This window comes from Streptomyces sp. NPDC096136, assembly GCF_044763325.1.
GTDB lineage: Bacteria > Actinomycetota > Actinomycetes > Streptomycetales > Streptomycetaceae > Streptomyces.
In genome coordinates this window covers 1-57671 of the sequence record NZ_JBIWFZ010000001.1, presented here as the reverse complement: position 1 = coordinate 57671, position 57671 = coordinate 1, and the positions used below count along the sequence as shown (strand labels likewise).

Here is a 57671-nt window from a genome sequence, read left to right as displayed (position 1 = left end):
GGGCGCTCCAGCAGGTCGGTCTCGGTCGCCGCGCCGACGGGGAAGCCGGCGGTGAGGACGGCCCGGGCGCGGCCGCCCCGGGACTCGTAGAGCCGCACGACCACGTCGCCGCCCCGGTCCTCGGCGAGCTTGACCGACTCCACGACGACCGCGTCGTTGTCGACGGACAGCAGCGGCGCGACGGGGCCCGCGCCGCGCAGGACGCGCTCGGGCAGGTTGAGCGCATGGCCCTCGCGCACCGCGTCCCCGACGTCCGCGCCCGGCGCGAGCGCGAAGCGCAGGGTGTGGCGGCCCTGGTCGGTCTCGGGGTCCGGGTAGCGCGGGGCGCGCAGCAGGGAGAGGCGGACGGTGGTGGTCTGGCCGCCGTCGGGGCGGACGTCGCGGGTGACGTCGTGGCCGTAGGTGGAGTCGTTGAGCAGGGCCACGCCCCAGCCGGGCTCCTCCGCGTGGATCCAGCGGTGGGCGCAGATCTCGAACCGGGCGGCCTCCCAGGAGGTGTTGGTGTGGGTGGCGCGGTGGACGTGGCCGAACTGGGTCTCGGAAGCGGTCCGTTCGGCCTTCACGTCGAGGGGGAAGGCGGCTTTGAGGAACTTCTCCGTCTCGTGCCAGTCCACCTCGGTGACCAGGTCCACGGTCTTGGCCCCGGCCCGCAGGGTGATCGTCTGGGAGACGGCCGAGGAGCCGAAGGAGCGGGTGACGGCGACGGTGCAGGCGTCGGGGCCGCTCCCGGAGACCTCCAGGGTGTCGAGGGCGTCGAGGTCGGTGACCCTGTTGCGGTAGAAGGCCTCCACGTCCCAGGCGTCCCACATGTTCGGGAAGTCCGGGTGGATCTGGAGCAGGTTGGCGGCGGTGCCCGGGGCGACGGCCTCCCGGCCCTGTTCGAGGTCGTACGCGGAGACGATCAGGCCCCGGCCGTCGACCTCCACCAGCAGCCGTCCGTTCGCCAGGACGTACCCGCCGCCGTGCCGCTCCTCCACGGTGACCGGCTGCGGGGCCGCGGCGGGGCGGTCCGCGCCGCCGGCCGGGACCCCGCGCCGCGCGTGCGGGGCGCAGTTGAAGACGAGCTCCCGCCCGCCCTCCCCCGCCAGGGCGGTCTGCGCGGCCAGGGTGAGGGCGCGCAGCTCCTCCCCCACCCGCGCGTACGTCTCGCGGGCCTCGCGGTGGACCCAGGCGATGGAGGAGCCGGGCAGGATGTCGTGGAACTGGTGGAGCAGGACGGTCTTCCAGAGGCGCTCCAGGTCCTCGTACGGGTAGGCGAAGCCGGGGACGCGCACGGCGGCGGTCGCCGCCCACAGCTCGGCCTCGCGCAGCAGCGACTCGCTGCGGCGGTTGCCCTGCTTGGTCCCGGCCTGGGAGGTGTAGGTGCCCCGGTGCAGTTCCAGGTACAGCTCGCCGGCCCAGACGGGGGCGTCCCCGTACTCGGCGCGGGCCTTGTCGAAGAAGGCGTCCGGGCGCTCGATCTCCACCCGCGGGGAGCCTTCGAGGTCCCGCAGGCGGCGGGCCCTGGCCAGCTGCTCGCGGGTGGGGCCGCCGCCGCCGTCCCCCCAGCCGAAGGGCACCAGGGAGCGCGAACCCCGTCCCTTCTCCCGGTAGTTGCGGGCGGCGTGCGCGAGCTGCGCGCCGCCGAGGTCGCTGTTGTAGGTGTCGACGGGCGGGAAGTGGGTGAAGACGCGGGAGCCGTCGATGCCCTCCCACCAGAAGGTGTGGTGCGGGAACCGGTTGGTCTGGGACCAGCAGATCTTCTGGGTGAGGAACCACTGGTTGCCCGCCAGCCGGACGATCTGCGGCAGCGCGGCGGTGTAGCCGAAGGAGTCGGGCAGCCAGACCCCCCTGGTGTCGATGCCGAACTCCTCCAGGAAGAACTTCTTGCCGTAGAGGAACTGGCGGACCATGGCCTCGCCGCCGACCATGTTGGTGTCCGACTCCACCCACATGCCGCCGACCGGTACGAACTGCCCGTCCGCGATCTTCTTCTTGACCCGTTCGAAGAGCTCGGGCCGGTGGGTCTTGATCCAGTCGAGCTGCTGGGCCTGGGACATGGCGAAGACGAACTCGGGGTGCTCGTCCATCAGGGCGACCATGTTGGAGGCGGTCCGGGACACCTTGCGGACCGTCTCGCGCAGCGGCCACAGCCAGGCCGAGTCGATGTGGGCGTGGCCGACGGCGCTGATCCGGTGGGCGGAGGCGTGCGCGGGGGCGGCGAGCACCCCGGCGAGGCGGGCGCGGGCGGCGGGGGCCGTGCCCGGGACGTCGTCGAGGTCCACCTCGTCGAGGGCGGAGGCGACGGCGTGCAGGACCGTGTGGCGGCGGGCGTCGTCCTCGGCGAGCTGGCCCATGAGCCCTTCGAGGACGTCGAGGTCCTGCACGAGCTCCCAGACCGCGGTCTCGAAGACGGCCAGCTCCATCCGGGCCAGCCGGTACAGGGGCCGGTCGCCGCTGGTCAGCCGGTCCCCCTCGGCGGTGGGGCGGTGCTCGACGAGGACGGGGTTGGCGGCGGCCTCGACGTACCACTCGATCCGCTCGCCGCCGGCCGCCCGGTCGGCCACGCGCACCCAGTCGTTGTACGGGTTGAGGGCCTTGACCTCGGAGCCGTCGGCCCGGTGGACCAGGCCCTCGCACTGGAAGCCGGGCATCATCCGGTCGAAGCCGAGGTCGAGGACGGCCTCGACGGTGCGGCCCGCCCAGTCGGCGGGTACGGCGCCGGTGACCCGGAACCAGGTGGTGCCCCAGGCCGGGCCCCAAGCGTCGCCGGGCGCGCAGGGCGCGTAGGGGGCGGCCAGCGCCTCGGCGGCGGGTACGGGCTCCCCGGGGGCGTCCCAGCGTTCCACGGTGAGCGGCACCGTCCGGGAGCGGACGGCGGGCCTGATGCGTTCGCCCAGGACCCGGCGGAGGCGTTGCTCGGTGATGCTGCGGTCGTCGTGCATGACGGCGGCTCCAGGAGGAGGGTCGGGTGCGGTTCAGACTTTGACGGCTCCCTCGCCCACGCCCCGGAAGAAGAAGCGCTGGAGGGCGAGGAAGAGCAGCATCATCGGCAGCAGGGCGGCCATCGCCCCGGCCGCGATCAGCCGCTGGTCGTTGACGGTCGTGGCGCCGGCCAGGCTCTTCAGGCCGAGCTGGAGGGTGTAGTGCTCGCTGTCGGTCAGGACGATCAGGGGCCACAGGAAGTCGTCCCAGGCCCCCATGAAGCTCGTGATGCACACCACGGCCAGGGCGCCCCTGGCCGAGGGGACGAAGACGCGGGTGAAACGGGTCCACTCGTTCGCCCCGTCGAGCACAGCGGCCTCCTCCAGCTCCCTGGGGACGGCGAGGAACGCCGCCCGCATGATCATGATGTTGAGGACGGAGACCGCGCCGGGCAGCCACACGCCGACGAGGGTGTCGACGAGGCCCATCCCGCGCACGGTGAGGAACATCGAGATCATCACGGACTCGAAGGGGAACATCAGGGTGGCCGTCAGCACGGTGAAGACCGCCCTGCGGCCCCGCCAGCCCTCCCGGGACAGGGCGTAGCCGCCCATGGCGGCGAACACCAGGTTCGAGGTGACGGCGAGGGCCGCGACCACGAGGGTGTTGGCCGTGTACGGGAGCAGCGGGAAGGACTCGGCGACGCGGACGTAGTTGCCGAGGGTGGGCCGGGCCGGCAGGACCCCCTCGTAGACGTTCTCGCCGCGCCCGCGCAGCGAGGTCAGGAACTGCCAGGCGAGCGGGCCGGTCGTGACCACGAGGGCCAGGCAGAGCGTCAGGTAGCGGGCCGCCAGGCCGGCGCGGCGCCTGCCGGCGCCCGGTCGCCAGGCCGTGCCCGTTCGCCGGCCCGCGTCCCGTCGCCGGCGCGCGTCCCGTCGCCGGCGCGCGTCCCGTCGCCGGCGCGCGTCCGGTCGCCCGTTCGTGTCCCCTCGTGTGCTCATGCCTCGTCGCCCTTAGCCAGCCGGCGGCCCAGCAGGCTGAAGGCCAGGGTGAGCAGGAACAGCAGCAGGGAGAGGGCGGAGGCGTAGCCGGTCTCCCCCGCGAAACCCAGGCCGACCTGCCGGATCAGGAACGGCAGGGTACGGGCGCCGCCGCCGGGGCCGCCGCTCTCCCCGCCCAGGATGTAGACCTCGGTGAACACCCGCAGGGCCGAGATCGCCGACAGCGTCCCGACCAGCAGCATCATCGGCTTCACGGACGGGACGGTGATGCTGACGAACCGGCGCACCGGGCCCGCGCCGTCGAGGGCGGCCGCCTCGTAGAGCGCGCCCGGCACGTTCCCGAGGGCTGCCAGGTAGAAGACCATGTAGTAGCCCAGGCCCTTCCACACCGTGACGATCATCGCGGAGGCCAGCAGCAGGGTGCCGTCCGTCAGGAAGGGCACGGGCTCCGAGACCAGCCGCAGCCGGCCCAGGACGGCGTTGACGGCCCCGTCGCTGCGCAGCAGCCACTGCCAGATCAGGCCGACGACCACGGCGGAGGCGATCACCGGCGTGTAGAAGGCGGACCGGAACAGGCCGATGCCGGGGACCTCCCGCCGGACCAGGACGGCCAGCCCCAGCGGCAGCACGACCAGGCAGGGCACGACGACCAGCAGGTAGAGCACGCTGTTGGCGGCCGCCACCCAGAAGTCGGGGTCGGCCAGGGCCCGCCGGTAGTTGGCGAGGCCCACGAAGCTCCCGCCGTCCAGGACCCGGGCGTCGGTGAGGGACAGGACGACGGTGTTGACGAACGGCCACAGGCTGAACAGCAGCACGGCGGCCAGCCCGGGCGCGAGGAACAGGTACGGGCTCCACCACCTGCGGTGCGCCGGCCCCCCTCCGTCCCGCGGCGCCGTCACCTCTTGTCCGCTGCGGCCAGCAGCCGGTTGGCCTCCTCCTGGGCCTTGCGCACGGCCGTCCGGGCGTCCTGCTCCCCCGTGATGGCCCTCTGCATCTCGCGCGTGACCGCGTCGCCGACCTGGCTGGTCCACTGGACGGGGGTGTTGGCGTCGAGCGCGGCCGCCTTGAGCTGCTCGGCGCCGATCGCGCGGGCCAGCGTCTCGGCGTCCTTGCCGTCGCCCCGGTCGGCGAAGCGCGGGTCGGCCAGGCCCCGGGCGTTGGAGGGGTAGATGGTGGCCCGGCGGGAGAACTCCACCTGGTTGGGGCCGTTGGTGACCCATGCGGCGAACTCCGCGGCGGCGTCGGGGTGCGCGGTGTCCTTGCGGATGCCGAGGGACTGGGCGTAGATCCCGATGTGGCCGAGGGTGCCGGTGACCGCGCCCGCGACCCTGGTCTTCGCGTAGACCTGCGGTGCGTTGGCCTTGATGTCCTTGACGAACCCCGGGGAGCCGGGGCCGAAGACGAGTCTGCCGCTGCCGTAGAGCTGGTTGATGTCGTCGGCCTTCAGGAGGGACTCCTTGGGCATGGCGCCCTTGGCGTACAGGTCCTTCATGCGTTCGGCCCAGGCGACGGCCCGGTCGGTGTCGAAGGTGAAGCGGTCGCCGGCCGGGTCGAGCAGGGGCACGCCCATCTTCTGCCAGTCGCCGGGCAGCCGGCCCTTGGGGTCGGCCATGAAGGCCGCGTACCGGCCGCCGGAGCGGGCGGCGATCTGCTCGGCGCAGTCGAAGAACTGCTCGACGGTGGTGGGCGGCCGGTCGGGGTCGAGGCCGGACGCGGTGAAGAGGTCCTGGTTGTAGGTGAGGATCTCGGGGGTCACGTACCAGGGGTAGGCGTAGACCCCGTCGCCCTTGCCCGGCAGCTTGAACTGCTCCCAGGCACCGGGGACGTACTCCTTGGCGAGCCCCCCGTCGAGGGCGGCCACGTCGGCGAGCATGCCCCGGTCCGCGAGGAGCTGGAAGGAGTCGGTGGAGAGGTTGACCACGTCGGGCAGGGCCCCGGCCCGGGCGTCGGCGACGAGCTTCTCGTTGTAGCCGTCGCCCGGGACGTCCTCCCATTTCACCTTGGCGTCGGGGTACTTGCGCTCGAAGGAGTCGATGACCCCCTGGACGTAGGCCGTGTACACGGGCTTCAGCTGGAGGGTCCGGAAGGTGATCTCCCCGGCCACCCTGCCGGTCCGGTGCGCCTCGCCCGCGCCGCCGCCGCTGCCGCCGCCGAGGCCGCAGGCGGAGAGGGAGAGGAGGCCGGCGGCCGCCGCGGTGGCGACGGCCGTGCGGATCGGGTGGGAACGGGTCATCGTCGCCGCCTTCGTGGGAGTTCCGGCTCCGGCGCCGGAGGGCGGTGCCCCAGGCTGTCCCCACGCGCCGGGCCCGTCAATGCGGCCGGAAATCCCAGTGGCCGGGGGAACCCGCGTCCGGGGGCGCCGGCGGAAGGCGGGAGCCGGACCGTCCCGACGGCCCCGAACTGGACCGATGCGCTTGGGTGCGGGGCTTCGCGCCCTCATCGGACCCGGGCCGCCCGAGGGCCTTCCCGGGCCGGATTCGACTTCTTATCGACGGTCCGCCGGAAGGCCGCGACGGCGAATCGGCGCGGCGCACTAATGCGGTTTACCGCAATACTGCTCCCCGCCCGGGAGGAAGGCGCGGGGCGCTACTTCATGCGGTACTGGGCCTTCTCGGCCAGCTTGCCGTCCTTGAAGCAGAGCCGCAGCACGTCCTCGGCGGCCTTGTCGTCGCCGGACACGTACCAGGCGCACACGCTGCCCGCGGGCTCGGCGGGACCGCCCTCCTTGAGGGCGCTCTTGACGAAGGTCTCGCCCGAGGGCAGCTTGGCGCGGACCTCGCCCTCGGGATCGCCGACGTTCACCGATGCGTAGACCTTCGGGTCCAGCAGGGTCTTCTCGGCGACGTCGACCATCTTGCCCAGGCCGAGGAAGAGGGCGACGAGGACCCCGATGCCCAGCACCAGCGCCACTCCGCATCCGATGAGACAACCCTTGCGCTGAGCCATGAACCGTTCCTCCGTGCCCTCGTGCTTCCTGCTGACACCACGGAGCCTCGCAGGGGCCGGGGCGGGCGCGCCGTACTCGAAAGTCGCCGGCCGGGACGACGATCGTCTCGGAATCAGAGGTCCCCGGGGTCGGTGTTCGCCCCGCACAGGACGACGGCGACCCGCTCGCCCAGCGGCCGCGGCGCGGTGCGCACGGCCGCGAGGGCGGTCGCGGCCCCGGCCTCGACGACGATCCGGTGCTCCTCCCAGAGGGCGCGCCGGGCGGCGGTGATCGCCCCGTCCGGGACGAGGACGGACACGGCGTTGTCCTGCCGGGCCGCGGCCAGGGCGTCGGCGGACGCGCGGGTGGCGCCGAGGGAGTCGGAGGCGACGGAGTCCACGGGGACGTCGACGGGGCGGCCCGCCTCCAGGGCGGCGTTCAGGGCCCGGCAGTGCTCCGGTTCGGCGGCCACCACCCGTACGCCGTGCGCCCGCGCGGCGGTGGCGACTCCGGCGAACAGCCCGCCCCCGCCGACCGCGACGACCACGGTGTCCAGCCCGGGCAGGGCCGCGCGGATCTCGTCGAGCAGGGTTCCGGCGCCGGCCGCGATGAGCGGGTGGTCGTAGGCGTGGCTGCTCAGGGCGCCGCTGTCGGCGGCGAACCGGTGGCAGGCCTCCAGGGCCCCGGCGTAGCGGTCGCCGACGAGCCGTACGTCGGCGCCGTAGCCGCGCAGCCGCTCCACCTTGACGCGTGGGGCGGTGACGGGGAGGAAGACGGTGGCGGGCACGCCCTGGGCGCGGGCCGCCCAGGCGCAGGCGAGGCCCGCGTTGCCGCCGGAGGCGATGGTGACGCCGGCGGCGGGGAGGGACCCGGCCTCTCGGTGGGCGGCGAGGAAGTTGTGGGCGCCGCGGGCCTTGAAGGAACCGGTGTGCTGGAGGTGTTCCAGGGCGAACCAGAGGCCCTCGGCGGCGGGTGCGACGGCGACCGGCCGGACGGCGCCGGCCGTGCGGTCGGCGGCGGCGCGGACGGCGGCGTAGTCGAGCTGCTGTTCCATGGCGGGGCGGCCTCTCTCGTGTGACGGGGCGGTGGGCGCTCAGTCGGCGGGCCGGGCGGCGGCGATGAGCTGGCGCAGGGCGCCGTAGTACACCTCGTGGTCGGTCAGCGGGGGGAGCAGCTCGGCGGGGGCGCCGCCGAGGACCGGGAACTCGGCCGGGTCGAGCGCGGCGAGCGCGGCCCGCGAGGCGGCGGTGGCCCCGGCGGGGTCGCGGTGGTCGACGAAGGCGGCGCTGCCCAGGGTCAGGAGGTACATCCGGCGGTAGACCGTCATGGCCTCGGCGGGGCTCATCCCGGCGGCGACGCTGTCGGCGAGGGCGGGTTCGACGAGGCGGGCCAGCAGCTGGCGGCCCAGCCAGGGGCGTCCGCCGCGCAGGACGAGCAGACCGGGGTGGGCGGTGAGCAGCCGGTAGAGGGCGCCGAAGCGCAGTTCGGCGGCCTCGGCCCAGTCGGTGCCGGCGGGGACCTCGGGGAGCCGGGCGGCGAGGTGCTCGGTGCACAGGTCCATCAGGCCGGCGAGGTCCGTGCAGCGGCGCTGGACGGTGGCGTGGGAGACGTCGAGGCGGTCGGCGAGGGCGCGGAAGCTCAGGGCCGCGGGCCCTTCCTCGTCGAGGATGCGCAGGGCGGCGACGGCGATGGCCCCGGGGGTGGCGCGGTCGAGGGCCGCTGATCGTCTCGGCATGAGATACACCGTATCAGCCACCGTCACATACGACGTATCCCGACAGCCCCCTCCCGCAGGCCACCCGACACGGCCGCGTGAGGGCGGCTGCGGCCAAATTGCTGGTCATCGGGACATATGCATCGACTCGTGTTGACAGGGGGTAGCGACCCCGCTGCACTGAGGCACGATCACCGTCGGTACGCACCACGCCAAGGAGACCCCGTGCCGCCTCGCCTGCGCGCCTCACTCCCCTGTCTGACCGCGGCCGCCCTGCTCGCCCTCGCGCTCTGCCCCGCCCCGGCGGCGGCGGAGCCGACCGCGACCTCGGACACCCCGCTCGCCCTCACCCCGCCCATGGGCTGGAACAACTGGGCGCACTACATGTGCGACATCGACGAGGCGAAGGTGGTCGCCAACGCCGCGGCGCTCGTCTCCAGCGGCCTCGCCGCCAAGGGGTACGACACCGTCACCGTGGACGACTGCTGGATGCTCAAGCAGCGCGACGCGCAGGGGAACCTGGTCGCCGACCCGGTGAAGTTCCCGCACGGCATGGCCTGGCTCGGCGACCACCTCCACGCCAAGGGGCTGAAGTTCGGGATCTACGAGGACGCCGGCTCCCTCACCTGCGAGCGCTACCCCGGCAGCGGCGCCCCCGAGGGCGGCGGCGCGGACCACTACGCCCGCGACGCCCGGCTGTTCGCCTCGTGGAACGTGGACTACGTGAAGATGGACGGCTGCAACCTGTGGGTGCCGCCCGGCAAGACGAAGGAGCAGGCCTACCGGGACGCGTACGGCGCGGTGGCCCGGGCGCTGCGCGACAGCGGGCGCGCGATGGTGCTCTCCGCCTCCGCCCCCGCCTATTTCCAACAGGGCGAGTGGGGCGGCTCCGACTGGCACAAGGTCCTCGACTGGGTCGGCGAGAGCGGCCAGTTGTGGCGCGAGGGCAAGGACATCAAGGTGTACGCGCCGGCCGCCCCGCAGACCTCGCGCTGGGGTTCGGTGCTGGGGAACTACGGGTACAACCGCTGGCTCGGCCGGTACGCGGCCCCCGGCAACTGGAACGACCCCGACTTCCTGATCGCGGGCGCACCCGGTCTGAGCGACGCGGAGGGCCGCAGCCAGGTGGGGCTGTGGGCGATGATGGCGGCCCCCTTCATCCTGTCCTCCGACGTCGCCTCGCTCAGCCCGGGCGGACTCGCGGCCCTCGGGAACACCCGCCTGATCGCGCTGGACCAGGACCCGCTGGGCCGCCAGGGCGCGGTCGTCTCCTCCAACGCCGGCTTCGACGTGCTGGTGCGCCCGCTGGCGAACGGGGACCGCGCCGTGGCGGTGCTCAACCGCTCCGCCGCCGCGCGGGCCGTGTCCGTGCCCCTGGCCGACATCGGGCTGCCCGCCCCCTGCGCCGTGGCCGCCGAGGACCTGTGGAGCGGGAGGCGCACGGAGGTCGGCGACGCGCTGACCGGGCGGCTCGCCGCGCACGACACGGCCGTGTGGCGGCTCACCCCGCGGGGCTGCGCCGAGGCCGTGCCCACCGGGCAGATCAACGGCCTCGGGGCGAAGTGCGCCGACGGGGCGAGCACCAGCGGCGTCGGCGCGGTCGTCCTCGCGGCCTGCACCGCCGGTGCCGACCAGCGCTGGACCCTGGGCGGCGGCGGACGGCTGAGGCTGGCCGGCCAGTGCCTCACCGCGGGCGGCGGGGGGCTGGTGCAGCTGGCGGACTGCGCGCCGGGACGCCGGGCCGGGCAGAGCTGGCGGCACCGGCGGGACGGGTCCCTGGTGGAGGAATCGAGCGGCACGTGCCTGACGGCCCCGCCGGCTCCCGCGACGGCCGACGCCCCGGCCGAGCGGCTGCGGCTGGCCGGATGCGGTGACCACCGGGCCGACCAGGCCTGGTCCCTGCCGGTCTGACGGCGCGGAGCGTCGGTCCGGGGGCCGCGGGTGCGGCCCCCGGCGGGCGGGGCTTCACTCGTCCGGGGGAATCGCCCCGGGGGCGGCCCCGCCCGGCACGGGCACTGGGTTCACTGGCCCGGAAACAGCGGGGGCGGCCGCCGGAACGATCCTGCGGCCGCCCCCTTCCGGCGCCCACGGGCCGGGCGAGCCGACAGGAGTGCACCGAGATGTACGAGAACGCGCAGGAGCGCCCCCGGACCCCCACGGGGCAGGTCGCCGGGATCACCGACGGCGTGGTGGAACTCCGCAAGCGCAGGCCGTCCGTCGCCGACCCGGACGACGACCGCCCCGCGCCGTCGGCCGCCGGAGGCGGCGGCCGCGGCACGGCGGCGGAACCCCCGGCGGCCCCGGGGGCGTGACCCGGCCCCCGGGACGGCGGGCAGGATGGCCGGAGGGCCCGCGGCGGGCGGCCGCGGACGGAGGCGGGCACCGCGACCGTGCGGCCGCCGCGGCCGGGCACGGGCAGCGGACCGGACACGGGCGGGGGGCGGGCCGCCGGGCACGGGCGCGTCGGGGTGGTGGCGGGGCCCGCGCCGGGCCCGGCGCGGACAGCGGACCCGACGCAGGCGGGGACGGGCCGCCCGGCACGGGCGCGTCGGGGTGGTGGCGGGGGTCCTGCCGGGGCGGGCGGCGCTATGTTGGCGGGAGGGCCTCCGAGGCGGCCGTGCGGGCCGCTCCGGGGCCGTGGTGTCCGGCCGGCCGGCGCGGAGGTGACCCCATGACACGTGTGCGGGAGGACCCGGCGCACCGCCCTCCGGCCTGGGCAGGCGCCCTCTGCGGAGGGGCCGCCGGGTTCGCCGGGCTGGCGGCGGCCACGCTCGCGGCCGCCTTCGTCCGGCCGGAGGCCGCCCCGCTCACGGCGGTGGGCGGGGCCGTGGTGGACCGTACGCCCGCCGCCGTCAAGGAGTGGGCCGTCCGCTCCTTCGGCACCTCCGACAAGCTGGTGCTGGCCCTCGGGGTCGTCGCCGTCCTCGCCGTGCTCTGCGCCGCCACCGGCGTCCTCGCCGTGCGCCACCTGCGCGCGGGATGCGCGCTCGCGGCGGCGGTGGGACTGCTCGGGGCCGCCGCCGCGCTCGGCCGGCCGGAGGCCGGCTGGAGGGACGCGCTGCCCTCCCTGGTCGCCGGAGCGGTCGCCGCCTCGGTCCTGTACCTGCTGGTCACGGCCCTGCGGCGGCCCCGGCCGGCGGCCGGACGGCCCGGCGGGGCCTGGCCGATGGACCGGCGGGGATTCGGCCGCCTGCTCGCCGCCACCGTCGCCGCCTCGGCGGTGGCCGGGTACGCGGGGCGGCGGCTCGGCGCCCACGGCTCGGCCGGGGCCACCGCCTCCCGGGCGGACCTGGTCCTGCCGCCCCCGGCCGTACCCGCGCCGCCGGTGCCCGCCGGGGCGGACCTGGAGGTGCCCGGCGTGGGGCCGTTCGTGACCCCGGCCGCGGAGTTCTACCGGGTGGACACCGCTCTCGTCGTCCCCCGCGTCGACGCGGAATCCTGGCGGCTGACCGTCCACGGCGACGGGGTCTCCCGGCCCCTGACGCTCACCCTGGCCGATCTGCTCGCCCGGCCGCTGACCGAGCACGACATCACCCTGTGCTGCGTGTCCAACGAGGTCGGCGGCCCGTACGTGGGCAACGCCCGCTGGCTCGGCGCACGCCTCGCCGACCTGCTGCGCGAGGCCGGGGTGCGGCCCCCCTCGCAGGGCGGCCCGGCCGACCAGCTGGTGGCGCGCTCGGTGGACGGGATGACGATCGGCACGCCCGTCGAGACGGTGATGGACGGCCGGGACGCCCTGCTGGCCGTCGGGATGAACGGCGAACCGCTCCCCTTCGCGCACGGCTTCCCGGTCCGCATGGTCGTACCCGGCCTGTACGGGTACGTGTCCGCCTGCAAATGGCTGACCGAGCTCCGGCTGACCACCTTCGCCGCCTACGACGCGTACTGGGTGCGCCGCTCCTGGGCTCAGCAGGCCCCCGTCAAGACGCAGTCGCGGATCGACACCCCGCGCCCCTTCTCGAAGCTCGCGCCGGGGCCCGTGGCGGTGGCCGGTGTGGCGTGGGCCCAGCACCGGGGGATCTCCCGGGTGGAGGTCCGGGCGGACGGCGGCCCCTGGCGCGAGGCCCGGCTCGGCGACGCGGACGGCAACGACACCTGGCGGCAGTGGGTGTGGCCGTGGGAGGCGGCGCCCGGGGAGCACACGCTGGAGGTCCGCGCCACCGACGGGCGGGGGGACGTGCAGACGCAGGAGCGCCGGGGCACCCTCCCCGACGGGGCGACGGGCTGGCACTCGGTCACGGTGAGCGTCCACGCGTAGGGGCTCCAGGGCCGTACATTGTGGTGCGATACCGGATATGCGTGCGGATACCGGGTATACCCGCCGATTCCCGTGATGGCAGTAGATTCCGGGAGTACCCGTGGATGCCGGGCGTCCCGGGGACATGACGCTGTGGGGCCGTACGTCAGGAGCCGACGCCGTGGAACTGACCAGCACGTCGTTCCTCGCCGCGATGATCGCCGTCACCGTGCTGGCGATGCTGCTCGCGCTGCTGCTGTGGAACCGGGTGCCGGGGCCGCGCGTGGTGCGCTGGGCGGCCCGGGTGCTGATGATCGGCCTGTGCCAGCTGACGGCCATCGGAGTGGTGGCGGCGTGGATCAACGACGGCTACGGGCTCTACGCCTCCTGGGACGACCTGCTGGGCACCGGCGCCGGCGCGAACGCCTCGGCGATGACCGGTCCCCCGGTCGGCCGGGCCCGCTTCACTCCGGGAGAGAACGGCACGCGGACCACGTATTTCCGGGGCAGCCACTCGAAGCTCGCCGGCCAGGTGACCGTGTGGACGCCCCCCGAGTACGACGCCCCGGGCGCGGAGAAGACCCGCTTCCCGGTGCTGACGCTGCTGCACGGCTACCCGGGCACCCCGCGCTCCTGGCTCGACCTGGGCTCGATGCCGGACGCGCTGGAGCAGCTGGTGCGGCTGGGGGCGGCGCACCCGTTCATCCTGGTGATCCCCGAGGTCTACCCCGGCGGGGTGAACACCGACTGCACCGACACCCCGCAGCGCAAGATCGCCACCTGGCTCGCGCGGGACGTCCCGGACCTGGTGCAGAAGAACTTCCGGACCCTTCCCGAGCCGAAGGGGTGGGGGCTGATGGGCGTGTCGACGGGGGCGTTCTGCGCGGCGAAGCTGCCCCTGCAGTACCCGAAGGTGTTCCGTGCGGGGGCCGCCCTGGACCCGGACCCGCTGACCGGGGACCCCGAGGTGCTGCCCGATCCGGTGCTGCGGGAGCGCAACAGCCCGATGTGGCTGGTCGGGCAGGCGAAGGGGCAGGACGTCGGGCTGTTCCTGGCCACCTCCGCCCAGGACCGGGACAGCCCGCCGAAGCAGCTGGCCGCCTTCAGCAGGGCGGCGCAGGGCAGCGGGGTCCGGGTGAAGACCCTCGTCCGCCCGGCCGGCGGCCACAACTTCCAGACCTGGACCGGGATGTACCCGGACGCGCTGGGCTGGCTGAGCTCCGAGCTGTCCGCGCCCGTCAACCCGTCGTAGCGGCCGTCCTCCCCGTCGCCGCCCACGCCGCCCGCCGAGGGGTGTCCGCCACGCCGTACCGAGCCGGACGGGGAGGGACTCGACGCCGTTGCCGATGAAGCTGTGCCGGTGCGGGAGTCCGGCCTCGGACACGGCGAGGTCGAGGCCGGGGAAGCGGGTGAAGAGCCCCTCCAGGGCGATGGTGGCCTCCAGCCGGGCGAGCGGGGCGCCGACGCAGTAGTGGGCGCCGTGCCCGAAGGAGAGGTGGCGGGCCGCGGAGGGACGGGCGGGCGTTCCCGGGCCAACAGTGCGGCCTGGCGGCCCGGTTGTGCAGCCCCGGCCGGCCGGCGGGCCGGGGTCCGTACGGCGGTCGGGGTGAGCCGGGACGGGGCCGGCCGGCGGGTACCGGTGGCTACCGCCGACCGGTGGGAGCGTCGGCGGGCCGGCGGAAGAGGGCCGTCCAGAGGAAGGCCTCGCCGAAGTGCGGGGCTTCTCGGGGTTCGTCGCGCATCCGGCGCAGCTCGCGCTCCTCCAGGCCGGAGAAGATCCGGCGCAGGGACTCGGGGTCGTAGGCGAGGCCGCCGCCGAGAGCGCCCCGGCGGTAGTGCTCGGCGTCGGACAGCTCGGAGCCCATCGCACCGGCGGCGAAGCAGGTGAGGCCGAGGTGGCCGCCGGGGGCGAGGGAGCGTTCGAGGAGGGCGAGGTAGCTGATGCGGCGGTGGGGCGGCAGGTGGTGGAAGCAGCCGGAGTCGTAGACCAGGTCGTAGGGGCCGCCGAGTGCGCCGGAGGCGGCGAGCGCGAAGGCGTCGCCGTGGTGGAAGCGGATGTCGGCGCCCGCCTCCCGGGCGCGGTCCCGGGCCCAGCCGAGGGCGGTCGGGGACAGGTCGACGGCGTCCACCTCGAAGCCCAGGGAGGCGAGGTGGAGGGCGTTGCGGCCCGGCCCGCAGCCCAGGTCGAGGGCGCGGCCGGGCGCGATCAGGCCGCGGTCGAGGTAGGAGACGAGGTTCTCGTCCGGTTTGGCCACGAAGAACGGCACCGGCTTGGAGCGGTCGGCGTAGAAGCCGTCCCACCAGTCCGCGCCGCCGGCCGTCCAGCGGTCCGCCCCCGGCGCGAACAGGCCGTCCAGCAGGCTGAGCACATCATCCACCGAGCGTATGTTCCGGTCCATGAACTCCCCTTTCACCAGGGGGACATCATAGCGAGATCGGCTACATAACCCCAGGTCAGGCCCTGTGCACGGATCCCCGCCACAGCCGCCTGGCCGCCGCCGGCACGGCGCCCGGCCGGACCCTGCCGCCCCGCGCCGCCCGTTCGCCCACACCCCCGTACAAGCCCGCCACGAGGGCGTTCCGGCCGGACCCGGAGCGCCTTTCCCGACCGCCTTCCATCCGGGCGTACGCGCGATGCGTACAGTGTGCGCAGGGCGTTAGGCTGGGAGCATGTCCTCATCAGAGCAGCAGACCCCGCCGCCCGTCCCCTCCGTCTGGACCCGGCCCCGCCGGCAGAAGGAGCAGCCCGCGCTCAGCCAGGAGCAGATCGTCGCGGCGGCCGTACGGCTGCTGGACGCCGAAGGCATCGAGGCACTGAGCATGCGCAAGCTCGGCAGCGAGATGGGCACGGCCGCCACCTCCCTCTACCGGCACGTGGCCAACAAGGACGAGCTCATCGAGCTGGTCGTGGACGAGGTCTACGGCGAGCTCGAACTGCCCCTGACCACCGGCCCGGACGGCTGGCGCGAGGCCCTGGCGCACAGCGGTCACAGCCTGCGCGGCATGGTCCTGCGCCACCCCTGGGTGGCGTCCGTCCTCGGCCAGGTCGGGCTGGCGCACCTGGGCCCGAACCTGATGCGCATGTCGGAGCGGATGCTGGCCATGGCCCTGGCCGCCGGGTTCCCGAAGGGGGAGGCGGACCTCGCGATCAAGGCCGTCATCTCCTACGTGATCGGCGCGACGACCAGCGAGGCCTCCTACCTCTCCCTCCTGGCCCGCAGCGGCAAGAGCGAGACCGAGTGGCTGGAGTCGCTGGTGCCGGCCTCCCAGCAGGCCCTCGAGGACCATCCGCTGACGAAGGACCACGCCTCCGCCTGGCAGGGCCGGGACCCGGCGCGGATGCGGGACGAGAACTTCGACTACGGACTCCAGCGGGTCCTCGACGGGCTGGCGACCCGGATCGACCGGGGCTGAACCACCGTCAGGGGAAGGTCAGTTCGGCGCCCTCGCCGAGGGGGGCGAAGAAGCGCTCCACCGCCGCCGCGCGGACCTGGACGAGGGCAGCCGGGGACCAGCGCGGCCGGCGGTCCTTGTCGATGACCTGGGCGCGGATGCCCTCGACGAGGTCGGGGGCGGACAGCGCGGCGCTGGAGACCCGGTACTCCTGCTCCAGCACCCGCTCCAGCGAGTCCAGTCGGCGGGCGCGGCGCAGGGCGGCGAGGGTGACCTTCAGGGAGGTCGGGGACTTGGCGTGCAGGGTCTGCGAGGCCTCGCGCGCCGCGGGCAGGCCCGTGGCCAGCAGCCGCTGGTGGATCTCCTCGACGGTGCCGGCGGCGTAGCAGTGGTCGATCCACTCCCGCTCGGCGGCGAGCGGGGCCGCGGGGGCGGTGGCGCCGTGGAACTTCCCCAGCACCTCGGCCACCGGTCCCGCGGTCAGCTCCCGGGTGAACTCCTCCAGCCAGTCGGACGGCAGGTAGTGGTCGGCGAGCCCGCACAGCATCGCGTCCCCCGGTCCGACCGCCGTACCGGTCAGGGCGAGGTGGGTGCCCAGTTCACCGGGGGCGCGGGAGAGCAGGTAGGTGCCGCCGACGTCGGGGACGAAGCCGATCCCCGTCTCGGGCATGGCGACCCGGGAGCGCTCGGTGACGATCCGGACGCCGCCGTGGGCCGACAGGCCCACGCCGCCGCCCATGACGATCCCGTCCATGAGGGCCACGTAGGGCTTGGGGTAGCGGGCGATGCGCGCGTTCAGCCGGTACTCGTCGCGCCAGAAGGCGAGGGAGCCGGTGGTGCCGGCCTTCGCGTCGGCGTGGATGGCCCGGATGTCACCGCCGGCGCACAGGCCCCGCTCGCCTGCTCCGCGGAGCAGGACCTGCTCGACGGCCGGGTCGTGCTCCCAGGCCGTCAGCGCCTCCCCGATCCTCAGCACCATGGGACGGGTGAGGGCGTTGAGGGCCTCGGGGCGGTTGAGGGTGATCAGGCCCGTACAGCCTTCGGTGCCGATCTGAACGGTCTCGTCTTCGGTCTTCACAGGCGCCAGTATGTCGGCTGGGGCTCCATATGAAGATCGTTTCTGACGATCTCGTCATGTCTGAACGGCTTGGGGCTTAAAGCCGCCCGTGACCGTTGACTGCGGAACGCCCCGTTCGGCGCCCCCCGGGCGGCGCTGCGCACGGCGCGGAGCGCCCCCGTGCCGTCGGCCCGGCCCGCACCGGGCAGACTGACCCTCCGTCACCACCCCGCGCAGCGAAGCCCAGAGGAGCCGCCATGACCGCCGCCGAACTGACCCTCGACCCCGCCACGGCCCTGGTCCTGATCGACCTCCAGCAGGGCATCCTCGCCCTGCCCACCGCCCGCCCGGCCGACGAGGTCCTCGCCCGCGGCATCGCGCTCGCCGAGGCCTTCCGCGCCCACAAGCTGCCGGTGGTCCTGGTCAACGTCGCCTGGTCGCCCGACGGCGGCGACCTCCCCACCACCGACGTCGACCGCCCGGGCCCCGCCACCGCCCCGCCGGCAGCCTTCTCCGAGATCCCGGCGGAACTGGCGGCCCTGGGCGACGTCACCGTCACCAAGCGGCACTGGGGTGCCTTCACCGGCACCGAACTGGACCTCCAGCTGCGCCGGCGCGGTGTCCACCGCATCGTGCTGGCCGGCATCTCGACCAGCGTCGGCGTCGAATCGACCGCCCGCACCGCCTGGGAGCACAGCTACGGCCTGGTGTTCGCCGAGGACGCCACCGCCGACCTGGACGCCGCCTCGCACGCCCACAGCTTCGAGAAGATCTTCCCGCGCATCGGCCGCGTCAGCTCCACCGCCGAGATCATCGCCGCGCTGGACTCCCTCCGCTGAGCCCCGCCCGGGCCGGGGCGCCGGGCGGGGGCGGGGGCGGGGTGCCGACCCCGGGCGGGCAGGGAAACTCCAGCCAGACGCACTTGCCGACCACGCCCGGACGCCAGCCCCAGTCCCGGGCCAGGCGCTCCACGATGAGCAGCCCGTAGCCGCCCGGCCGCCCGGGGGCGCCGCCCGCGCCGCTCCGGACGGGGAACCCGGGCGGCACGGGCGGCTCCGGACTGAGGTCCGTCACCTCGATCCGGAGCCGGTCCGCCGTGCAGTCCAGCACCAGCGCCCCGGGCCCGCCCCCGTGCCGACAGGCGTTGGCCACGACCTCCGAGACCAGCAGGAGCGCGTCCTCCGCGCCCCGGCGCCCCTGCGCCGTCGCAAGGGGCCAGTTCCACGCGGCCATGGCCCGGCGGGTGAATTCGCGGCTGCGCGACACGGGGTCCGTGATCCCGTCGAGGACCAGGAGCCAGTTCCGGTTGACCGGCCCGCGCTGATCCATGGCCCTCCTCCCCTTCTCCTCACCGGCCGGGTTTCATCCCAGCGCCTCTTCCACGTCCGTGTGCACGGGGAACACCGAGTCCGCTCCGGTGATGCGGAACATCCGGGCCACCGGGCCGCCGAGGCCGGCCAGCTCCAGGGAGCCGCCGGACTCCTCGACCGCGATCCGGCCGTGCAGCAGGGCGTTCAGCCCGGTGGAGTCGCAGAACCGCAGCCCGGCCATGTCCACCACCAGCCGCCCGCCCTGGCCGGCCGCAGCCGTCAGGGCCTGGCGCAGGGGTTCCGCCGTGTCGTGGTCCAGCTCGCCGCCGAGCGTCAGGACGACCGCCCCGTCCACCGTGCGTACCGCGACGCTGAACCGCTCGCCTTCCGTTCCCGGCATCACCATCCGGCATCACCCTTCCCGCGCGCTTCCCTGCACCTGCCCCGGTCCCGGCACCCTATGCACACGCGGACCCTCTGGCTCCGCTCCGCGGTGACCAGCCACGCCGTGGCGCGCATCCGGACCCCGCCGCCGCGCACGAAAGGGCGCAGGGGCGCGCGTCCGGACCGCGCCGCCGCGCTCGAAGGGGCGCAGGCGGTCCGCGAGGGCCCGGCGGGCCCGGTGCCGGGGAACACCCCTGGTCAGCGCAGGTCGGCCCCGGCAGGGGCGTCGTCGAGGAAGCCGCCGGACTGGTGCTGCCACAGCTTGGCGTAGGCGCCTTCCGCGGCGAGCAGCTCCTGGTGCGTGCCCTGCTCGACGATCCGCCCGCGGTCGAGGACGACGAGCCGGTCCATCGTGGCGACCGTGCTGAGCCGGTGGGCCACCACGAGCGCCGTCCGCCCTTCCATGAGCCGCCACAGGGCGTCCTGGACGAGGATCTCGCTCTCGGAGTCCAGCGCGCTGGTCGCCTCGTCCAGCAGCAGGAGGGGCGCGTCGCGCAGGATCGCCCGGGCGAGGGCGACCCGCTGGCGCTGTCCGCCCGAGAGCTTCACCCCGCGCTCGCCGACCATGGTGTCGAAGCCGTCCGGGAGGGCGTCGGCGAACTCGGCGACGTGCGCCGCCTCGGCCGCGCGGCGGATTTCCGCGTCGGTGGCGCCCGGCCGGGCGAAGGCGATGTTCTCGCGCAGGGTGCGGTGGAACATCGCCGGGTCCTGGGGCACGTAGGCGATCAGGCCGCGCAGGTCGGACTGGGACAGCCGGCTGATGTCCTGCCCGCCGATCAGGATCCGCCCGGCGTCCACGTCCGTCATCCGCAGCAGCAGCCGGGTCAGCGTGGTCTTCCCCCCGCCGGACCGCCCGACGAGTCCGATCTTCGACCCGCCGGCGACGGACAGGTCGAGGCCCTCGAAGAGCGGCGCGGAGCCGCCCGCGTGGGTGAAGCGCACCCCTTCGAAGCAGACGTCGGCGGAGCGCACCGCCCCGAGCGGCTCGGGGTACGCGGGGTCGAGCACCTTCGGCGGGGTCAGCAGCAGTTCGGTGAACTGCGCGGCCTCCGTCATCGAGCTCTCCAGGCGGCGGTAGATCTGGTTGAACTCGAACATGATCCGGGTGGCGTTGCCGTAGTAGGTGAAGGCGACGACGACCGCCTCCACCCCGTGTCCGCTCCCGGCGAGGGCGACGGCCAGGAACAGGCCGAGCGCGTTGGTCAGGACGGACATGGGCGCGACCAGGGTGTCGATGCGCAAGTTGCCGTAGTCCCACGACCGCAGCATGAGCCGGCGCGACTCCGCGACGCGCGCCCGGTGTTCGGCGGCCTCGCGCCGCTCGGCGGCGAACGCCCGCACCGTCTCCATGTTCATCAGGCTGTCCGCGACGTGGCCCGATACCCGGGCGATGGCCTCCTCCCGCTGGTCGACGAGGGCCTGCCGGCGGCGGATCAGGGGCGCCGCGCACACCGCCGTCACCGCGATCATCGCCAGGAGCCCGACGACGAGCAGCGGGTCGTACTGCCAGAGCACCACCGATCCGAAGAGCAGCGGGACGAGCCGCCCGACGACGTTGAAGGTCAGGGCGTCGACGAACTCCTCGAAGCGGGAGGCGAAGCTGAGGACCCGCTTGGTGAGCGAGCCGGCGAAGTTGTCGTGGAAGAACGCGGCGTCCTTGGCGAAGAGTTCGTCGAGGCCGATGACGTACAGGCGCTCGACGCCCAGGGCGTCGACGCGGTTGAGGCAGTGCAGCCCGAGGCGCCACATCGTCTCGGAGAGGAGCAGGACCGAGGCGAAGCCGGCGACGTACGGGAGCATGTCGCCCGTACGGGTGGGGGCGCCGTCCGAGATCCGGCCGACGAGTTTGGCGACGACGAGCGGCGCCACGTAGTTGATGCCGATGTTGCCCAGCGCCGGGAGCAGCATCGCGGGGGCGGTCCATCGCCTGAGGCGGGCCAGCTCCCGTCCGTAGTAGCGAAGTGCGAGGAACACCGAGCCCCTGCTCGGCGAACTCTTGGGCGATTGTGGCATTCCCGTACCAACCCTGCTGTGTCGGACCGTCAGGCAAGGTTCCGCAGTGTTCCGCAAGGGCGCCCGTACGGTCCATGCGTTTTTGGGCCGGTTCGGGCATCACGCACTGTAGGGGAAGGGAAGCGGCGCGCGACAGGGCGTATCAGCCGCGCAGCGGGAGCAGGGGCGCGGGGGCGCCTTCGGTCCAGTCGGGCGTGATCGCGGCCAGCGCGTCGCCGGCGGCCGCCCCCTGGAGGAAGGCCGCGTGGTGCCCGCCGGCGACCCTGGCTCCGGCCCCGTCCCAGACCACGGGCACCAGCCGGGTCAGCCCGGGCGCGGGCCGCACGGGGCCGCGCACGTGGGCGTGCGGGAGGGGGGCGAGGGGGCGGCCGGACAGGCCGGCGAGCAGCGGCCCGAGCAGGGTGAGGGCGGCGACGAGGGCCGCGTACGGGTTCCCGGGCAGTCCCACCACCCAGCGCCGGTCGGCGAGTTCGGCGAGGAGCATCGGGTGTCCGGGCCGGCAGGCGACGGTGTCGACGACCGTCCGGGCCCCGGCGTCGGCCAGCAGGCGGCGCAGCCGGTCGGTGGCGCCGACCGACGTGGAACCGGTGACGGCGACGACCCCGCAGTCCCCGGCCTGCTCGTGCACGGCCTCGGCGAGCCGCCCGGCCGGCCGGTCGGGGACGTGCCGCAGTCGGCTCAGCTCCCCGCCGAGTTCGGCGACCAGGGCCGGCAGGAGGGGCCCGAGGGCGTCGCGCACCCGGCCGGGGCCCGGCCGGCCCGCGTGGTCGAGCTCGTCCCCGGTGACCAGCACCCCGACCCGGGGGCGGGGCCGGACCTCCAGGGCGTCGTGGCCGCACGAGGCGGCGAGCCCGAGCAGCGCCGGGCCGACGCGGGTGCCGGCCGGGGCGAGGCGGCACCCCGCGGGGGCGTCCTCGCCGGTGCGCCGGACGTGCCGGCCGGGCGGCGGCAGCGGACCGGACACCGCGCCGTCCTCCCCGGCGGCCGCCGCTTCGAGCGGCAGGACGGCGTCGGCCCCCGGAGGCACCGGCGCCCCGGTGGAGATCTCCACGCACTGCCCGGCTCCGAGCACGCCCGCCCAGGGCGCACCACCCGCCCGGACCGCGCCCCGGACCCGCCAGGGTCCGGGCCCCGCCACGGCGTAGCCGTCCATGGCGGCCGTGTCGAACGCCGGGAGCGCCTGGAGCGTCTCCAGCCCGCGGGCCAGGGTGAGCCCGGCCGCCCCGGCCAGCGGCACGGTACGGACGGGCAGCGGACGGGGCGCGCCCCCGGCCAGCTCCCGGGCCCGTGCCCAGGAGACGACGGGGGTCCGCACGGGCGGCGGGGCCGGACGGGCGGTGTCAGGCGCGGACGGGGCGGCTTTGGTGGTGGCGGAGGGCATGCCCCCGAACCTCCCCCGGCGCGGTTTCGCCCCGCCGCCCACCCGGTTGCCGGCACGCACCGGTCCGCTCACCGCCGGGCCCGCCCGGCTGTGAGCCCGCGGCGCGCGCGGGGTCCCCGGCGGCTCGGGGGTTCAGAAGCACTGCGGGTAGTACTTCTTGATGTTCGGGAGGGACTCCAGGTCCGCCCGGCGGCTCGGGTGGTGGGTGAGGAGGTGGGTGATGCGGGCCGGCAGGGCGGCGGGGGTGGGGCTCGCGGCCTTCAGGATGTCGCAGAACTCCTTGATCAGGCCCAGTTGTGCGTGGTTCACCGCGAGGGGGCAGAGCGTGGCGGCGACGTCCGCCTGCCACTGGGCGGGCATGGCGGCGGGTTTGCAGTCGAGCCCGTCGACGCCGACGAGCCAGGCGCTGCCCACGATCTGCGCCGAGTGGACGTTCTGGCCGATCGTCGCCGTGGCGCCTCCGGGGACCGCGATCGTGCCCTGGGTGCTGAGCGTGGGCATCAGCGAATCGACCCAGCCGGCCGTGCAGTACGGGGCGCCCCAGGCGATCGAGCGGAAGGCACCGCTCTTCGTGATCACCTGCACCAGGCCCTGCGGGGTGTTCAGCGCGCCGCCGGGCGAGTTCTCCCAGCTGCCGACGCCCTGCGCCACGAAGGCGTCGTAGCCGCCCGCGCCCGGGTCGGCCACGAGGGTGAAGACGTCCTGGACCGTGGCGTCCTGGGAGTTCTTGCGCATCCAGAGCTTGAGCGGGTGGGCGGCGGAAGCGACGTACAGCCGACCGGTGGCGTCGGCGCTGAACCGCATCCGGCGGGTGTTGACCGTGCCGAAGACCGAGCCGCCCTTGTACCGGAGGGTCCCGTCGGGGGCGGTCCACAGGTGGGCGCGGTTGAAGGTGTTCCGTGCCTCGCCGAGGGCGAGGGAGGTCAGGCAGACGGGCCCGGCCGTCTTGAGCGTCGGGGAGGCCACGGCCTGCAGCGGCTTCACCACGGTGGAGAAGTCGGGCTTTTCGAGGACGAGTTGGGGGAAGGCGGGCAGCAGGGCCGTGCGGAAGGCCTCCCGTTCGTCCTCCAGGTCCAGCAGGAGCCGTGCGAAGTCCTGGCCCTGCGCCATGGCGCGCAGTTCGGCGGCGGTCTTCGCGGTGTCGGGCGTCTCGCCGCCCAGCCAGCGCAGGAGGTTCGGGTACGGGGCGGGCGGGGTCTGGGTGCTCATGGTCTTCCCTTCGGTCGGGCGCAGCACGGGTGGACCGGGTGAGGGGGAGGATCGGGGCACGGGCACGCCGGCGGGGCCCGGACGGGACCCGGGACGGCGCGGTCGCTTCACGCTACCCCGCGCCGTCCCGCCACCGTGGCCGAATCCGCCGAACCAGGGCCTCCCGCAAGGCCGTTCGGGCGCCGACCGGGGCGCGGCTACGCGTCCGCCACGGTCGCCTCGGCCACCGCCTCGGCGAAGGCGGACGCCTGGGCGGAGGGCCTCAGGCGGTGGCGGATCAGGCCCAGTTCGGAGTCGGGCAGGCCCTGGACGGGGACGAAGGTGAGGGAGTCGCGGCGCCCGTGGTACTCGGCCGTCGACCGGCACAGCAGCATGGCGCCGCGGTTGGCGGCGGTCAGGCTCAGCCCTTCCTGGAGCGTGTTGACGCTCGGCCCGGCCGGAACGGGCAGGCCTCCCGGGGTCAGCCCCGGGGCCTGGGCGCGCCGCCAGTAGTCGGGGGCTCCCCCGTCGATGCCGATGAGCCGGCAGTCGGCGAGCTCCTCCGCGGACAGCGACTCCCGGGCGGCGAACGGGTGGCGGACCGACACGGCGAGGGTCTGGGGCTGGCGCGAGAAGACCGGTCCGAGGACGAGGTCCTCCTCGGCCACCGGCAGCAGGACCACGGCGCAGTCGACCTCCTGGCGGCGCAGCGGCCCGAAGGGGTCGGAGAGCGGGATCTCCACGATGTCGATGGCGCACTCGGGGTAGCGGTCGCCGAAGCGGGCGATGGCCCGGCTGAGATAGTCGTCGACCGTCCCCTGGAAGCCGATGCGCAGGACCCCGCCCATGCCGCGGGCCGCGGCCCGCGCCTCGTCGACGGTGGCGCGCAGGGCGTCGTACGCGGGGCGCAGGCCGGCGAGGAAGTCCTCGCCGAGCGGTGTCAGGGCCACCCGGCGGCTGGTGCGTTCGACGAGCGGGGCGCCGATGCGGTGTTCCAGCGACCTCAGCAGCTGGCTCACCCGGCTCTGCGAGACGTACAGCCGCTCCCCGGCCCGGCCGAAGTGCAGCTCCTGGGCCAGGACCAGGAACGCCTCCAGTTCGCGTATCTCCACACCACTCATGCTGTTCCCTCCATGATGTCCCTTTGTACACGGCCGGTCACGGGCCGGCCCCGGCCCCATCGAGTAGCCCAGCTCATCGAAGGATGAGGGATCGGCCGTTGTTCCCGCAGGTCGCGGCGGGTTGGCTGAAGGCATGGCACAGACTGAGGAAATTGCGGACACCACCGCAGGGCCCGGGCGGTCCGCGGGGCGCGGCTGGCTGGGCGTCGCGGCGGTCGCGAGCGCGACGTTCACCGTCGTGACGTCGGAGATGCTGCCGGTGGGCCTGCTGACGCCCATCGGCGACGCGTTGGAGGTGACCGAGGGCACCGCCGGACTGACCCTGACCATCACCGGACTGGTGGGCGCGGTGTCGGCGCCGTTGCTGACCCCGCTGCTCGGACGGTTCGACCGGCGGACGGTGCTCTGCGCGCTGATGGCGGTGCTCACCGTCGGCAACCTGCTCGCCGCGTGGTCGCCGCACTTCGCGGTGATGGTGCTCGCCCGCGTGCTCGTCGGCATCGGCATGGGCGGGGTCTGGGCGATCGCGGCCGGGCTGGCCGTGCGGCTCGTGCCGCCGAAGTCGATCGGGCCGGCGACCTCCCTCGTCTTCAGCGGGATCGCGGTCGCCTCGGTGCTCGGGGTGCCCGCGGGCACGTACATCGGCGAACTGGCCGACTGGCGGACGGCGTTCGTCACCGTGGGCGTGCTGGCGCTGGTGGTGCTGGTCGCGCTGGCGGCGGCGCTGCCGAGACTGCCCGCCGAGCAGGAAGTGCGCCTGGGCGGTGTGCTGCGGCTGGTCGGCGACGCCCGGGTGCGCACGGGGCTGGCCGTGGTGGCCCTGCTGGTCACGGGCCACTTCGCCGCCTACACGTACGTGCGGCCCGTACTGGAGGAGGTCTCCGGGGCGGGTGCCGGGATGATCGGCACCCTGCTGCTGGTGTACGGACTCGCCGGCGTCGCGGGCAACTTCGCCTCGGGTGCGGGCGCCGGGCGCTCGCCGCGCGGCACCCTGCTGGTGATCAGCGCCGTCCTGGCGGCCACGGTCGCGCTGATGCCGCTGCTCGGCGGCTCCGTGCCGGCGGCCGGGGTACTGCTCGCGGTGTGGGGCCTGTCGTACGGCGGCGTGTCGGTCAGCACCCAGACCTGGCTGCTGGCCTCGGCTCCCGAGGCGCGCGAAGGCGTGTCGGCCCTGTTCGTCGGCGTCTTCAACGGGGCCATCGCCCTGGGCGCCCTGCTGGGCGGGCTGGCGGCCGACGGGATCGACGTCACGGCCGTGATGTGGCTGGGCGCCGGCCTGGCGGCGGCGGCCCTGCTGGTGACCGCGCTCGGCAAGTCCCCCGACTCCGGGCGCCTTTGAGACCGGGCCCGGCGTCCTTCCCCCGGGCCGCGCCACCCCGTGCCGGGGGCGGCGGGGCCGGACGCCGGGCTCACGGCCGCCGGCCGCGCCCGGTCGGGTGCGGCCGGCCCCGCCGGTGCGGCAGGGCCTCCGGCGGAGGTCCGGCCGCACCGGCGGGCGCGGGCGGCGGCGCGGCCCCCGCCGGGGCCGACGGTCAGCCTCCGACGGAGGTCAGGAACCCGTCGATCAGCGCGGCCCATTCGGCCGGCCGCTCCGCGGCGATGGCGTGGCCGCAGTCGAGGGTCGCGAGCCGGGCGCCCGGGATCCCTTCGGCGAGTTCGCGGGAGTGAACGGGAGTAGTGAGGAGGTCGCCCGAGGGTGAGACGACGAGGACGGGCACCGCGATCCGGGCCAGATCGGCCCGGACGTCGATCCCGTCGAAGAGCGCGAGCTGCGCGTCGGTACCCGGCGGCATGCCCGCGGCGAACAGCTCCAGCTGCGCGTCGACCTCCGCCTCGGAGCGGGCGTCGAGCCAGCGGGTGCCGCCGACGAGCAGCGAGAGGTAGGAGGCCAGGACCCGGCCGTCGCCGCCCGGGGCGCCCAGCGCGCGCCAGGTGTCGACCGCCAGCTTGAGACGAGCGCTCCGCCGGGCGAAACCGGCCGACAGGACCAGCGCGGAAACGCGTTCGGGATGGCGTACGGCGGCCCGTACGGCCACCGCCGACCCCATCGAGAATCCGGATATCGCAAATGAATGCACTCCGGATTGCACGGCGCTTTCCACAATGTGGTCGGACAGCATGTCGAGCGTCAGCGGAACGTCGGGGAGGGGGTTATCACCGGAGCCCGGATAATCGGGCCCGACCACGGTCCTGCGGGCCGCGAGATTTTCGATGACGGGGCCGTAGCTGTCCTCGATGTCACTGCCCGCTCCGTGCGCGAGCAGCAGCCCAGGACCGCTTCCGCGCACGATGACGGATTTCCGGGAAGGAGGTGTGGAGGTCATGACGGAGATGTTAGCCAGCACCTACGGAAATTCTTGACCCGATATCGCGCGGATCACATATTCCCCGGTATGACTACTTGAACGAGTAGTCCGCGTCTACTCATACGAGTAGTGGTGTACTCGATTGCGGGAAACGTAGGCTCCTGATCATCGGACGGCGAAAAACATCCGGCTGTCCGAATTAGCGAAGGAAGGCCGATGCCCGCTACACGCCAGCTCCCTCTGTCCGCCTATCAGCAGGACATCTGGATCGCCGAGTCCACCGCACCGGGTGACCCCCAGTTCAACGTGGTCCTGCACGAGCGGTTGGCCGGCGAGGTCGACGCGGACCGCTTGCAGGAGGCCCTGGACGCCGCCCTGCACTCCCACGACGCGTTCTCGCTGCGCTTCGACGAACACGGGGGGACCCCCTGCCAGTGGGTCGCCCCGGCCGGCGGCGAGGAGGCGGCGGACCCCTGGGTCGCGTACGTCGACCTGTCCGGCGAGAGCGATCCCGCGGCGGCCTGCGCCGCCTGGCGCGAGCACTCCCTCACCCGCCCCTTCACCCTGCGGCGTTCGCGACTGTTCACGGCGGCGGTACTGCGCGAGAGTGCCTCGGTCGTCCACGTGCACCTCAACGCGCACCACCTGATCGCCGACGCCTGGGCGCTCAACCGGGTCGCCCTCGACCTGTGGGAGCGCTACGCCGCCCTGACCGGCGGCGGGGCCCCCGTCCCTCCCCGCGCAGCCTCTCCTTCCGCCGGCACGACCGCCTCCCTCGTCGAGGCCGAGGCCGCCTACCGGGCCTCCGACGCCTTCGAGGAGGACCGGGCCCACTTCCGCGAGGCGCTGGCGGGCGTCCGGCCCGCCCTGTTCACCCGCGCCACCGTGGCGCCCGTCGGAGGGCGGCGCCGGGACCGGCACACCTTCACCGTCGACGCCGGGCTGGTCCGCCGCATCCGGGGCGCCGGCGGCTCTCCCTTCTCCTACCTCGCGGCCGCCTTCGCCGCCTACTTCAGCCGGGTGCACCGCGCCGAGGAGTTCGTCCTCGGCGTCCCGCTGCGCAACCGCCGCACGGACGCCGAGCTCGGGACCGTCGGCCAGGTCGCCAACAACCTGCCGCTGCGCCTGCCGGTCGGCCCGCAGACCACCCTGCCCGAGCTGGCCGCCACCGCCCGGCGCGCCACGGACGCGCTGCGCGGGCACGAGCGGCTGTCCCTCGGCGACGTGCTGCGCGACCTGCCGGCCGTCGGCGCCGGCTCCCGGCGCCTGTTCGACGTCACCCTGTCCTACCTGCGCCACCCCCGCCCGGCCCCGCTTCCCGGTGCGGCGCTGGACTCCCTCGTCCTGGCACCCGTCCACCACCAGGACGCCCTGTCGGTGATGGTCCACGCCTTCGAGGACGACGCCGAGCTGCGGGTCGACCTCGACTACGCCGTGGACGTGTTCGACGAGGACTTCCCCGTCACCGCGGTCGCGGGACACCTGCTGCGGCTGCTGGCCGCCGGACTGGCCGAACCCGGCCGGCCCGTGGTGACCCTGCCGGTCCTCGACGAGGCCGAGCTCAAGGAGCTCACCGAGCTGTGGCAGGGGCCCGACACCCCGTACGCCCACGACCGGACCGTCCACTCCCTGATCGCCGAGCAGGCCGCCCTGACCCCCGGGCGCACCGCCGTCACCGGCGCGGACGGCGCCCGGCTGACCTACGCGGACCTCGACGCCCGCTCCAACCAGGTGGCGCACGCCCTGCGCGGGCACGGCGTGGGCGCCGGGGACCGGGTGGCCGTCCTGATGGACCGCTCCCCGCTGCTGATCACGGCCCTGCTCGGCGTCCTGAAGGCCGGCGCCGCCTACGTCCCCGTCGACCCGGGCTACCCGGCCGAGCGGATCGCCTTCCTGCTCCAGGACAGCCGGGCCAAGGCGGTCCTGGCCGACGACGCCGGCCGGGCCGGCGACCTGGCGGTGCCGGTGCTGGCCGCCGCGGAGCTGCTGACCGGGCCGAACGGGCCGGTGGCGGAGCAGGCCGGGCCGCGCGACCTCGCCTACGTGATCTACACCTCGGGCTCCACCGGCCGCCCCAAGGGCGTGATGGTCGAGCACCACTCGGTGGTCAACCGGCTCGCCTGGATGCAGAACGCCTACCCGGTCGGCGAGGACGACGTCCTGCTCCAGAAGACGCCCATCTCCTTCGACGTCTCCGTCTGGGAGCTGTTCTGGTGGGCGATCGAGGGCGCCGGCCTGGCCCTGCTGCCCGTGGGCGGCCAGCGCGACCCGCGCGGCATCCTGCGCACGATCGCCGAACAGCGCGTCACCACCCTGCACTTCGTTCCGTCGATGCTCGGCCCGTTCCTCGACCTGCTGGAGGACGCGCCGGAGCTGCGCGCCGAAGCCGACTCCCTGCGCCGGGTGTTCTGCAGCGGCGAGGCCCTGCCCGCCGCCCGCGTCGAGCAGTTCAACCGGGTCTTCGCCGGCCGCGGCACGGACGCGCCCCGCCTGGTCAACCTGTACGGCCCGACCGAGGCCACCGTCGACGTCTCGTACCACGACTGCCCCGCCGGAGAGGGCCCGGTCCGCCGGGTCCCCATCGGCCGCCCCATCGACAACACCCGGCTGTACGTGCTGGACGCGTACGGCGGGCTCCAGCCCGCCGGTGTCCCCGGGGAGCTGTGCATCGGCGGCGTCGGCGTGGCCCGCGGCTACCTGGAGCGGCCCGAGCTGACCGCGGAGAAGTTCACCGAGGACCCCTTCGTCCCCGGCGGGCGGCTCTACCGCACCGGCGACCTCGCCCGTTGGCTGGCCGACGGCACGCTGGAGTACCTCGGCCGCATCGACGGCCAGGTCAAGATCCGCGGCAACCGGGTGGAGCTGGGCGAGGTCCAGAACCGGCTCGCCTCCGTGTCCGGCGTGCGCGACGCCGTGGTGGTCGACCACCGGTCCGACAGCCGGGGCACCGTCCTGGTCGGCTACTACGCGGCCGACACCGACCTCGGCGCGGCGCACCTGCGCGCCGAACTGTCCGCGGTGCTGCCCGAGTTCATGGTCCCGGCGCACTTCATCCGGATCGACGCCGTCCCCCTCACCCCCAACGGCAAGGCCGACCGCCGCGCCCTGCCCGCGCCCGCGGCGGACTCCGGCTCCGGGTACACGGCCCCGCGCGACGCCACCGAGGAGGCCCTGGCCGCGATCTGGGCGGAGGTGCTGGAGGCCGACCGGGTCGGCGTCCACGACGACTACTTCGCCCTGGGCGGGGACTCCATCACGATGCTGCGCATCCGCTCCCGGGCGGAGCGGGCCGGCATCGTGTTCTCCCTCACCGACCTGGTGCAGCAGCCGACCGTCGCCCGGCTGGCGGCCCTGGCCACCACGGGCGGACCCGCCGCCGCGCCCGAGGCCGAACTCCCCCCGTTCGCCCTGGTCTCGGGCGTCGACAGGGCCCGCCTGGAGGGACGGGCCGACGCCCACCCGCTGACCCGCCTCCAGCTCGGACTGCTCTACCACAGCCGGGCCGAGCAGGACTCGGCCGTCTACCGGGACGTGTTCCAGTACAGCGTGACGGCCGCGTGGGACGAGGAGGGCTTCCGCCGCGCCTTCGAGCGGCTGGTCGCCCGCCACCCCGTGCTGCGCTCCTCCTTCGACCTGGGGTCCTTCTCCGAGCCGCTGCAGATCGTCGACCACGAGGTGGCCGGCGGGTTCGACGCGGTGGACCTGCGCGGCCGCGAGGACGCCGAGGCCCTGGCCGAGATCGCCGCGCACGTCGAGGAACGCCGCCACCACCGCTACGTGTTCGAGCGGGCGCCGCTGTACCACCTGCGCGCCCACGTCCGCCCGGACACCCTGGAGCTGGTGCTGAGCTTCCACCACGCCCTCCTCGACGGCGGCAGCGTCGCCACCCTGGTCGCCGAGCTGCTCCAGGACTACCTGCACGGGCTGGGCCACCCCGTCGGGGCGGTCGCCGAGACCGTCCTGCCGTCGGCCGCGCACCACGTACGGGCGGAGCGCGAGGCCCTGGAGTCGGAGCGGACCCGCGCCTTCTGGCGGGAGCGGCTGCGGGACGCGCCGCTGCTGCGGCTGGAGCCGTTCCGCGGCCACGAGGCCCCCGGCCCGAACGCGCAGATCACCCGGATCGTGGACCTCCCGGACGGTCTCACCGCGCAGGTGAACCGGTTCGCCAAGGAACGGGCGCTCCCGGTGAAATCGGTGCTGTTCGCGGCGCACTGCCTGACGCTGGGGCTGTTCTCCGGCTCCGAGGACATCACGACCGGCCTGGTCACCCACGGGCGGCCCGAGCGGGAGGGCGGCGACCGCGTCACGGGGCTCTTCCTCAACACCATGCCCGTGCGCCTGGGCATCGCCGCAGACAGCTGGGCGGACGTGGTCCGGGCCGCGTTCCGGCAGGAGCAGCAGAGCCACGCCCACCGCCGGTACCCGCTGAGCGCCATCCAGGAGGACCGGGGCGCCGCCGTCCTGGACACCGCCTTCAACTACATCCACTTCCGCCAGCTGGCCGGGGTGTTCACCCTGCCCGGAGTCCGGCTGCTGGACTTCCGGACCTGGGAGGAGACCAACTTCCAGCTGCTCGTCAACGCCATGACCGACCCGGTGTCGGGCTCCGTGCGCCTACGGCTGGACCACCACGGGCAGACCTTCACCCCGGCCCAGGCGGACCTGTACGCCGAGCGGTTCACCGCGGTCCTCGACCGGCTCGTCCACCACCCCGACGAGGCCCCGGACTTCGGCTTCCTGGCCCCCTCGGCGCAGTCCGCGCCGGCGGAGCGGGCCGGGTCCGACGGCCCCCCGGACGTCGTACGGGCCGTGGCCGCACAGGTCGCGCGGACCCCCGACGCCACGGCGCTGGTCTTCGGCGACCGCCGCTGGAGCTACGCCGAACTGGACCGCGCTGCCGACCGCGTGGCCCGCGAGCTGCTCGCCATCGGCTCCCGCCCGGGCGACCGGATCGGCATCGCCATGGACCGCTCCCCGGAGACCGTCGCCGTGATCCTCGGGGTCATGCGGGCCGGCGCCGCGACGGTGCCCCTGGACGTCACCTATCCGGTGGACCGGCTGGCCTCGATGATCAAGCAGGCCCGCCCCTTCCGGGTCGTCGCGGGCGCCGCGCACCGCTCGACCGTGGGCGTCCCGGGGCTCGTGCTGCCCGCCGAGGACCTGTTCGGCGAGGAGGACGGGCGGCCGCACCTGCCGCGCATCCCGGCGGAGGTGACCGGGGACATCACGCCCGACTCGATCGCCTACGTCCTGTTCACCTCCGGCTCCACCGGCGCGCCCAAGGGCGTGGCCATGCCGCACCGCTCGCTGGGCCGGCTGGTCGCCTGGCAGAACTCCGTCCCCAGCGGGGTGGCCGGCGGGGTCACCGCCCAGTACGCGCCGCTGAGCTTCGACGTCTCCTTCCAGGAGATCTTCTCCACCCTCGCGGGCGGCGGCACCCTGCTGCTGCTCTCCGAGGACGAGCGCCGCGACATGCCCGCCCTGCTGCGGCTGCTCGACCGGGCCGGGGTGGAGCGCCTGTACCTGCCGTACGTCGCGCTCCAGCAGCTCGCCGAGGCCTCGGACGCGCTCGGCCTGGTCCCGCGCTCGCTGCGGGCCCTGCTCTCCTCCGGCGAGCAGCTGCGCGTCACCGGCGAGATACGCCGGCTGTGCGCGGCCCTTCCGGGGGTGCTGCTGGAGAACCAGTACGGGCCGACCGAGTCGCACGTGGTGACCGCGTACACGATGACCGGCGATCCGGCCGCCTTCCCGGCGCTGCCGCCGATCGGGCGGGCCGTCACGGGCTCGGCGGTGCTCGTCCTGGACTCCCGGATGCGTCCGGTCCCGGCCGGGGTGCGGGGCGAGCTGTACCTGGCGGGCGACTGCCTGGCGGAGGGCTACGTGGGCCGCCCAGACCTGACCGACGAAAGGTTTCTTCCGCACCCGTCCCCCAGGGCCGCGGCGGAGGGGGAGCTCGTGTACCGCACCGGCGACCTCGGCTTCGCCCTGCCGGACGGCGACGTGGTGTGCCTGGGCCGGGCGGACGCCCAGGTGAAGGTGCGCGGCTACCGGGTGGAGCCGGCCGAGGTGGAGCTGGCCATCACCCGCTTCGCCGCCGGGCACCCCGGGATCGCGGAGGCCGCCGTGGTGGCCCGCCGCAGGGAGGGCGGCGACTCCTTCCTCGCGGCCTTCCTGACCGGGGACCCGGACGGCGCCGACACCGCGCTGCTGCGCAAGCAGCTGCGGACCGTGCTGCCCGAGTACATGATGCCCTCGCACGTCGAGTGGGTGGCGGCGCTGCCCCTTACCCCGAGCGGCAAGCGGGACGACGCGGCCCTGCGGGCGCTCCCGCTGTCCGCCGCGGCCGGCGGGGACACCGCCGCCGCACCGCGCGACGCGTACGAGCAGACCCTGGCGGAGCTCGTGGGCGACCTGCTCCAGCTGACCGGGCTGGGGGTGCACGACAACATCTTCGACCTCGGGGCGACCTCGCTCACCGCGATGCGCCTGGTGGTCCAGATCGAGCAGCGCTACGGGATCAGCGTCCCGCTGTCCGAGTTCGTGTCGGCGCCGACCGTGGCCGAGCTGGCGCGGCGGCTGCGTTCGGGCGGGGCGGTGACGGCCTTCGACCCGCTGGTGCCGATCCGCCCGGCCGGGTCGAAGCGCCCGGTGTTCTTCGTCCACCCGATGGGCGGCAACGTGCTCTGCTACGTGCGCTTCGCCAAGTACCTGGAGGAGGACCAGCCGTTCTACGCCCTCCAGGCCGCGGGCGGCGATCCGGGCACCGAGCCGCTGCGCAGCGTGGAGGAGATCGCGGCGAGCTACGTCGAGGCCATGCGCCGGGTGCAGCCGAACGGTCCGTACGTGGTCGGCGGCTGGTCGTTCGGCGGGTTCGTGGCCTTCGAGATCGCCCGCCGGCTGCGGGCCGCGGGCGAGGAGGTCGCCCGGCTCGTGCTCCTGGACACCACCGCCCTCAACCCGGGCCGGCGGCTGACCACGGGCGACGAGGCGCTGCTGGGCTGGTTCTTCTGGGAGCTGCTGTGGCTGCGGCGCGGCGGGGACTCCCCGCTGGAGCTGATCCCGGCCGAACTGACCACGCTGGACGAGAAGTTCGACTTCATCGCCAAGCTGGCCGCCGACGAGGGCGTGCTGCCCGCGGGGAGCGGCGGGGCCGTGGTGCGGCGCCTGTTCCACGTGTACGAGGCCAACTGGAAGGCGGCGTTCGCCTACCGGCCCGAGGTCGTCGACCAGGACATGGTCCTCATCCACGCCTCCGAGCCGCTGCCGGAGGTCCTCAACTCCATGCACACCGCGATCGAGAGCATGCACGCCGACCCCAGCAACGGCTGGCGGGAACGCACCAGCGGCAGGCTCGACGTCGTGGACGTACCGGGCGACCACCTCACGATCATGGAGGAGCCGCACGTGGCCCACATGGTCCGGGTCGTCACCGAACTGATCGGACAGTGAGATGACGAAGCAGACAGACCGCAGGAAGGCCCTGGTCCTCGGGGCGGGCATCGGCGGCCTCACCGCCGCGATCGCGCTGCGCGAGGCGGGCCTGGACGTCGAGGTCCACGAGCGGGCGGGCGAGCTGCGGGCCGCGGGCTCGGGCCTGTCCGTGATGAGCAACGCCGTCGGCGCCCTGGACTCCCTGGGCGTGGGCATCGACCTGGAGAAGCGCGGCCAGGCCCTGCGCTCCTACCACGTGAAGACGGCCTCGGGCCGGCTGATCCGGGAGTTCCCCTTCCCGGAGATCATCGGCCGGCTGGGGGTGCCCAGCGTCCTGATCACCCGGGCCGACCTCCAGCAGTCGCTGCTGGAGGCCGCGGAGGGCATTCCGATCCGGCTGGGCGCGGCCGCCACCGGCTTCGAGTCCGAGGGGCTGCCGGGCGGCGGGGTGCGGGTCGCCTTCGACGACGGCAGCACCGCCGAGGGCGACGTGCTGATCGGGGCCGACGGGTTCCACTCGGTCGTGCGCCGGCAGCTGGTGGGCGCGGAGGAGTCGCAGGACAGCGGCTACATCTGCTGGCTGGCGGTCGTGCCGTTCTCCCACCCCCGGTTCACCCCGGGCTCGGTCACCCACTTCTGGGGCAGCGGCAAGCGCTTCGGCCTCGTCGACATGGGGGCCGGGCGGCTGTACTGGTGGGGGACGAAGAACATGCCCGCAGAACTCTCCCGGGACTGGAAGGGCGGCAAGGCGGAGGTCCTGCACAGCTACGACGGCTGGGCCGACGAGGTGCGGCAGGCGATCCTCGCCACCCCCGAGGAGTCGATCATCGCGGTGCCCTCCCGGGACCGCGCCTTCCTGGAGCGGTGGGGCCGGGGGCCGGTGACCCTGCTGGGCGACGCCGCGCACCCGATGCTGACCAGCCTCGGCCAGGGGTCGGGCATGGCGATCGAGGACGCCGTGGTCCTCGGCCGGGCCCTGCGCGGCGCGAGCGACCTGCCGCGCGCGCTGCGCCGGTACGAGGACGAGCGCCGCGAGCGGACCCGGGGCATGGTCGCCGCCTCGCGCGGGATCAGCACCTTCGAGCAGTCGGAGGACCCGTTCCGGCGGCCGGTGCGGGACGCCTACTTCCGGTTCATGCCGGAACGCCGGCTCACGCGCACGCTGGAGGACGCCCTCACCTTCCCGGCGGTGGCCGGATGACCGCCGCCGGATCCCCCGGCTCCCCGAGGAGGAAGTTCGTGCCGTCCGTCCCGCAGCGCCCCGCCCTGTCCCCGCGCGGCCGGTCCGTGCTGGTCACCGGGGCCTCCTCGGGGCTCGGCCGGGTCTGCGCGCTCCGGCTGGCCGACGCGGGCTTCCGGGTCTTCGCCGGGGTCCGCAGGGAGGCCGACGGGGCCGCGCTCGCCGGGTCCGGCGGCGGGTCCGGCCGGATCGTGCCCGTACGGGTCGACGTGACCGACGAGAAGTCGGTGGCCGCGGCGGCCGAACGGGTCGCGGCCGAGACCGGCGACGCGGGCCTGTGGGGGCTCGTGAACAACGCCGGGATCTGCGTGTCGGCGCCGCTGGAGTGCGTCGCGCCGGAGCGGCTGCGCGCGCAGCTGGACACCAACGTGGTGGGGCAGCTCGCCGTCACCCAGGCGTTCCTGCCGCTGCTGCGGCGCACCCGCGGCCGGGTGGTCAACGTGACCTCGGGCCTGGGCAGCGTGGCGATCCCCTTCCTCGGGGCGTACGCGGCGGCGCAGTTCGCCAAGGAGGCGCTGACCGACGTGCTGCGCCGCGAGCTGGCCCCGCAGGGGGTGGACGTCGCCCTCGTGCAGCCGGGCGCCATCATGACGCCGATCTGGGGCAAGGTCTCCGCGGTGGCGCGGGACGCGATGGACGGGGTCCCCGGTCCGGTGGCCGAGCTGTACCGGATCCCCTTCGGCCGGTTCCTGCACCAGAACGAGAGGCAGGCGCGGGAGAGCACCACCCGGCCGGAGGACTTCGCCGAGACGGTACGGGTGGCCCTCACGGCCCGGCGGCCCAGGACCCGCTACCGGGTCGGGGCGGACGCCCGCAGGGTGAGCGTGCTCGCCCGGGTACTGCCCGACGCGGCGCTCGACCGGTACCTGCGGCCGATCACCGAGTAGAACCCGCCAGTCGGCGGGCCCGCCGGGGAGGGGCGACTGACGCTATCGAGCCAGTTTGCGGCTGATAGTAGTGAGTTGTTGAGCAATATGGCCATCATCACGTTTTGCTCTCCCTCCCCGGCGGGCGGGCCCAAAGGGCCTCGTCCGGCCGGTGGCGCGCACTCCGCAAGAACGCCGGCCGGGCCCCGAACACGTCCGATCCGCCTCGGAATCGTGTGAACGGGCCGTCAATTCCTCGCGTGACCAGACTCCGACGCGGGTCCGAAAGTGCCGATTTATCGTGATCGCCAGGAGTCTCCGCGTTCCACGGTCCGCACTCGGACCGACCCCCCACCCGTTCGACAAGGATGAGGACCATGGCGCACACCGTGCCCCTGCCCGTTCCCGGAACCCACGCCGACCCCTCCGCCCCGGCCCTGTTCGCCGCCCGCCACGCCGACACCCTGGAGAGGGCGCGCGAGACCGTCCGCACCCGCGCGCACTGGTCCCCGTACTCCGAGGACCCCGAGGACCCCCGCTCCTACGGCCCGGGCGCGCTGAAGGCCGGCGAGGCCGCGTTCCGCGCGCTCCTCGGCCGGGAGTTCACCCTCGGCCAGCCCGGCCGCGACGGCACCGTCGGCCCCGCCCCCGAGGCCGGCGGCGAGCGCTCCCCGTACGGGGGCCTCCTGGAGGTGTCCTACCCGCACTGCGACCCCGACGTCCTGCTGCCCGCCATGGAGGCCGCCCTGCCGGCCTGGCGCGACGCCGGCCCCCACGTCCGGGCGGCGGTGTGCGCCGAGATCCTGCACCGCGTCAACGCCCGCAGCTCCGAGTTCGCCCACGCCGCCGTCCACACCAGCGGCCACAACTTCCTGATGGCGTTCCACGCCGGCGCCGTGCACGCCCAGGACCGCGGCCTGGAGGCGGTGGCCCGCGCCCTGGAGGAGCAGACCCGGATGCCCGCCGCGGCGCTCTGGCGAAAGCCCCTGGGGAACGGCCGGACCCTGACCCTCTCCAAGACCTTCACGGCGGTCCCCCGGGGCGTCTCGCTGGTCGTCGCCAACAGCGTCTTCCCCGCCTGGAACAGCTACCCCGCCCTCTTCGCCTCCCTGGCCACCGGCAACCCCGTCCTGGTCAAACCGCACCCGGCCGCCGTCCTGCCGCTGGCGCTCACCGTCCGCACCGCCCGCGAGGTGCTCACCGAGGCCGGGTTCCCCGCCGACCTGGTGTGCCTGGCCGCCGAGCACCCCGGCGAGGGACTGGCCCGCCGGCTGGCCGTCCGGCCCGAGGTGCGCCTGGTCGACTACGCGGGCGGCACGGCCTTCGGGACCTGGCTGGAGGACAACGCCCGGCAGGCGCGCGTGTTCACCTCCGGATCCGCGGTCAACAGCGTGCTCGTCGAGTCGACCCGCGACTACCGCGACATGCTCGCCAACCTCGCCTTCTCGGTCTCCCTCTACAGCGGTCAGCTGTGCACCGGCCCGCAGAACCTGCTGATCCCCCGGGACGGGATCAGCACCGACGAGGGGCACCGCTCCTTCGCCGACGTCCTCGCCGACCTCGGCGGCGCCCTCGCCGAGCTGCTGGCGGACGACGTGCGGGCGAGCGGGATCCTGGGCGCGCTGCTCGGGCCCGCGGTCCTCGACCGGGTCGAACGGGTGGCCGCCGGAGCGGCCGGACCCGTCGCCGTGCCCTCCCGCCCGGTGCGCGACCCCCACCACCCGGAGGCGGTCGTCCGCACCCCGGCCGTGGTGGCCCTCGACGCGGGCCGGGAGGCGGACCGGGCCGTGCTGCTGTCCGAATGGCAGGGTCCGGTGGTCCTCGCGGTGGCGGTGGACTCGGCCGCCGCCGGGGTGGAGCTCGTCGCCCGCACCACGCGCGAGTGCGGCGCGCTCTCCGTCGGCCTCTACTCCACCTCGCCGGAGGTGGAGGCGGCGATGGAACGGGCCTGCGCCGAGGCCGGCGTGATGCTCTCGGCCAACCTGATGGGCGACTGGTACATCTCCCAGTCGGCCGTCTACTCCGACCTGCACGGCACGGGCCTGAACCCGTCCGGCAACGCCGTGTACTGCGACCCCGCGTTCGTGACCGCGCGCTTCCACACCGTCGGCGTGCGCCGCTACGGCGGTTCGATATGAACCGCACCCTCACCGAACTGCCGCTGCGCGGGCGCGAGCGCGAGATGCGGACCGTCCGCGAGGTGCTGGACCACGGCCGCCGCACCGGGCGCGTCGTGCTGACGGTCGAGGGCATGCCGGGCATCGGCAAGACCCGGCTGCTGCGGGAGGCCGCCGCCCTCGCCGACGACCTGGGCTACGCCCGCCACCACCCCGACCCGTGGACGGAGCGCCTCCCGGCACGGCGCCGCACCGCGACGGCCCGGCACGGCCGGGGCCGGCCCGGCCGCTGCCCCGCCGCCGCCTCCGGGCCCCTCCTCATCCTGGTCGACGACGCCCGGCCCGGCCAGGACCCGGCGTCACGCAGGCCCTCCGCACCGCGCGAGCAGGGCGGGGCCGAGCGGCCCGTGGTCTGGCTGGTCGCCCACCGGCCCGGCACGGGCCCCGTCCTGCCGTCCGGCCTCACGAGCCGCAGCGAGCGGCTCTCCCTCGGCCCGCTCAGCCCCTCCCACGCCCTGGACCTTGCCCGCGACCTGCTGGACGCCGAGCCGGCCCCCGACCTCGTCCGGCTGCTGGACCAGGCCCGCGGGCACCCGCGGCTGCTGCTCGAACTGCTGGCCGGGCTCCGGGAGGAGGGCTCCCTCGCGACCGTGGACGGAGAGGCCCGGCTGCTGACCGGCCGGCTTCCGGCCCGGCTGGCCCTTCGGACGCGGGCCACCCTGGACCGGTTCTCCCCCGAGTGCCGCCAACTGCTGCGCGTCGCGGCCGTCCTGGGGTGCGAGGTCGTCTACGAGGACGTGGCGCTGCTGCTGCGCACCTCGGTCTCGGCCCTGCTGCCGGCGCTGGAGGAGGTCGCGGCCACCGGGGTCGTGCGCAACGAGGAGGGCCGGGCCGTCTTCGCCGGCCCGCTGCTGCGCCGCCTCGTCGCCGAGTCCGTCCCCGAGTCGCTGCGGCTCTCGCTCCAGCGGGAGGCGGCCGCCCTGCGCACCACGACCGGTCTCCACGCGGCGCCGCCCGCCGGACCCGAACTGAGCCGGCAGCAGCGGGAGCTGGTGGGGCTGGTCCGCGAGGGCCTGACCAACCAGCAGATCGCCCGGCGCCTGGCCCTGTCCCCGCACACCGTCAACTACCACCTGCGCAAGCTGTTCAAGGCCTACGGGGTGAGCTCGCGCATCGACCTGCTGACGGCGGCCGAACACCCGGACCCCGCGGGCCGCGCGGCGCGCGCCCGCCAGAACTGACCGGGCCCGGCACCACGGGCCCGTACCACCCCGCCCGTCCTCCGCCGGCCCGCACCACCCCGACCCTCCCCCGCCGGCCCGCACCTCCCCGCCCGTCCCCCGCCGACCCGCACCACCCCGGCCCTCCCCCGCCCCATCCGCCCACCGACCGTGGAGAGACGCACCGTGAACGCGCCCGACCTCGTCCTCGCCGGCTCCTGGCCGCGCCCCGACACCCCCGCTCCGGCCCGGCGGACCGCCTGGCTCCGCGACGCCCTGGCCGCCGAACCCGACGACGGCCGCGCACCGCAGCTGCTGGACGAGGTCCACTGCGACGTCCTCGTCGTGGGCGGCGGATTCACCGGCCTGTGGACCGCCTTGGAGGTCTTGCGGCGGGCTCCCGGCACGGACGTCGTGCTGATCGAGGCCGACGTGTGCGGCGCCGGGGCCAGCGGGGCCAACGCCGGCTACCTGATGCCGATGTGGGCGCGGTTCAGCAGCCTGGTCGCCATCGGAGGGTACGAGGAGGCGCGCCGCATCGGCGAGGCCTCGGCACGGGCCGTCGACGAGATCCTCGAGTTCGCCGAGGGCCACGGGATCGACATCGAGCACCGGCGCGGCCCGTGGCTGTGGGCGGCCTCCTCCCCCGCCCAGCGCGGGGCCTGGCTGCAGACCCTGGAGGACCTGCGGCGGGCCGGGACCGAACCGCTGCACGAGGTCTCAGAGGCGCAGTCGCGCCGGGCGGTCGGCACCCGCAACCACTTCGGCGGCGTCCTCGACCCGGGCTGCGCCACGCTGCAACCCGCGAAGCTGACCCGGGGGATGCGCCGGGTCGCGCTGGACGCGGGCGTCCGCGTCCACGAACGCACCCCGCTGACCGCCCTGCGCAACGCGCCCGGTGGCGCCACCACCGCGCACACGCCCTACGGCCGGGTGCGCGCGGGCCGGGTGGTCCTGGCCGTCAACGCCTGGGCCGGGCAGCTGGAGGACCTCGGCCGCCGCATGGTGACCGTGGCCAGCGACACCGTGGTGACCCGGCCCGTTCCGGAGCGGCTGGCGGCCCTCGGCTGGGACGGCGGGACCTCCGTCTGCGACGCGCGGCGGCGACTCAACTACTACCGCACGACCCCGGACGGCAGGCTGGTCTTCGGCAAGGGCGGCTCCGGCGTGGCCTACGGGCAGGCGGGAGCCGACACCCTGTGGGGCGACCCCCTGCGGCCCGCCGAGCTGCGCGCGCAGCTGGGCCGGCTCTTCCCCGAACTCGCCGACGCCCCCGTGGACATGGGCTGGACCGCGCCGGTCGAGTACTCCACCACCTCGCTGCCCTTCGCCGGATGGCTGAAGTCCGTCCCCGGGGTCTGCTACGCCACCGGCTATTCGGGCGACGGCGTGGGCCCGTCCCGCCTGATGGCCAGGGTGCTGGCCTCCCTCGTCCTGGGCACGGCCGACGAATGGTCCGGCTCCGCCTTCACCCGCCCCCCGGGCGGCTGGATCCCCCCGGAGCCGGTCCGCTACCCGGGAGCCCGGCTGGTCATCCCCGCCCTGCGGGCGGTGGAGCACCGCGAGGACCGCGGCCACGGCGTCCCGTCGGTGGTCAGACGCCTCGCCTCCCTGGACCCCTCCGCCTTCCGCCGCTGACCGCCGCCGGCCCCGCGAAGACCCCGGAGCCGTACCGGCAGACCCAGCCGGGAGGGGAGGCGCGGTCTGCCGGCTCCCCCGGCCTCGCCGGATCCGCCGGGCCCCGCGCGGCACCGCCCGGATCACCGGCGTCTGCCCGTGGCGCACCCGCGACAACACGGTTCGCATCCGCCGACACCGTCGAAGTCGTGCTCGTCACAGCACGCGTGGCATCTGGGCGGAGGTACCCGAGATGTCCGTCCTCCCCCAGAACCGCGATGAGGACGGCCCCGTCACGGCACGGGGAGCTCGGGTACGTCCCGCCCGCGGGGCGGGACGATGGGCCGGTGCCGGAATCCGGACCGGGCATCCGGGCCTCCGTCGTCCGCACGCGCAGCCCCTGGGCGTGCCCCGGGGCGCCCAGGGACCGCACCTCGAAGCCCTGGCCCAGGAGGTCGGTGGACGGGCCGTCGAGTTGCAGAGTGGCCAGCTCCGTACGACTGGCGCCGACGGTTGTGCGCGCACAGACTGGACTCAGGGGTGGCCTCCAGCGGCAGTCCGACCGGGAGGAGACTCAGGTGTTCGGGCAGGTGCGTGCGGTTTCCGACAGCAGTCCGATTTTCATGATCAAGGTGAGTGTCCATCGCAGCGATCTGACCGAGATCGAACACGTATTCACCAACGAAGAGGGCCTGTACAGCGTGGCGATAGCCGCAGGCGAGACGATCACCGTTCGGTTCGACACGCATCCCTCCCTCACCAATGCCGAGGACTGGCAGCCGTCCGTGCTCGCGAACGTGGTCACCAGCGACTCGGAACCCTTGGACCGGTCGCTGCTCCCGACAGGACAGGACTTCGGCGCCGCGTCGAGCATGGACGCCCTGAACGGGTACGTGATCGCCGCGGCAGTGGGCGAGTCGGCACAGTACGCCGCTACGGCGGTGAAGCGCCTCGCGATGCTCAAGCAGCCGAGCCCGGTCCTCCAGGGACTCCAGCAGCGGCTCCTGGACCACTTCAGCGAACCCGCCTAGCGCCTTCGGCGCAAGTGCTGGTCCCCAACTGGTCCCCAAGGAACACCACATGGCCTTCGCCGGGGTGGAACGGCGCTGCACGCACCGGCCGCCCCGCGGATCAGCTGCGGCGCTTCCCGTTCCTGCGTCGGCCCTCCTCCGCCGGGACCGAGAACAGGGGGCGGAAGTAGGAGCGCTCCACGTCCTCCTCGACCATGCGGCCTTCCGCCTCCACCCAGGCGTGGGCGCGAAACGGTGGGCGGGCCCGCACCCCGACGGACCACTCCGGCCAACTGCCGCGAGCCCGGCACAGCAGTACGGTGGCCAGCGAGCGGGGCAGGCAGCCTTCTTGGGATGCGCAGCGCAGGCTCACCGCGACCACCGCCTGCCGCGCGGCACGGGCCTCGGTGTAGCGGGCGGGGCGGGCCTCCTTGCGCAGCCGGATCAGGACGGCCTGGATCTGGGCCGGCGGCCTGCGGGCGAGCCGCTCGGCGGCGACCACCGCGAGCAGGGTGAGCAGACGCTGTCCGGGGCTGAGCCGGATGCGTACCCGGTGTGGCACCACCGCGCTCATCGAAGCACCAGCTTGGCGTCGAGCAGCTTCGCCAGCAGGCGTTCGACGTCCTCGCGGGCGCGGGCCCCGTCGACGTCGTACGCGGCCATCAGCCGCTGGGCCGCCTGATCTGCGGTCTCTTCCTCCAGCAGGGCCCGCAAGGCGAGTGAAGCCGTACGGTTGAGCTGCCAGTAGCGGCCATCGGCTCCGTCCAAGAGCACCGTTCCGTACTCGGTGTCGGCCGTTGAGACATCGGGACGCAGTCTCAGTGTCATCTTTGCTTGCCTTCCGTGGTCTTCGGGTCCGGTAGGCCGTCCGGGCAGTGGCCGTTCGGCCTGCCGGCGGCGGCAGTCCGCAGGGCGGCCCGGGTCCATAGCTCGCAGCCGATGACCACGAGCATGGCTCCTTCGTGGTGCCGGTGGGAGTACGGGCGCCGGAACAGTTCGCGCAGCGGCTCGGGGTCGATCAGTCCCAGTTCCGCCAGTACGGAGGAGTCCCAGAGTTCGGCGACATGCCGACGGTGCCGCTCGAAACCCTCGGCGGCGATCAGGGACCCATTGCCCTTGGTCCGCCGGGTCAGCAGCTCGGGTGGCACGACATCCGCCAGAGCCGCCTTGATCAGAGGTTTGAATTCCCAGGGGGTGATGCGCTGTTCGGGCCGCACCGCCAGGCATGCGTGCACCACCTGGTCGTCCAGGAAGGGGGAGGCCGGAGTGAAGTCCGGCGTCGCCACCACCTGGTGGAGCTGGCGGATCATCCGGCCGGTGTTCTGGATCTCCAGCAGGTCGCCGTGGCGGCCCCGGGCGGCGGCCAGCGGCCGGGCGGAGGCGGCGGTGTGCCTCAGGGTCCGGGTGAGCATCTGTCTGGCTTCGGGGGTGGACCACCGGGGCAGATCCACGGGGTTGCCCCAGGCGAAGACCCCCGATGTGGGCGGGCGGGGCGGCCCGTGGTGGTTCAGCGCGGTGGCCTCGGCGGCCAGCCACTGGCGGTAGGAGCGGCCGTCCATCAGGTCGCGCAGCACGGGTCCCCACGCGAAGCCGGTGAGTTCACGCAGCGTACGCAGCCGCTTCAGGGCGAGCAGCGGTCGGCTGCGCAGCAGGTCGTGCTCGTAGCCGGGGTGACTGGTCAGGAGCTGGTCGCCGCCGAAGCCGTCGAGGTGCAGGTCCGAGCCATGGGCCGTGGCTCTCTCCTTCATGGCACGCATCCGGGGGGCGCCGATCAGGACGCTGGAGGGCTCGTCGGGAAGGGGCTCGAAGGGCAGGGGTGTTCCGTCGGCGCCGATGAGTCCTTCCAGGAAGCCGGGGAGTCCCTGGGCCGGGTAGACGATGTGGTTCACCTGCGGCAGCTGCGCGGCAGTCTTCCTGGCCCAGTGCAGGTCCTCGTCGGCCTGATCGGGGTTGTCCATGGTGAAGGCGGTCAGCGAGGCCTGCTCCTGGGCGGCCAGCACGGTGAGGCTGGTGGAGTCCAGGCCGCCGGAGAGATCGGTGGTGATGGTCCGGGCGCCGCTGGTGCGCACCCGCACGGACGCCTCCAGCGCCTGGCGCAGCGCCGCCGCTCCGTCATCCAGGGGCAGCACCGCCTCCGGGGCCCGCCACCAGCGGCTCACGGTCTGCCGCCGCCCGTCCGAGGACACCGTCAGGCGCGAGCCCGGAGGAACTGCCGTGACGTTCCGCCACGGTGTCCGGTCCGTGAGCGGGTGGGGTACGGCGTGGAGCAGGCGCACGGCCAGTGCGGACCGGTCGAGGGGGGCGTCGAGCAGGGCGGCCAGGGTGTCGGCCCGGTCGGCGGCGAAGGTGAGGGCGCCGGCGCTGCCGTAGAAGACCCGTCGCAGTCCGGAGGCGCTGCCCTGGATGTGGACGCGGTCGCCGATGAGGGCGATCAGGTGGAAGCTGCCGCTCCAGGCGGTACCCAGCCGGTCCAGTTGGTGTGGATCGCGGACTCTGGCAGCGGTGGCCGCGAGTTCGGCGGCGGTCACCGAGCAGTGGCCGATGACGGCGAGGCGGGTGTCGCCCTCACCCGCCAGGAGGAGCTGGTTGTCGGCCGGCCGGCCGGCCACGCAGGGCCGGCCGGACCGGTGCGTCATGATCTGCAGAGTGCCCGGCGGAAGCCGGTCGGCCGCTGCGGCCGCGGTTCCATGGTCCGGCAGGACCACGAAATATGGCGTCCCGACACCGACACCGACCACTTCGACCTCCTTACTGGGCCCTGCATTTCAAGGGACGACTACCACCACCTGGTGTGGAACTGCGGCATGAAGGGCTCAGCGCCCTCAAAGCCGACCATGCCGGTCTCCTCCTGGAAGGAGCCGCACTCAAAGATCTCCGGAGCCTCGTAGGCCTGGAGGTCAGAGATTTCCAGCTGCTTGTTTGCCACCATTTGATTCACCTCCTTCGCGCAGACTTGGCAGCTCAAGGGGTATTGGGTTCCGCTCACGGGAAACAGTGAAGGAAAGCGATTGCTTCACCCGACTACCGGAGACCCGGCCGAGTGCACGTCCCCCGGGGTGATCCCCCTGGCGCTCGATTGCGACTTTATCCACGGCCAACCCGGATGATCAAGGCTGGAAAACGCACAGGTTGCACACGGCAATCAACGGCTCCGGAGAACGACTGATGCCCCGTTACCGCCGGCCAGGGAGGGGATGACCTCTGTGTGGCTGGTGTGATCACGGATCCGGTCCACAGGGGCTCGCGGGCCGCCCGGGGACCGTTGTCGCCTCCAGCCCGGCGTGGAGCAGCAGGCGGCGCAGAAGCCCGTTGAGCCGCTCGAACCTGCCGCCGTGTTGCCACCGGGCGCAGTGGGCGCGGTCGATTCGGTGGGGCGGTAGTCCTGCGGGAGACAGCGCCAGGGGATGCCCGTGCGGTCGACGCAGAGGGTCACTCGAGGAGGTCGCGCAGGTCGAGCCCGGCCTGGCGGCGTCCGCACCGCGGTGGGCGGCCGCCCTCCTGGAGCGGGGCCGCGGCACTCCTCCTACTGGCTGCTGCCACCGACGGTGTGCGGGCGTCCGCGCGGGGGGACACGCCCGATCAGCTTGCGGCGGGTAGCGATCATTCAGCTGCATCCTGGTCTTGTCAAGAGATCCAACAGGGGGCGCGGAATGTGGTCAGTGGTGTCAACGCGTGAAATACCGGCGGGAGATCGGTTCGACTGGTACTCCGACATCGTATCGAGCGAGGTGATGCCCGCCGCGCTCAGCTGCGAGCGGCCCACCGCGTTCCAGGGTGAGGCCGCGGTGCTCGACCTGGGAGAGATCCGCGCGGCGAGGTTCTCCCTGTCGCCGCTGCGTTCGCGGCGTACGGCCTCCATGATCCGGCGCGGGGACCCGGAGGAGTACCAGCTGGCCCTCTTACGCAAAGGAGCCACGTCGCTGTCGCAGCACCGGAGCGAGTGCACCATCGGAGCCGGTGACCTCATGCTCTGGGACACCTCCCGGCCCTCCGACAACCGGATGCACGCCACCGGCGGCGAAGCGCAGGCCACGATCCTGATGCTGCCCCGTGACATCCTCCCGCTACGAACCCGGCGCCTGGACCAGGTGCTGGCCCGGCGCATACCGGGCGACCGGGGCATGGCCGCGATCCTGGCGTCCTTCATGACCTCACTCGAAGACCACGGCGCCGAATGCACGCCCGAGGAGCTGCGGCGTCTCAGCAGGACCGCCGTCGAGCTCGCGGCGGCGTGCCTGGCCCAAGAAGTGGATGCCGAGGGCCTGCTCCCCGCCGAAGTCCGGGCGCAGGGGCTGGTGCAGCGGATCCACGCCTTCATCGAGCACAACCTCGGCGACCCGGAGCTGGACCCCGCGGCCGTCGCCGACCACCACCACATCTCGGTGCGCACGCTCCACCAGCTCTTCCACGGACAGGGGGAGGGCGTCCACGCCCGGATACGACGCCGCCGCCTCGAGCAGAGCCGCGCGGACCTCGCCGACCCGGCCCTCCGCGGGCGCCCCGTGGGCGCCATCGCCGCCCGTTGGGGCTTCAGCGGACCGGTGGTGTTCAGCCGCTCCTTCCGCGAGGCGTACGGCGTCAGCCCGACCGAATTCCGTGCACTGAGCTTCTTCGAGTTGGCCACCGATCGGGTGATGGGCCGTGAAGCGCAACGGGCGAGGCTCCCGAGCTGTTGATCGGGATGTCTGACGCCTCCACCGCTCCGTCCGTCCCGGCGGGCGGTGGTGGCACCGGTGTGCCTACGAGAGCACACCACTCCGGTGTAGACCGCCGCCGGCTTCGGGATCAGCGACCCTCGCCGAGTGCCAGCGGGGCGCCGGCGGCCGGGCCGGCCACTCCCACCCAGCGCTGAAGAAGCTCACTGATCATCAAGCGATTCCGCACGGAGTGTTCAGCCTCGCCGTCGCATCCGGCCTAGATTCGGTGACGCCCGAGCGGGAGGCAACTCCTCGCCATTCGTGGGGAAGCCGAGCCGGGGCGCCCGGGACGCATCGCTCCGGTCGCTGCCACCCGCCTCGCCCCGGCCGTCCCTTTGACACCCATGGAGCACATGCACGTGCAGCGCCCCCCTGGCCGTTCCGACCACGCCGGCCGCACCCGTCGGCGGCCCCCTGGTCACCGCCCCCTCCTCCATCGCGGCAAGTCGATCACGTAAGAAACGATCTTCAAGAGCGTTCATTCGCACGAAATCAGGGAGATTTACCATGCTCGGCCAGAATGACGTGCAGGCTGATCCGTGGTTTCGGACGGTGCGGCCGTGCCGGAACCCGCGTGTGAGATTGGTGTGTTTCCCCCACGCGGGAGGTTCCGCGAACTTCTTCCGCCCCTGGGCCGAACTCATGCCGGCCGGCGTGGAGCTTCTGGCGGTTCGCTATCCGGGCCGGGAGGACCGGCTCATCGAGCCCTTCGCGAAAACGATGAACGAGCTCGTCGACCCCGTTGTCCGATCCTGCTCGCGCCTTCTGGACACGCCCCTGGCGTTCTTCGGCCACAGCATGGGGGCTTCGGTCGCGTACGAGGCCGCCCTGCGACTGCAGGCCGAGCATGGCGCCCCGGTGTCGGCCCTCCTCGTCTCCGGCCGATCGGGACCCGGCCGGGAACACGTACGTCCCATGTCCGGCGCCAGCGACCTCGCGCTCTTCGAGGACCTGGCACGCCTGGGCGGGACCGACTCGAGCACCTTCGACGACCCGGAGTTGCGCGAGTTGGTCCTGTCGGCGCTCCGCGCCGACTACGAGCTGGTGGAGGGCTACACCGCGACGCAGGCGGGAGCCGGGGTGAACGCTCCGATCACCGCGTATTACGGAACGCAGGATTCAGAGCTGGACGCCGACTCGGTCGCGGCCTGGGCCGCGGTATCCGGACCGGAGTTCAGCGCGCGGCCCTTCGACGGAGGTCACTTCTACCTCCTGGATCACGCTCGGGCCCTCGTCGATGACCTATTGACCCGCCTGGGCAACTTCTCCGAAAATATTCCGGCATAAGCCGAGTCGAGAAAGGTGAACAGCAACATGTCGAATCCCTTCGAGGACACGAATGCGAACTACTACGCCCTGGTCAACGCGGAGGGCCAGTACTCCCTCTGGCCGGAATTTGCCGACGTGCCCGACGGTTGGGACATCGCCTTCGGGGGTGCCGAACGACAGGAATGCCTTGAGTTCATCGAGGCGAACTGGAACGACATGCGCCCCAACAGCCTCGTCACGGCCATGGAAGGCAACTAGCCCCGGCGCCCTCACCTAGATCCATCCTGAGCTGTCCCGCGGCCGGCTCCTCGGCCGCGGGACAGCCGAAAGCAAGGAGTTCCCGTGCCCACAGAAAATGACACACACGAGTCCGTACTCGTACAACCGGCTCCACCCCTGGGACGCACCGCACGTCCGCGTCGTCTGTTGATGTGCGCCCCGCGGTACTTCGATGTCACCTATTCGATAAACCCGTGGATGGCGCCGGAGAAGCCCACGGACAGCGCGCTCGCCATGACCCAGTGGAAGCGGCTCCGAGACGTGTATCGCGAGCTCGGACACACCGTGGAGACGATCGATCCGCTCCCCGGCCTGCCCGACATGGTGTTCTCCGCCAACGGCGCGACGGTCGTGGACGGGCGCGTCTTCGGGGCACGCTTTCGCAGTGTCGAGCGGACCGCAGAAGGCCCGGCCTACCTGTCGTGGTTCAGGAACAACGGATTCAGCGACGTCCACTGGCCCGATCACATCAATGAAGGCGAGGGGGACTATCTGCTCGTCGGCCGCAACCTCCTGGCGGGTACCGGATTTCGGACCGATCGCCGTTCCCATGCCGAGGCCCAGGCGTTCTTCGGGATCCCGGTGATCTCACTCACCCTCGTGGATCCGCGTTTCTACCACTTGGACACCGCTCTTGCCGTGCTCTCGGACGATGAAGTCATGTACTACCCGGAGGCGTTCTCGGAGAGCAGCCGAAAGATCCTGCAGGAGCTGTTCCCGGAGGCCATCCTGGCGACCGAGGACGACGCCCTCGTATTCGGCCTCAATGCATTTTCCGACGGGCAGCACGTCCTGATCTCCTCCTCGGCAGTTCGCTTGACCGGTGAACTCGAGGAGCGCGGCTACGAGCCGATCGGTCTCGACCTGTCCGAACTCCTCAAGGCAGGAGGCGGCGCCAAGTGCTGCACCCTGGAACTACGTAGCTGTTAGGTGTCGAGGGGCCCTCGGCCCATTCGTTTCAGCAGCAAGATCAGCCGCACAAAAAAACGGGGAAGAACAATCGTCGTGTGGAATCAAGTCGCTGGGGCAGATCCGGTAGACCTGGAGGGGACGGAAAGTCCCTCCACGGTCTCCCCGGAGCCCTGTGTAAGCAGTGTTCCCGTGAGCTCGCTCCTACCCGGGGAGTCGCCCAGACTCGCCGGGACGGACAGCCACCATGCCCAAACCCTCGCGCAGGTCGACGGTCCGCTCCCGCCGATCCTGGTCCACAGGCCGTCGATGAGGGTCATCGACGGTCAGCACCGGCTGCTGGCCGCGCGGCTGCGGGGCCGGCAGGACATCGATGTCACCTTCTTCGACGGTGACACGGAGTCCGCCTTCTTACTCGCGGTGAAGGCCAACCACGCCCACGGCCTGCCGCTCACCCTGGCGGACCGCACTGCCGCGGCACGCCGCATCATGCGCACCCATCCCCACTGGTCGGATCGCGCGATCGCGGCCACCGCCGGGCTCTCCGCCACCACCGTAAGCGGCATCCGGCAGCGCGAACTCCCCGAGTCGCCCACCGGATCGCGGATCGGGCGGGACGGGAAGGTGCGCCCCATCAATGCGGCCGAGGGGCGCCGGCTGGCCGGCCGGCTCATGGCTGAGCAGCCGGAGGCGTCCCTTCGAGAGATCGCCAGGGCCGCGGGCATCGCTCCCGCCACCGTGCGCGACGTGCGTGACCGCCTCCGGCGCGGCCAGAACCCCGTCCCCAGCCGGCAGAGTGCTGAGAAGAAGGCCCTGGCAGCGCGGCCAGGCGCAGCGGATGTGGCTCGATCCGCACCGCGCGCCAAGGCTGCCGGACGGCCTTCGGACATCATGCAGAAGCTGTGCAAGGACCCCTCGCTCCGCTTCCACGAGGCCCGCCGAGCCCTCCTGCACTGGCTGGGCTCGCACGCGACCAGCGAGGAGAAGTGGACCGAGTTCCTGGAGCAGGTCCCCCCGCACGCGAGGCCCACGGTCGCGGAGTTCGCCCGCGCCTGCGCCCAGGACTGGAGCTCGTTCGCGGAGGCACTGGAGCGCCGATCGGCGTGACGGCGAGCCAGGTGGGCAAGTGACCAGTCCGGGCGGTTGCACGGAACCTGTCACCCTCTCCTCATCGCTGGGCCGGTCGGTGCGATCGCCGGTCACGAAGGGGGCTTACTGAGCCCCGGAGGTCAGGCCATGACCTGGCGGGACGGCTGCCGGATCGGTGCCTGCGTCGAGGACACGGTTGGCTTCGTCGACGAAGACGACGCTGGGGCGCAGGGCGCGGGCCTCAGCGTCGTCGACCGACGCGTACGAGATGATGATGACCAGATCGCCTTCGTGGACGAGCCGGGCGGCGGCGCCGTTGACACCGATGATCCCGCTGCCGCGCGGTCCGGTGATGACATAAGTCTCCAGCCGTGCACCGTTGTTGACATCCACGATGTGGACGAGCTCGCCCTCGATGAGGTCCGCGGCCTCCATCAGATCCTCGGCCACGGTCAGTGACCCCACGTAGTGCAGATCGCACTGGGTCACAGTGGCTCGATGAATTTTCGATTTCAGCATCGTGCGTTGCATTCTTCGTCCTCCGGGTTGTGATGGGTTCAGGACCGGGGCGCCGTGTGATCCGGCGTCCCGCACGCTGCCCGCTCTATCAGCGCCGCGAGTTCCTGCTGTCGATTGACTTCGCTCCCGCGGAAGTTGTCGATCACCTTGGTCACCGTCTCCGCCGGCTGCTCCTGGCTGAGCTTGAACATGCTGTCGACGCCACGGACAGCGATCTCGAACCCGCGGACCCCCGGCAGAAGGCGCTCGAAGTACTCCAGCGAGCCGGTCATGTCCCAGCCCGTGCCGACGTCGGTCTCGAAGGCACGCACTGTGGCGTGCATGATCTCTCGGAGGCGGTCGGGTTCGTCGATGACACGGAGCGTGCCGTGGACGTGGACCGAGGCGAAGTCCCAGGTCGGCGCCGCAGGCGTTCGTTCGTAGACGGTGGGCGAAACGTAGGACCCCGGTCCGTGGAAGACGAGCAGGGCCTGGTCGGTTTCGGACAGTGCAGCCCAGTGAGGATTGAGCAGGTTCATATGTCCGAGGATCCGGCGCCCGACGAGATCGTCTTGGGTTCCGTCGCTGCCGTTCGACTCGTCGGCGAGGATCACAGGGACATGAGTGGCCCACGGCTGCTCCCGCCCGTTGGTCACGAGCAGGGCCAAGGGGTTCGAACGGATCAGTTCACGCGTCCATGAGGGATCCTGCGCCTCGTATTGCTCCGGAACGTACACTGCCGGCCCTTCCCTCAGAGAGTGTTCGAGCACCTCGGGGTCGTGCCCCGGGGCTCGCGGTCAAGAATGGATCGGACGATTTCACCGGCCCTGACGGCCGTGGTCGACAGCAGCGAGGACGACAGACCATGGGTGTGCTCAGTGCCGCCCTGCACATAGATCCCGCACTCCACCGACCCCTCGGTCACCACTTGGTGATCCCGCTGCACCCGCAGGCGACCCGAGGCGTCGTGCTTGCACAGGCCGGCAACGCTGCCGAGAACGCCGAGCGGATCCATGGGCCGGTAGCCGGTCGCGTAGATCACGAGATCGGTATCGAGATCGACCCGTTCACCGCTGGTCAGACGCTTCAGCCGCAGCCGAACACGACCGGTCTCTGAGGCGGCGGTTTCCACTTCTGTCATGTGGTGCATGTGCAGGCGCGGCTCGCCGCGTACCGACTCCCGGTAGACCCGGGCGTACAGGTCTTGGATGAGTTCCAGGTCGACCACCGAGTAGTTCGTGTTCGCGTGGTATTGGAAGAACTTCTGCTGCACATGAGCGGGCGCCGCGAAGAATTCGTCAACGGCTGCTGGATCGAAGACGCGGTTGGCGAACGGCGAGTCGTCAGCAGGGCTGTACCCGTAGCGCGAGAAGACCGCATGGACGTGGGCCTGCGGGAACTTCTCATGGAGGTATCCGGCGATCTCGGCGGCACTTTGCCCGGCTCCGATGACGGTGCAGGTGGCCGGTGCGGCGTTCAGTTCCGCCGCTCGATCCAAGAACTCTGAGCTGTGCCAGATGCGGTCGGTGCGTTCTACTCCCGGAGGGAGAAACGGAACGAGGCCACTGGCGATCACCAGGTTCCGGGTCCTGCGCACCACTTCGACAGTGGGGTCGTCCACGTCCCGTGAGACCACATCAAGCCAGGCGATCTTGCCGTCGGCCTCGACGGGGCGCACGTCCACCACCTCGTCACCGTAGTGAACGAGGTCGGTGAACTGGCCGGCCACCCATTCCAAATAGTCGTGAAACTCGATGCGCAGCGGGAAGAGGGTCTTGTGGTTGACGAAGTCGACCAGCCGGCCCCGCTCGTGCAAGTACGTCAAGAAGGTGAACCGGCTGCGCGGGTTGCGCATCGCGGCCAGGTCCTTGAGGAAGCTGACCTGCATGGTCGCCTGGTCGAGCAGCATCCCCTCATGCCAGCCGAAGGACCGCTTGCGTTCGACGAACACGGCGCGCAGAGGAGTGCTCGGCACGGTCGAGTTGTGCTCGTCGATCGCCGCGGCCAAGGACAGGTTGGAGGGCCCGAAACCAACACCCAAGATGTCGAAGATTGGTCCGTCGTCTCTGAATTCAGGCTGCATGTGGTGTTCTCATCTCGTTCTGCGAGCCGCGGGGTACATCATCGGCAACACATCACCGCACACCAGCGGGATATGCGTCAAGGAAAGCCCCGCAGGCCGGAAGTGGGGTCTCCGACTCGGGGTGCCGGCGAGCATGCAGAATAAGGCTTCCGCCGCACCCCGGCGAAAATGGACACTTGAACACCCGCTTTCGGAATTACAGATTCCGGTGTAGGGAAGTTCTACGGAAGAAGGCCCCGAGCGAGGCGGTTGCCAGCATGGTTGCCCCACTTGACAAGGCCGAATTCCAGAGTGAGGATCACCAAGATCCCGAGGGGAGATACCTCCGAAGAGGCTCCAGTGAATCCATCGGAGATCCCCATGGCTTTGCGGTTCGTCCGCAGCGTCGACCCGTCGTGCAATTTCCGGTCCGGACATGAGATCCAGTAAGGAAGCTCTGATTCTGGGCCGGGTCGCTCCTCCTCTTTAGTGGAGTCTTCATGGCCACCCCTGACAAGCGGTTCACTGAGACCCTCCGCCCCGGAGCCGACGCGGTCGGGCCCGTCCCGCCCCGAACGCGACAGCGGATGCTGTCCGACTGGGGAAGGAACCCTCGCCAGGACATCCGCGACGCCACCGCACCAGAGTTGTTCGAGACGCAGGTGAAGGCGACTCCGCAAGCCCTGGCGCTCGAAGCCGGGGACATCTCCCTCACCTACGCGGAGCTCAACGAACGCGCCAACCGGACGGCGCACTCGCTGATCCGGCGCGGCATCGGCCCAGGACAACTGGTCGGTGTGGCACTCCCCCGGTGCGCCGAGCAGATCATCGCCGTGCTCGGTGTGGTCAAGGCAGGGGCCGCATACCTGCCGGTCGACCCCGCCTATCCCGCCGAGCGCATCGACTTCGTCCTCAACGACGCGCAGCCGGCCCTGCTGCTGGGCGCGGCCGGACCCGGCACGCGGCTGTCCACCACGGACTGTGAGGTCGTCGCCTTCGAATCGCTCGACGAGGCGTGGGGTGAGCAACCCGCCACCAACCCCACGGACACCGACCGTGTCGCGCCGCTCATGGTCAACGACCTCGCCTACACGATCTACACGTCCGGTTCCACCGGCCGGCCCAAGGGCGTCAGTGTCACGCACACCGGACTCGCCAGTCTGACCACGGCCTTGGCCGACCGCTGCGCAGCGGGCCCGGGCAGCCGCATCCTGCAGATCGCCTCGCTCGGCTTCGACGCCTCCGTATCGGAGATATTCCTCGCGCTGGCATCCGGCGCCGCGTTGGTCCTGACCGGAGCAGACGGGCTGGCCGGCCGCGAGCTCATGCGGACGATGGCTGATCAGCGCATCTCCCACGCCTTCATCACGGCTTCGGTGCTGGAGACACTGCCCGCCGGAAGCGAGTCGGCCCTGGCGGAGCTGAACACCCTGACCATGATCGGTGAGGCGTGCCCGCCCGAGCTGGTGGAGCGCTGGTCCCCGGGCCGCCGGATGATCAACGCCTACGGGCCGACGGAATGCACCGTGTACGCGACGGCGAGTGACGCCTTGTCGGGTCGGAACGTGCCGATCGGGCGCCCTCTGTTCAACGCCCGGGTCTACGTCCTGGACGCTCGTCTCGTGCCGGTCCCTCCGGGAACGGACGGCGAGCTCTACATCACGGGCAAGGGCGTGGCCCGTGGCTACCTGAACCGGCCGGGACTCAGCGCCGAACGCTTCGTCGCCGATCCGTTCGGTGAACCGGGCGCGCGGATGTACCGCACCGGTGACCTGGTGCGCTGGAACGACCAAGGCGAGTTGGAGTACCTCGGCCGGAGCGACGACCAGGTGAAGATCCGAGGGTTCCGGATCGAGCCCGGCGAGGTCGAAGCCGTACTGCAGCAGCAGCCTGGCGTCTCCCAGGCGGTGGTCGTCGCCCGCCAGGACCAGCCGGGTGACACCCGCCTCGTCGCCTACGCGGTCCCGGCTACACCGGAGGGATTCTCGTCGCACCGGGTTCGGGAGCACCTGCGCACCCTTCTTCCGGAGCACATGGTCCCCTCGGCCGTCGTGCAGCTGGAACGCATGCCGATGACGCCGAACGGAAAGGTCGACCGCAAAGCCCTGCCCGCTCCCGACTACACCCCGGGCCGCGCCGGGCGTACGCCGAACACCTTCGAAGAAGAGGTTCTGTGCCGGGCGTTCGCAGAGATCCTGGGTCTGCCCGGTGTGGGAGTCGACGACAGCTTCTTCGACCTGGGTGGTCACTCCTTGCTGGCCACGCGTCTCACCAGCCGCATCCGTGCGACGCTGAACGTCGAGCTGCCGGTGCGGGAGGTGTTCGAAGCCCCCACCGTGAGGCAGCTCGTGCGGCGACTGGCCCCTCACCCGGGCGGCCCCCGTCCGCTGCTCGCACCGGTCACCCGCCCCGACGTGATCCCCCTGTCGTTCGCCCAGGAACGGCTGTGGTTCGTTCACCGACTCGAAGGCCCGTCCGCGACCTACAACATGGCCTACGCGCTGCGGCTGTCCGGCAACCTGGACCAGCAGGCGTTGCGGGACGCGCTCGGTGACGTCGTCACCCGGCACGAGGCCCTGCGCACCGCCTTCCGGGAAGTCGGCGGGCGGCCGGTCCAACACATTCTGGAAGCAGATCTCGCCCGCACCGAACTGCACGTCTCACCCACCCTCCAGGCCGATCTCACCGCAGCCATGGACCGGGCCGCTCGCCACGAGTTCGACCTGTCCGGCCAGGTGCCGCTGCACGCCCAGCTGTTCGTCCTCAGCCCCACCGAGTCGGTACTGATGCTGGTGCTCCACCACATCGCCGGTGACGGCTGGTCGATGGCCCCGCTGGCCCGGGACCTGATCGAGGCGTACTCCGCGCGCCTGACCGGCGGTGAGCCGCAGTGGCCGGACCTGCCGGTGCAGTACGCCGACTACACCCTCTGGCAGCGTGAGCTGCTCGGTGACGACACCGATCCCGACAGCCCCTTCAGCCGCCAGTACGCCTACTGGGCCGAACAGCTGGCAGACCTGCCGGAACAGGTCACCCTCCCCACCGACCGCCCCCGCCCGGCTATCGCCGGCAACGCAGGTGAGACCACTGCCTTCCGCCTCGACGCGGACCTGCACCTCGGCCTGTCCGAACTGGCCCGCGGCACCGGCACCACCGTCTTCATGGTGTTGCAGGCCTCCATGGCGGCACTGCTGACCCGCCTCGGAGCCGGCACCGACATCGTCATCGGCAGCGGAACAGCCGGCCGCACCGACGAGAGCCTCGACGAGCTGGTCGGATTCTTCGTCAACACGTTCGTACTGCGTACGGACACCTCCGGCGACCCGGCCTTCGCCGACCTGCTGGCCCAGGTGCGCCAGACGAGCCTGGCGGCCTACGCGCACCAGGACGTGCCGTTCCAGTACCTGGTGGAGAAGCTCAACCCGCAGCGCTCGACCGCGCACCACCCGTTCTTCCAGGTCGCCCTCGTGCTGCAGAACAACGAAGAGGCACATTTCGACCTGCCCGGTCTTGAAGTCCACTGCGAGCCCCGTTCGACGGGCACATCGCGGTTCGACGCGTTCATCAGCGTGTATGAGGAACACGATGCCCAGAACGGGCCCGCGGGCATGTCGGGCACCGTCGAGTTCGCGACGGATCTGTATGACCGGTCGACGGTGGACGCGCTGATCAGGCGGTGGGAGCAGCTGCTGCGCTCTGTGGTGGCTGATCCAGCGCGCTCGATCGGGTCGTTGGAGGTGCTCACTCCCGAGGAGCGGGTGCGGCTTGGGGAACTGGTTCCGGGGCCGTGCCGGGAAGTAGCGGACGCAACGTTCCCGGCGCTGTTCGAGGCCCGGGTGCAGGCCGCCCCGGACGTGCTCGCGCTGGAGTCCGAGGAGGGGGCGTGGACCTACGGTGAGCTCAATGCGCGGGCGAACCGGATCGCGCACTGGCTGGTCTCGCAGGGCATCGGTGCGGAAGCTCTGGTGGGGGTGGTACTGCCGCGCAGTGCCGAGCAGGTAGCGGTGATCCTGGGCGTGATGAAGGCCGGCGCCGGATTCCTGCCGATCGATCCGCAGTACCCGGCCGAGCGGATCGCCTACATGCTGGCGGACGCCGCCCCGGTCCTGGTCCTCACCACCGATCGGCTGGCTCCGCAGCTCTCCCGCGCCGTCGCGATCGACACCCTGGCCGAGGAGTGGGCCCGACAGCCCCTGGGCAACCCCACCGACGCCGACCGTGTCGCCCCGCTCAGCACGGCGAACACCGCCTACACGATCTACACCTCCGGTTCGACGGGCCGGCCCAAGGGCGTCGCCGTCACCCACACCGGCCTCGCCTCCCTGACCCTGAGCCACCTGGAACACTTCCAGGTGACACCCGGCAGCCGGGT

Annotated in this window: 43 protein-coding genes and 1 pseudogene (1 of these 44 running past the window's edge); 20 read left to right on the top strand and 24 right to left on the bottom strand. The window is 73.0% G+C overall.

Annotation, left to right across the window (positions count from 1 at the left end):
* The 7 genes from ACIRBY_RS00220 to ACIRBY_RS00190 form a co-directional block, all read right to left on the bottom strand.
* On the bottom strand, positions 1 to 2924 hold the 5' portion of the coding sequence (locus ACIRBY_RS00220; protein ID WP_403893796.1) for an alpha-mannosidase. The gene continues 100 nt to the left of window position 1, outside the view; only the first 2924 of its 3024 coding nucleotides appear in the window; it begins with the start codon at positions 2922 to 2924; its stop codon lies off the left edge, out of view.
* Between the two features lie 33 nt (positions 2925 to 2957).
* Entirely contained in the window at positions 2958 to 3722 is a 765-nt protein-coding gene (locus tag ACIRBY_RS00215; protein WP_403893794.1) for a carbohydrate ABC transporter permease, read from the bottom strand.
* A 179-nt stretch (positions 3723 to 3901) separates the two neighbouring features.
* Entirely contained in the window at positions 3902 to 4804 is a 903-nt protein-coding gene (locus tag ACIRBY_RS00210) for a carbohydrate ABC transporter permease (protein ID WP_403893792.1), read from the bottom strand.
* Positions 4801 to 6138 (bottom strand): ABC transporter substrate-binding protein, encoded by a 1338-nt coding sequence (locus ACIRBY_RS00205; RefSeq protein ID WP_403893790.1) that lies wholly within the window; start codon positions 6136 to 6138, stop codon positions 4801 to 4803. Before ACIRBY_RS00205 ends, ACIRBY_RS00210 begins: the two co-directional genes overlap by 4 nt.
* Positions 6139 to 6491: 353 nt before the next feature.
* Complete coding sequence (locus ACIRBY_RS00200) at positions 6492 to 6851, bottom strand: hypothetical protein (protein ID WP_403893788.1); 360 nt, start codon at positions 6849 to 6851, stop codon at positions 6492 to 6494.
* A 113-nt stretch (positions 6852 to 6964) separates the two neighbouring features.
* Positions 6965 to 7885 (bottom strand): serine/threonine dehydratase, encoded by a 921-nt coding sequence (locus tag ACIRBY_RS00195; protein ID WP_403893786.1) that lies wholly within the window; start codon positions 7883 to 7885, stop codon positions 6965 to 6967.
* 39 nt (positions 7886 to 7924) lie between these two features.
* Positions 7925 to 8566 carry a TetR/AcrR family transcriptional regulator gene (locus tag ACIRBY_RS00190; RefSeq protein WP_403893784.1) on the bottom strand — a complete coding sequence of 214 codons (642 nt, stop codon included), beginning with the start codon at positions 8564 to 8566 and terminating at the stop codon, positions 7925 to 7927.
* Between the two features lie 204 nt (positions 8567 to 8770).
* Here ACIRBY_RS00190 and ACIRBY_RS00185 point away from each other — a divergent pair, with 204 nt between their 5' ends.
* From ACIRBY_RS00185 to ACIRBY_RS00170, 4 genes are all read left to right on the top strand, one after another.
* Complete coding sequence (locus ACIRBY_RS00185; RefSeq protein ID WP_403893782.1) at positions 8771 to 10456, top strand: ricin-type beta-trefoil lectin domain protein; 1686 nt, start codon at positions 8771 to 8773, stop codon at positions 10454 to 10456.
* Between the two features lie 209 nt (positions 10457 to 10665).
* Positions 10666 to 10857 carry a hypothetical protein gene (locus tag ACIRBY_RS00180; RefSeq protein WP_403893780.1) on the top strand — a complete coding sequence of 64 codons (192 nt, stop codon included), beginning with the start codon at positions 10666 to 10668 and terminating at the stop codon, positions 10855 to 10857.
* A gap of 359 nt (positions 10858 to 11216) precedes the next feature.
* Positions 11217 to 12803 (top strand): molybdopterin-dependent oxidoreductase, encoded by a 1587-nt coding sequence (locus ACIRBY_RS00175; RefSeq protein WP_403893778.1) that lies wholly within the window; start codon positions 11217 to 11219, stop codon positions 12801 to 12803.
* A gap of 160 nt (positions 12804 to 12963) precedes the next feature.
* The gene (locus tag ACIRBY_RS00170) at positions 12964 to 14034 is read left to right on the top strand and encodes an alpha/beta hydrolase (RefSeq protein ID WP_403893776.1); all 1071 of its coding nucleotides are present in this window, start codon (positions 12964 to 12966) and stop codon (positions 14032 to 14034) included.
* 60 nt (positions 14035 to 14094) lie between these two features.
* On the opposite strand, the pseudogene ACIRBY_RS00165 reads toward ACIRBY_RS00170, so the two are convergent.
* Together ACIRBY_RS00165 and ACIRBY_RS00160 are read right to left on the bottom strand one after the other, a co-directional pair.
* A pseudogene (locus ACIRBY_RS00165) lies at positions 14095 to 14298 on the bottom strand (cytochrome P450); the annotation flags it as partial.
* A gap of 127 nt (positions 14299 to 14425) precedes the next feature.
* Positions 14426 to 15181 (bottom strand): class I SAM-dependent methyltransferase, encoded by a 756-nt coding sequence (locus ACIRBY_RS00160; protein WP_403893774.1) that lies wholly within the window; start codon positions 15179 to 15181, stop codon positions 14426 to 14428.
* A 271-nt stretch (positions 15182 to 15452) separates the two neighbouring features.
* Between ACIRBY_RS00160 and ACIRBY_RS00155 the strand changes: the two genes are divergently transcribed.
* Positions 15453 to 16196, top strand: a complete 744-nt coding sequence (locus ACIRBY_RS00155) for a TetR/AcrR family transcriptional regulator (RefSeq protein ID WP_403893772.1) — start codon at positions 15453 to 15455, stop codon at positions 16194 to 16196.
* Positions 16197 to 16203: 7 nt separating this feature from the next.
* On the opposite strand, the gene ACIRBY_RS00150 is transcribed toward ACIRBY_RS00155, so the two are convergent.
* Positions 16204 to 17253: an enoyl-CoA hydratase/isomerase family protein gene (locus tag ACIRBY_RS00150; RefSeq protein ID WP_403893770.1), complete on the bottom strand. Its 1050-nt coding sequence runs from the start codon at positions 17251 to 17253 to the stop codon at positions 16204 to 16206.
* 236 nt (positions 17254 to 17489) lie between these two features.
* On the opposite strand from ACIRBY_RS00150, the gene ACIRBY_RS00145 reads away from it, so the two are divergent.
* On the top strand, positions 17490 to 18071 hold the full coding sequence (locus ACIRBY_RS00145) for a hydrolase (RefSeq protein ID WP_403893768.1): 582 nt from the start codon (positions 17490 to 17492) through the stop codon (positions 18069 to 18071).
* On the opposite strand, the gene ACIRBY_RS00140 is transcribed toward ACIRBY_RS00145, so the two are convergent.
* The 6 genes from ACIRBY_RS00140 to ACIRBY_RS00115 all read right to left on the bottom strand — a co-directional run bounded on the left by ACIRBY_RS00140 (position 18043) and on the right by ACIRBY_RS00115 (position 24689).
* Positions 18043 to 18561 (bottom strand): ATP-binding protein, encoded by a 519-nt coding sequence (locus ACIRBY_RS00140; protein WP_403893766.1) that lies wholly within the window; start codon positions 18559 to 18561, stop codon positions 18043 to 18045. The genes ACIRBY_RS00145 and ACIRBY_RS00140 overlap by 29 nt on opposite strands.
* A 33-nt stretch (positions 18562 to 18594) precedes the next feature.
* On the bottom strand, positions 18595 to 18948 hold the full coding sequence (locus ACIRBY_RS00135; protein WP_403893764.1) for an STAS domain-containing protein: 354 nt from the start codon (positions 18946 to 18948) through the stop codon (positions 18595 to 18597).
* A gap of 236 nt (positions 18949 to 19184) precedes the next feature.
* Positions 19185 to 20999 (bottom strand): ABC transporter ATP-binding protein, encoded by a 1815-nt coding sequence (locus tag ACIRBY_RS00130; protein WP_403893762.1) that lies wholly within the window; start codon positions 20997 to 20999, stop codon positions 19185 to 19187.
* Positions 21000 to 21141: 142 nt separating this feature from the next.
* A complete protein-coding gene (locus ACIRBY_RS00125) occupies positions 21142 to 22380 on the bottom strand; it encodes a molybdopterin molybdotransferase MoeA (protein WP_403893760.1) in 1239 nt (412 codons plus the stop codon).
* A 132-nt stretch (positions 22381 to 22512) separates the two neighbouring features.
* Positions 22513 to 23589, bottom strand: a complete 1077-nt coding sequence (locus ACIRBY_RS00120; RefSeq protein ID WP_403893758.1) for a hypothetical protein — start codon at positions 23587 to 23589, stop codon at positions 22513 to 22515.
* 197 nt (positions 23590 to 23786) lie between these two features.
* Positions 23787 to 24689 (bottom strand): LysR family transcriptional regulator, encoded by a 903-nt coding sequence (locus ACIRBY_RS00115; protein WP_403893756.1) that lies wholly within the window; start codon positions 24687 to 24689, stop codon positions 23787 to 23789.
* Positions 24690 to 24822: 133 nt separating this feature from the next.
* On the opposite strand from ACIRBY_RS00115, the gene ACIRBY_RS00110 reads away from it, so the two are divergent.
* Entirely contained in the window at positions 24823 to 26028 is a 1206-nt protein-coding gene (locus ACIRBY_RS00110) for an MFS transporter (RefSeq protein WP_403893754.1), read from the top strand.
* A 193-nt stretch (positions 26029 to 26221) separates the two neighbouring features.
* Here ACIRBY_RS00110 and ACIRBY_RS00105 read toward each other — a convergent pair whose 3' ends face one another.
* On the bottom strand, positions 26222 to 27013 hold the full coding sequence (locus ACIRBY_RS00105; RefSeq protein ID WP_403893752.1) for an alpha/beta fold hydrolase: 792 nt from the start codon (positions 27011 to 27013) through the stop codon (positions 26222 to 26224).
* Positions 27014 to 27211: 198 nt separating this feature from the next.
* Here ACIRBY_RS00105 and ACIRBY_RS00100 point away from each other — a divergent pair, with 198 nt between their 5' ends.
* From ACIRBY_RS00100 to ACIRBY_RS00070, 7 genes are all read left to right on the top strand, one after another.
* On the top strand, positions 27212 to 34444 hold the full coding sequence (locus tag ACIRBY_RS00100) for an amino acid adenylation domain-containing protein (RefSeq protein WP_403893750.1): 7233 nt from the start codon (positions 27212 to 27214) through the stop codon (positions 34442 to 34444).
* 1 nt (position 34445) lies between these two features.
* Positions 34446 to 35627, top strand: a complete 1182-nt coding sequence (locus ACIRBY_RS00095; protein WP_403893748.1) for an FAD-dependent monooxygenase — start codon at positions 34446 to 34448, stop codon at positions 35625 to 35627.
* A 38-nt stretch (positions 35628 to 35665) separates the two neighbouring features.
* On the top strand, positions 35666 to 36553 hold the full coding sequence (locus ACIRBY_RS00090; protein WP_403893746.1) for an SDR family NAD(P)-dependent oxidoreductase: 888 nt from the start codon (positions 35666 to 35668) through the stop codon (positions 36551 to 36553).
* A gap of 347 nt (positions 36554 to 36900) precedes the next feature.
* Entirely contained in the window at positions 36901 to 38670 is a 1770-nt protein-coding gene (paaN, locus tag ACIRBY_RS00085) for a phenylacetic acid degradation protein PaaN (RefSeq protein WP_403893744.1), read from the top strand.
* Positions 38667 to 39890 (top strand): LuxR C-terminal-related transcriptional regulator, encoded by a 1224-nt coding sequence (locus tag ACIRBY_RS00080; protein ID WP_403893742.1) that lies wholly within the window; start codon positions 38667 to 38669, stop codon positions 39888 to 39890. Before paaN ends, ACIRBY_RS00080 begins: the two co-directional genes overlap by 4 nt.
* A 165-nt stretch (positions 39891 to 40055) precedes the next feature.
* The gene (locus ACIRBY_RS00075; RefSeq protein WP_403893740.1) at positions 40056 to 41507 is read left to right on the top strand and encodes an FAD-dependent oxidoreductase; all 1452 of its coding nucleotides are present in this window, start codon (positions 40056 to 40058) and stop codon (positions 41505 to 41507) included.
* 602 nt (positions 41508 to 42109) lie between these two features.
* The gene (locus ACIRBY_RS00070; protein WP_403895193.1) at positions 42110 to 42517 is read left to right on the top strand and encodes a carboxypeptidase regulatory-like domain-containing protein; all 408 of its coding nucleotides are present in this window, start codon (positions 42110 to 42112) and stop codon (positions 42515 to 42517) included.
* A gap of 100 nt (positions 42518 to 42617) precedes the next feature.
* On the opposite strand, the gene ACIRBY_RS00065 is transcribed toward ACIRBY_RS00070, so the two are convergent.
* From ACIRBY_RS00065 to ACIRBY_RS00050, 4 genes are all read right to left on the bottom strand, one after another.
* On the bottom strand, positions 42618 to 43070 hold the full coding sequence (locus tag ACIRBY_RS00065) for a lasso peptide biosynthesis B2 protein (RefSeq protein WP_403893738.1): 453 nt from the start codon (positions 43068 to 43070) through the stop codon (positions 42618 to 42620).
* Complete coding sequence (locus tag ACIRBY_RS00060) at positions 43067 to 43324, bottom strand: lasso peptide biosynthesis PqqD family chaperone (protein ID WP_403893736.1); 258 nt, start codon at positions 43322 to 43324, stop codon at positions 43067 to 43069. Before ACIRBY_RS00060 ends, ACIRBY_RS00065 begins: the two co-directional genes overlap by 4 nt.
* Positions 43321 to 45132, bottom strand: a complete 1812-nt coding sequence (locus ACIRBY_RS00055; RefSeq protein WP_403893734.1) for an asparagine synthase-related protein — start codon at positions 45130 to 45132, stop codon at positions 43321 to 43323. Before ACIRBY_RS00055 ends, ACIRBY_RS00060 begins: the two co-directional genes overlap by 4 nt.
* 140 nt (positions 45133 to 45272) lie before the next feature.
* Entirely contained in the window at positions 45273 to 45425 is a 153-nt protein-coding gene (locus ACIRBY_RS00050) for a hypothetical protein (RefSeq protein WP_403893732.1), read from the bottom strand.
* Between the two features lie 733 nt (positions 45426 to 46158).
* Between ACIRBY_RS00050 and ACIRBY_RS00045 the strand changes: the two genes are divergently transcribed.
* From ACIRBY_RS00045 to ACIRBY_RS00025, 5 genes are all read left to right on the top strand, one after another.
* Positions 46159 to 47172, top strand: coding sequence for a helix-turn-helix domain-containing protein (locus ACIRBY_RS00045; protein WP_403893730.1), 1014 nt, complete (start codon positions 46159 to 46161; stop codon positions 47170 to 47172).
* A 528-nt stretch (positions 47173 to 47700) separates the two neighbouring features.
* Positions 47701 to 48480, top strand: a complete 780-nt coding sequence (locus tag ACIRBY_RS00040) for a thioesterase II family protein (protein WP_403893728.1) — start codon at positions 47701 to 47703, stop codon at positions 48478 to 48480.
* Between the two features lie 27 nt (positions 48481 to 48507).
* Positions 48508 to 48720 carry an MbtH family protein gene (locus ACIRBY_RS00035; protein ID WP_403893726.1) on the top strand — a complete coding sequence of 71 codons (213 nt, stop codon included), beginning with the start codon at positions 48508 to 48510 and terminating at the stop codon, positions 48718 to 48720.
* Positions 48721 to 48804: 84 nt separating this feature from the next.
* Positions 48805 to 49671, top strand: a complete 867-nt coding sequence (ddaH, locus tag ACIRBY_RS00030) for a dimethylargininase (protein WP_403893724.1) — start codon at positions 48805 to 48807, stop codon at positions 49669 to 49671.
* A 75-nt stretch (positions 49672 to 49746) separates the two neighbouring features.
* Positions 49747 to 50757 carry a ParB N-terminal domain-containing protein gene (locus tag ACIRBY_RS00025; protein WP_403893722.1) on the top strand — a complete coding sequence of 337 codons (1011 nt, stop codon included), beginning with the start codon at positions 49747 to 49749 and terminating at the stop codon, positions 50755 to 50757.
* A 105-nt stretch (positions 50758 to 50862) separates the two neighbouring features.
* On the opposite strand, the gene panD is transcribed toward ACIRBY_RS00025, so the two are convergent.
* From panD to ACIRBY_RS00010, 3 genes are read right to left on the bottom strand one after another with little or no spacing between them, the layout of a single operon-like run.
* Positions 50863 to 51270: an aspartate 1-decarboxylase gene (panD, locus tag ACIRBY_RS00020; RefSeq protein WP_403893721.1), complete on the bottom strand. Its 408-nt coding sequence runs from the start codon at positions 51268 to 51270 to the stop codon at positions 50863 to 50865.
* Positions 51271 to 51296: 26 nt separating this feature from the next.
* Positions 51297 to 51974, bottom strand: coding sequence for an FMN-binding negative transcriptional regulator (locus ACIRBY_RS00015; RefSeq protein ID WP_403893719.1), 678 nt, complete (start codon positions 51972 to 51974; stop codon positions 51297 to 51299).
* Positions 51975 to 51988: 14 nt separating this feature from the next.
* Positions 51989 to 53320 carry a lysine N(6)-hydroxylase/L-ornithine N(5)-oxygenase family protein gene (locus ACIRBY_RS00010; protein WP_403893717.1) on the bottom strand — a complete coding sequence of 444 codons (1332 nt, stop codon included), beginning with the start codon at positions 53318 to 53320 and terminating at the stop codon, positions 51989 to 51991.
* A gap of 626 nt (positions 53321 to 53946) precedes the next feature.
* On the opposite strand from ACIRBY_RS00010, the gene ACIRBY_RS00005 reads away from it, so the two are divergent.
* A partial coding sequence (locus ACIRBY_RS00005; protein WP_403893715.1) for an amino acid adenylation domain-containing protein occupies positions 53947 to 57671 on the top strand: 3725 nt, incomplete at its 3' end.

Excerpts from the sequence above, each read along its gene's own strand:
- ACIRBY_RS00145 (WP_403893768.1), top strand. The coding sequence starts at position 17,490 with ATGACCGCCGCCGAACTGACCCTCGACCCCGCCACGGCCCTGGTCCTG.
- ACIRBY_RS00120 (WP_403893758.1), bottom strand. The coding sequence starts at position 23,589 with ATGAGCACCCAGACCCCGCCCGCCCCGTACCCGAACCTCCTGCGCTGG.
- ACIRBY_RS00115 (WP_403893756.1), bottom strand. The coding sequence starts at position 24,689 with ATGAGTGGTGTGGAGATACGCGAACTGGAGGCGTTCCTGGTCCTGGCC.
- ACIRBY_RS00155 (WP_403893772.1), top strand. The coding sequence starts at position 15,453 with ATGTCCTCATCAGAGCAGCAGACCCCGCCGCCCGTCCCCTCCGTCTGG.
- ACIRBY_RS00040 (WP_403893728.1), top strand. The coding sequence starts at position 47,701 with ATGCTCGGCCAGAATGACGTGCAGGCTGATCCGTGGTTTCGGACGGTG.
- paaN (WP_403893744.1), top strand. The coding sequence starts at position 36,901 with ATGAGGACCATGGCGCACACCGTGCCCCTGCCCGTTCCCGGAACCCAC.
- ACIRBY_RS00035 (WP_403893726.1), top strand. The coding sequence starts at position 48,508 with ATGTCGAATCCCTTCGAGGACACGAATGCGAACTACTACGCCCTGGTC.
- ACIRBY_RS00010 (WP_403893717.1), bottom strand. The coding sequence starts at position 53,320 with ATGCAGCCTGAATTCAGAGACGACGGACCAATCTTCGACATCTTGGGT.
- ACIRBY_RS00110 (WP_403893754.1), top strand. The coding sequence starts at position 24,823 with ATGGCACAGACTGAGGAAATTGCGGACACCACCGCAGGGCCCGGGCGG.
- ACIRBY_RS00100 (WP_403893750.1), top strand. The coding sequence starts at position 27,212 with ATGCCCGCTACACGCCAGCTCCCTCTGTCCGCCTATCAGCAGGACATC.
- ACIRBY_RS00130 (WP_403893762.1), bottom strand. The coding sequence starts at position 20,999 with ATGCCACAATCGCCCAAGAGTTCGCCGAGCAGGGGCTCGGTGTTCCTC.
- ACIRBY_RS00080 (WP_403893742.1), top strand. The coding sequence starts at position 38,667 with ATGAACCGCACCCTCACCGAACTGCCGCTGCGCGGGCGCGAGCGCGAG.
- ACIRBY_RS00125 (WP_403893760.1), bottom strand. The coding sequence starts at position 22,380 with ATGCCCTCCGCCACCACCAAAGCCGCCCCGTCCGCGCCTGACACCGCC.
- ACIRBY_RS00050 (WP_403893732.1), bottom strand. The coding sequence starts at position 45,425 with ATGGTGGCAAACAAGCAGCTGGAAATCTCTGACCTCCAGGCCTACGAG.
- ACIRBY_RS00175 (WP_403893778.1), top strand. The coding sequence starts at position 11,217 with ATGACACGTGTGCGGGAGGACCCGGCGCACCGCCCTCCGGCCTGGGCA.
- ACIRBY_RS00140 (WP_403893766.1), bottom strand. The coding sequence starts at position 18,561 with ATGGATCAGCGCGGGCCGGTCAACCGGAACTGGCTCCTGGTCCTCGAC.
- ACIRBY_RS00065 (WP_403893738.1), bottom strand. The coding sequence starts at position 43,070 with ATGAGCGCGGTGGTGCCACACCGGGTACGCATCCGGCTCAGCCCCGGA.
- ACIRBY_RS00160 (WP_403893774.1), bottom strand. The coding sequence starts at position 15,181 with ATGGACCGGAACATACGCTCGGTGGATGATGTGCTCAGCCTGCTGGAC.
- ACIRBY_RS00180 (WP_403893780.1), top strand. The coding sequence starts at position 10,666 with ATGTACGAGAACGCGCAGGAGCGCCCCCGGACCCCCACGGGGCAGGTC.
- ACIRBY_RS00105 (WP_403893752.1), bottom strand. The coding sequence starts at position 27,013 with ATGACCTCCACACCTCCTTCCCGGAAATCCGTCATCGTGCGCGGAAGC.
- ACIRBY_RS00060 (WP_403893736.1), bottom strand. The coding sequence starts at position 43,324 with ATGACACTGAGACTGCGTCCCGATGTCTCAACGGCCGACACCGAGTAC.
- ACIRBY_RS00135 (WP_403893764.1), bottom strand. The coding sequence starts at position 18,948 with ATGGTGATGCCGGGAACGGAAGGCGAGCGGTTCAGCGTCGCGGTACGC.
- ACIRBY_RS00195 (WP_403893786.1), bottom strand. The coding sequence starts at position 7,885 with ATGGAACAGCAGCTCGACTACGCCGCCGTCCGCGCCGCCGCCGACCGC.
- ACIRBY_RS00070 (WP_403895193.1), top strand. The coding sequence starts at position 42,110 with ATGATCAAGGTGAGTGTCCATCGCAGCGATCTGACCGAGATCGAACAC.
- ACIRBY_RS00200 (WP_403893788.1), bottom strand. The coding sequence starts at position 6,851 with ATGGCTCAGCGCAAGGGTTGTCTCATCGGATGCGGAGTGGCGCTGGTG.
- panD (WP_403893721.1), bottom strand. The coding sequence starts at position 51,270 with ATGCAACGCACGATGCTGAAATCGAAAATTCATCGAGCCACTGTGACC.
- ACIRBY_RS00190 (WP_403893784.1), bottom strand. The coding sequence starts at position 8,566 with ATGCCGAGACGATCAGCGGCCCTCGACCGCGCCACCCCCGGGGCCATC.
- ACIRBY_RS00095 (WP_403893748.1), top strand. The coding sequence starts at position 34,446 with ATGACGAAGCAGACAGACCGCAGGAAGGCCCTGGTCCTCGGGGCGGGC.
- ACIRBY_RS00055 (WP_403893734.1), bottom strand. The coding sequence starts at position 45,132 with ATGACGCACCGGTCCGGCCGGCCCTGCGTGGCCGGCCGGCCGGCCGAC.
- ACIRBY_RS00205 (WP_403893790.1), bottom strand. The coding sequence starts at position 6,138 with ATGACCCGTTCCCACCCGATCCGCACGGCCGTCGCCACCGCGGCGGCC.